This is a genomic window from Bacillus sp. z14 (2026), from assembly GCF_058313575.1.
Genome location: NZ_JBZFQK010000001.1, coordinates 980,415 through 1,037,684, shown reverse-complemented (window position 1 = coordinate 1,037,684; position 57,270 = coordinate 980,415). Strand labels below are relative to the sequence as shown.

63 protein-coding genes, 1 pseudogene and 2 riboswitches (1 of these 66 cut by a window edge) are annotated in these 57,270 nt (G+C 38.1%); of the genes and pseudogenes, 53 read left to right on the top strand and 11 right to left on the bottom strand.

All coding sequences use genetic code 11. The features are described 5' to 3' along the window. The 7 genes from AC4G3O_RS04920 to AC4G3O_RS04890 form a co-directional block, all read left to right on the top strand. Positions 1-172: the end of a hypothetical protein gene (locus tag AC4G3O_RS04920; RefSeq protein WP_066105112.1), read on the top strand. It extends 398 nt beyond the left edge of the window; only the last 172 of its 570 coding nucleotides appear in the window; its start codon lies off the left edge, out of view; the stop codon is at positions 170-172. Positions 173-235: 63 nt separating this feature from the next. After that, on the top strand, positions 236-385 hold the full coding sequence (gene rpmG / locus AC4G3O_RS04915) for a 50S ribosomal protein L33 (protein ID WP_066105110.1): 150 nt from the start codon (positions 236-238) through the stop codon (positions 383-385). A 67-nt stretch (positions 386-452) separates the two neighbouring features. Then, entirely contained in the window at positions 453-1,016 is a 564-nt protein-coding gene (locus tag AC4G3O_RS04910; RefSeq protein ID WP_066105107.1) for a 5-formyltetrahydrofolate cyclo-ligase, read from the top strand. Further along, positions 1,009-1,797, top strand: a complete 789-nt coding sequence (locus tag AC4G3O_RS04905) for a DUF92 domain-containing protein (RefSeq protein WP_077248066.1) — start codon at positions 1,009-1,011, stop codon at positions 1,795-1,797. The genes AC4G3O_RS04910 and AC4G3O_RS04905 overlap by 8 nt, the downstream gene beginning before the upstream one ends. A gap of 50 nt (positions 1,798-1,847) precedes the next feature. Continuing rightward, the gene (locus AC4G3O_RS04900) at positions 1,848-2,804 is read left to right on the top strand and encodes an L-lactate dehydrogenase (RefSeq protein ID WP_066105102.1); all 957 of its coding nucleotides are present in this window, start codon (positions 1,848-1,850) and stop codon (positions 2,802-2,804) included. 59 nt (positions 2,805-2,863) lie between these two features. After that, positions 2,864-3,019, top strand: a complete 156-nt coding sequence (gene yqgO, locus AC4G3O_RS04895) for a protein YqgO (protein ID WP_175354273.1) — start codon at positions 2,864-2,866, stop codon at positions 3,017-3,019. Between the two features lie 84 nt (positions 3,020-3,103). Continuing rightward, complete coding sequence (locus AC4G3O_RS04890; RefSeq protein WP_139892552.1) at positions 3,104-4,639, top strand: rhomboid family intramembrane serine protease; 1,536 nt, start codon at positions 3,104-3,106, stop codon at positions 4,637-4,639. A 10-nt stretch (positions 4,640-4,649) separates the two neighbouring features. Here AC4G3O_RS04890 and AC4G3O_RS04885 read toward each other — a convergent pair whose 3' ends face one another. Next, entirely contained in the window at positions 4,650-5,525 is an 876-nt protein-coding gene (locus tag AC4G3O_RS04885; RefSeq protein ID WP_066105093.1) for a hypothetical protein, read from the bottom strand. 223 nt (positions 5,526-5,748) lie between these two features. Here AC4G3O_RS04885 and AC4G3O_RS04880 point away from each other — a divergent pair, with 223 nt between their 5' ends. The 5 genes from AC4G3O_RS04880 to AC4G3O_RS04860 all read left to right on the top strand — a co-directional run bounded on the left by AC4G3O_RS04880 (position 5,749) and on the right by AC4G3O_RS04860 (position 10,423). Next, positions 5,749-5,976 (top strand): YqgQ family protein, encoded by a 228-nt coding sequence (locus tag AC4G3O_RS04880; protein WP_066105666.1) that lies wholly within the window; start codon positions 5,749-5,751, stop codon positions 5,974-5,976. Between the two features lie 6 nt (positions 5,977-5,982). Next, on the top strand, positions 5,983-6,957 hold the full coding sequence (locus AC4G3O_RS04875) for an ROK family glucokinase (RefSeq protein ID WP_491135898.1): 975 nt from the start codon (positions 5,983-5,985) through the stop codon (positions 6,955-6,957). 195 nt (positions 6,958-7,152) lie between these two features. Further along, on the top strand, positions 7,153-7,596 hold the full coding sequence (locus tag AC4G3O_RS04870) for an NUDIX hydrolase (RefSeq protein ID WP_491135897.1): 444 nt from the start codon (positions 7,153-7,155) through the stop codon (positions 7,594-7,596). 65 nt (positions 7,597-7,661) lie between these two features. Then, a complete protein-coding gene (locus tag AC4G3O_RS04865) occupies positions 7,662-8,711 on the top strand; it encodes a DUF2332 domain-containing protein (protein WP_491135896.1) in 1,050 nt (349 codons plus the stop codon). Between the two features lie 521 nt (positions 8,712-9,232). Beyond that, a complete protein-coding gene (locus AC4G3O_RS04860) occupies positions 9,233-10,423 on the top strand; it encodes a M14 family metallopeptidase (RefSeq protein ID WP_491135895.1) in 1,191 nt (396 codons plus the stop codon). An 80-nt stretch (positions 10,424-10,503) separates the two neighbouring features. Here the strand turns inward: AC4G3O_RS04860 and AC4G3O_RS04855 are convergent, their stop codons facing one another. Next, complete coding sequence (locus tag AC4G3O_RS04855) at positions 10,504-10,677, bottom strand: DUF2759 domain-containing protein (RefSeq protein WP_066105081.1); 174 nt, start codon at positions 10,675-10,677, stop codon at positions 10,504-10,506. Between the two features lie 220 nt (positions 10,678-10,897). On the opposite strand from AC4G3O_RS04855, the gene AC4G3O_RS04850 reads away from it, so the two are divergent. After that, positions 10,898-11,530, top strand: a complete 633-nt coding sequence (locus AC4G3O_RS04850) for an MBL fold metallo-hydrolase (RefSeq protein ID WP_066105078.1) — start codon at positions 10,898-10,900, stop codon at positions 11,528-11,530. A gap of 164 nt (positions 11,531-11,694) precedes the next feature. After that, on the top strand, positions 11,695-12,771 hold the full coding sequence (locus AC4G3O_RS04845; protein WP_491135894.1) for a class I SAM-dependent methyltransferase: 1,077 nt from the start codon (positions 11,695-11,697) through the stop codon (positions 12,769-12,771). Between the two features lie 32 nt (positions 12,772-12,803). Here the strand turns inward: AC4G3O_RS04845 and AC4G3O_RS04840 are convergent, their stop codons facing one another. Beyond that, positions 12,804-13,046 (bottom strand): DUF2626 domain-containing protein, encoded by a 243-nt coding sequence (locus tag AC4G3O_RS04840; protein ID WP_066105073.1) that lies wholly within the window; start codon positions 13,044-13,046, stop codon positions 12,804-12,806. A gap of 101 nt (positions 13,047-13,147) precedes the next feature. Beyond that, entirely contained in the window at positions 13,148-13,855 is a 708-nt protein-coding gene (locus tag AC4G3O_RS04835; RefSeq protein ID WP_066105070.1) for a helix-turn-helix transcriptional regulator, read from the bottom strand. A 341-nt stretch (positions 13,856-14,196) separates the two neighbouring features. On the opposite strand from AC4G3O_RS04835, the gene comGA reads away from it, so the two are divergent. The 9 genes from comGA (at position 14,197) to AC4G3O_RS04790 (ending at position 18,932) form a co-directional block, all read left to right on the top strand. After that, positions 14,197-15,258, top strand: coding sequence for a competence type IV pilus ATPase ComGA (gene comGA / locus AC4G3O_RS04830; RefSeq protein WP_066105067.1), 1,062 nt, complete (start codon positions 14,197-14,199; stop codon positions 15,256-15,258). After that, on the top strand, positions 15,248-16,288 hold the full coding sequence (gene comGB / locus AC4G3O_RS04825; protein ID WP_180350004.1) for a competence type IV pilus assembly protein ComGB: 1,041 nt from the start codon (positions 15,248-15,250) through the stop codon (positions 16,286-16,288). The genes comGA and comGB overlap by 11 nt, the downstream gene beginning before the upstream one ends. A 13-nt stretch (positions 16,289-16,301) precedes the next feature. Then, positions 16,302-16,610, top strand: a complete 309-nt coding sequence (gene comGC, locus AC4G3O_RS04820) for a competence type IV pilus major pilin ComGC (RefSeq protein WP_066105062.1) — start codon at positions 16,302-16,304, stop codon at positions 16,608-16,610. A gap of 2 nt (positions 16,611-16,612) precedes the next feature. Further along, positions 16,613-17,056: a competence type IV pilus minor pilin ComGD gene (comGD, locus tag AC4G3O_RS04815; protein WP_066105059.1), complete on the top strand. Its 444-nt coding sequence runs from the start codon at positions 16,613-16,615 to the stop codon at positions 17,054-17,056. Between the two features lie 19 nt (positions 17,057-17,075). After that, the gene (locus tag AC4G3O_RS04810) at positions 17,076-17,369 is read left to right on the top strand and encodes a hypothetical protein (protein WP_066105056.1); all 294 of its coding nucleotides are present in this window, start codon (positions 17,076-17,078) and stop codon (positions 17,367-17,369) included. After that, positions 17,305-17,793 (top strand): competence type IV pilus minor pilin ComGF, encoded by a 489-nt coding sequence (comGF, locus tag AC4G3O_RS04805; RefSeq protein ID WP_077248063.1) that lies wholly within the window; start codon positions 17,305-17,307, stop codon positions 17,791-17,793. The genes AC4G3O_RS04810 and comGF overlap by 65 nt, the downstream gene beginning before the upstream one ends. Next, positions 17,750-18,163, top strand: coding sequence for a competence type IV pilus minor pilin ComGG (locus tag AC4G3O_RS04800; RefSeq protein WP_066105051.1), 414 nt, complete (start codon positions 17,750-17,752; stop codon positions 18,161-18,163). Before comGF ends, AC4G3O_RS04800 begins: the two co-directional genes overlap by 44 nt. 17 nt (positions 18,164-18,180) lie before the next feature. Then, complete coding sequence (locus AC4G3O_RS04795) at positions 18,181-18,684, top strand: shikimate kinase (protein ID WP_066105050.1); 504 nt, start codon at positions 18,181-18,183, stop codon at positions 18,682-18,684. A 68-nt stretch (positions 18,685-18,752) separates the two neighbouring features. After that, a complete protein-coding gene (locus tag AC4G3O_RS04790) occupies positions 18,753-18,932 on the top strand; it encodes a YqzE family protein (protein ID WP_066105047.1) in 180 nt (59 codons plus the stop codon). A 145-nt stretch (positions 18,933-19,077) separates the two neighbouring features. On the opposite strand, the gene AC4G3O_RS04785 is transcribed toward AC4G3O_RS04790, so the two are convergent. After that, entirely contained in the window at positions 19,078-19,872 is a 795-nt protein-coding gene (locus AC4G3O_RS04785) for a YqhG family protein (protein WP_066105044.1), read from the bottom strand. Next, positions 19,850-21,481 carry a DEAD/DEAH box helicase gene (locus AC4G3O_RS04780; protein WP_139892644.1) on the bottom strand — a complete coding sequence of 544 codons (1,632 nt, stop codon included), beginning with the start codon at positions 21,479-21,481 and terminating at the stop codon, positions 19,850-19,852. The genes AC4G3O_RS04785 and AC4G3O_RS04780 overlap by 23 nt, the downstream gene beginning before the upstream one ends. A 463-nt stretch (positions 21,482-21,944) precedes the next feature. Continuing rightward, a riboswitch (glycine riboswitch) is annotated at positions 21,945-22,035 on the top strand. Between the two features lie 3 nt (positions 22,036-22,038). Beyond that, positions 22,039-22,130: riboswitch (glycine riboswitch) on the top strand. A gap of 171 nt (positions 22,131-22,301) precedes the next feature. Here AC4G3O_RS04780 and gcvT point away from each other — a divergent pair. From gcvT to AC4G3O_RS04755, 5 genes are all read left to right on the top strand, one after another. Continuing rightward, on the top strand, positions 22,302-23,420 hold the full coding sequence (gene gcvT / locus AC4G3O_RS04775; RefSeq protein WP_066105042.1) for a glycine cleavage system aminomethyltransferase GcvT: 1,119 nt from the start codon (positions 22,302-22,304) through the stop codon (positions 23,418-23,420). After that, positions 23,417-24,763, top strand: coding sequence for an aminomethyl-transferring glycine dehydrogenase subunit GcvPA (gcvPA, locus tag AC4G3O_RS04770; protein ID WP_066105037.1), 1,347 nt, complete (start codon positions 23,417-23,419; stop codon positions 24,761-24,763). The genes gcvT and gcvPA overlap by 4 nt, the downstream gene beginning before the upstream one ends. After that, on the top strand, positions 24,756-26,213 hold the full coding sequence (gene gcvPB / locus AC4G3O_RS04765) for an aminomethyl-transferring glycine dehydrogenase subunit GcvPB (RefSeq protein ID WP_066105034.1): 1,458 nt from the start codon (positions 24,756-24,758) through the stop codon (positions 26,211-26,213). The genes gcvPA and gcvPB overlap by 8 nt, the downstream gene beginning before the upstream one ends. Positions 26,214-26,339: 126 nt before the next feature. After that, a complete protein-coding gene (locus AC4G3O_RS04760) occupies positions 26,340-26,834 on the top strand; it encodes a GNAT family N-acetyltransferase (RefSeq protein WP_490551641.1) in 495 nt (164 codons plus the stop codon). Between the two features lie 113 nt (positions 26,835-26,947). Further along, positions 26,948-28,390, top strand: a complete 1,443-nt coding sequence (locus tag AC4G3O_RS04755; RefSeq protein ID WP_491135893.1) for a DEAD/DEAH box helicase — start codon at positions 26,948-26,950, stop codon at positions 28,388-28,390. A gap of 78 nt (positions 28,391-28,468) precedes the next feature. On the opposite strand, the pseudogene AC4G3O_RS04750 reads toward AC4G3O_RS04755, so the two are convergent. Then, a pseudogene (locus AC4G3O_RS04750) lies at positions 28,469-29,067 on the bottom strand (kinase). Positions 29,068-29,382: 315 nt separating this feature from the next. Between AC4G3O_RS04750 and AC4G3O_RS04745 the strand changes: the two are divergent. Both AC4G3O_RS04745 and AC4G3O_RS04740 read left to right on the top strand, forming a co-directional pair. Next, positions 29,383-31,419 (top strand): Na+/H+ antiporter, encoded by a 2,037-nt coding sequence (locus AC4G3O_RS04745; RefSeq protein ID WP_491135892.1) that lies wholly within the window; start codon positions 29,383-29,385, stop codon positions 31,417-31,419. A gap of 155 nt (positions 31,420-31,574) precedes the next feature. Beyond that, positions 31,575-32,585, top strand: a complete 1,011-nt coding sequence (locus tag AC4G3O_RS04740; RefSeq protein WP_139892499.1) for an NAD-dependent epimerase/dehydratase family protein — start codon at positions 31,575-31,577, stop codon at positions 32,583-32,585. A 714-nt stretch (positions 32,586-33,299) separates the two neighbouring features. On the opposite strand, the gene AC4G3O_RS04735 is transcribed toward AC4G3O_RS04740, so the two are convergent. Continuing rightward, the gene (locus tag AC4G3O_RS04735) at positions 33,300-33,425 is read right to left on the bottom strand and encodes a DUF4023 domain-containing protein (RefSeq protein ID WP_077248062.1); all 126 of its coding nucleotides are present in this window, start codon (positions 33,423-33,425) and stop codon (positions 33,300-33,302) included. A 120-nt stretch (positions 33,426-33,545) separates the two neighbouring features. Between AC4G3O_RS04735 and AC4G3O_RS04730 the strand changes: the two genes are divergently transcribed. Both AC4G3O_RS04730 and AC4G3O_RS04725 read left to right on the top strand, forming a co-directional pair. Further along, positions 33,546-34,223, top strand: coding sequence for an NAD(P)H-binding protein (locus AC4G3O_RS04730; protein WP_139892497.1), 678 nt, complete (start codon positions 33,546-33,548; stop codon positions 34,221-34,223). 82 nt (positions 34,224-34,305) lie between these two features. Further along, positions 34,306-34,908 carry a DUF1836 domain-containing protein gene (locus AC4G3O_RS04725; protein WP_066105014.1) on the top strand — a complete coding sequence of 201 codons (603 nt, stop codon included), beginning with the start codon at positions 34,306-34,308 and terminating at the stop codon, positions 34,906-34,908. 57 nt (positions 34,909-34,965) lie between these two features. On the opposite strand, the gene AC4G3O_RS04720 is transcribed toward AC4G3O_RS04725, so the two are convergent. After that, positions 34,966-35,349, bottom strand: a complete 384-nt coding sequence (locus AC4G3O_RS04720) for a rhodanese-like domain-containing protein (RefSeq protein WP_262365983.1) — start codon at positions 35,347-35,349, stop codon at positions 34,966-34,968. 579 nt (positions 35,350-35,928) lie between these two features. On the opposite strand from AC4G3O_RS04720, the gene AC4G3O_RS04715 reads away from it, so the two are divergent. The 9 genes from AC4G3O_RS04715 (at position 35,929) to AC4G3O_RS04675 (ending at position 47,277) form a co-directional block, all read left to right on the top strand. Continuing rightward, complete coding sequence (locus tag AC4G3O_RS04715) at positions 35,929-38,481, top strand: vitamin B12-dependent ribonucleotide reductase (protein ID WP_066105649.1); 2,553 nt, start codon at positions 35,929-35,931, stop codon at positions 38,479-38,481. 96 nt (positions 38,482-38,577) lie between these two features. Further along, positions 38,578-39,606: a spore photoproduct lyase gene (splB, locus tag AC4G3O_RS04710; protein ID WP_066105011.1), complete on the top strand. Its 1,029-nt coding sequence runs from the start codon at positions 38,578-38,580 to the stop codon at positions 39,604-39,606. A gap of 61 nt (positions 39,607-39,667) precedes the next feature. Continuing rightward, positions 39,668-40,564 (top strand): patatin-like phospholipase family protein, encoded by an 897-nt coding sequence (locus AC4G3O_RS04705; RefSeq protein WP_066105006.1) that lies wholly within the window; start codon positions 39,668-39,670, stop codon positions 40,562-40,564. Positions 40,565-40,865: 301 nt separating this feature from the next. Next, positions 40,866-42,449, top strand: coding sequence for an ABC transporter substrate-binding protein (locus AC4G3O_RS04700; RefSeq protein ID WP_066105003.1), 1,584 nt, complete (start codon positions 40,866-40,868; stop codon positions 42,447-42,449). Beyond that, complete coding sequence (locus tag AC4G3O_RS04695; RefSeq protein WP_139892494.1) at positions 42,442-43,428, top strand: ABC transporter permease; 987 nt, start codon at positions 42,442-42,444, stop codon at positions 43,426-43,428. The genes AC4G3O_RS04700 and AC4G3O_RS04695 overlap by 8 nt, the downstream gene beginning before the upstream one ends. Continuing rightward, positions 43,412-44,902, top strand: coding sequence for an ATP-binding cassette domain-containing protein (locus AC4G3O_RS04690; RefSeq protein ID WP_187393458.1), 1,491 nt, complete (start codon positions 43,412-43,414; stop codon positions 44,900-44,902). Before AC4G3O_RS04695 ends, AC4G3O_RS04690 begins: the two co-directional genes overlap by 17 nt. Further along, positions 44,903-45,691: an ABC transporter ATP-binding protein gene (locus tag AC4G3O_RS04685; protein ID WP_148630103.1), complete on the top strand. Its 789-nt coding sequence runs from the start codon at positions 44,903-44,905 to the stop codon at positions 45,689-45,691. Between the two features lie 360 nt (positions 45,692-46,051). Next, complete coding sequence (locus AC4G3O_RS04680; RefSeq protein WP_066104990.1) at positions 46,052-46,669, top strand: phosphate starvation-inducible protein PhoH; 618 nt, start codon at positions 46,052-46,054, stop codon at positions 46,667-46,669. Then, entirely contained in the window at positions 46,669-47,277 is a 609-nt protein-coding gene (locus AC4G3O_RS04675) for a hypothetical protein (protein WP_066104987.1), read from the top strand. The genes AC4G3O_RS04680 and AC4G3O_RS04675 overlap by 1 nt, the downstream gene beginning before the upstream one ends. Before the next feature lie 159 nt (positions 47,278-47,436). On the opposite strand, the gene AC4G3O_RS04670 is transcribed toward AC4G3O_RS04675, so the two are convergent. After that, positions 47,437-47,829 (bottom strand): SA1362 family protein, encoded by a 393-nt coding sequence (locus AC4G3O_RS04670; RefSeq protein ID WP_077248061.1) that lies wholly within the window; start codon positions 47,827-47,829, stop codon positions 47,437-47,439. An 86-nt stretch (positions 47,830-47,915) separates the two neighbouring features. Then, the gene (locus tag AC4G3O_RS04665) at positions 47,916-48,863 is read right to left on the bottom strand and encodes a DUF1385 domain-containing protein (RefSeq protein WP_066104984.1); all 948 of its coding nucleotides are present in this window, start codon (positions 48,861-48,863) and stop codon (positions 47,916-47,918) included. A gap of 132 nt (positions 48,864-48,995) precedes the next feature. Here AC4G3O_RS04665 and AC4G3O_RS04660 point away from each other — a divergent pair, with 132 nt between their 5' ends. From AC4G3O_RS04660 to AC4G3O_RS04605, 12 genes are all read left to right on the top strand, one after another. After that, positions 48,996-49,508, top strand: a complete 513-nt coding sequence (locus AC4G3O_RS04660) for a YqhR family membrane protein (RefSeq protein ID WP_066104981.1) — start codon at positions 48,996-48,998, stop codon at positions 49,506-49,508. Between the two features lie 68 nt (positions 49,509-49,576). Next, positions 49,577-50,011 carry a type II 3-dehydroquinate dehydratase gene (aroQ, locus tag AC4G3O_RS04655; RefSeq protein WP_491135891.1) on the top strand — a complete coding sequence of 145 codons (435 nt, stop codon included), beginning with the start codon at positions 49,577-49,579 and terminating at the stop codon, positions 50,009-50,011. A gap of 22 nt (positions 50,012-50,033) precedes the next feature. Then, on the top strand, positions 50,034-51,095 hold the full coding sequence (locus AC4G3O_RS04650; protein ID WP_139892486.1) for a M24 family metallopeptidase: 1,062 nt from the start codon (positions 50,034-50,036) through the stop codon (positions 51,093-51,095). A gap of 21 nt (positions 51,096-51,116) precedes the next feature. Continuing rightward, complete coding sequence (efp, locus tag AC4G3O_RS04645) at positions 51,117-51,674, top strand: elongation factor P (RefSeq protein WP_066104976.1); 558 nt, start codon at positions 51,117-51,119, stop codon at positions 51,672-51,674. A gap of 279 nt (positions 51,675-51,953) precedes the next feature. After that, positions 51,954-52,877: a stage III sporulation protein AA gene (gene spoIIIAA, locus AC4G3O_RS04640; RefSeq protein WP_066104973.1), complete on the top strand. Its 924-nt coding sequence runs from the start codon at positions 51,954-51,956 to the stop codon at positions 52,875-52,877. Beyond that, entirely contained in the window at positions 52,874-53,389 is a 516-nt protein-coding gene (gene spoIIIAB / locus AC4G3O_RS04635) for a stage III sporulation protein SpoIIIAB (protein ID WP_066104970.1), read from the top strand. Before spoIIIAA ends, spoIIIAB begins: the two co-directional genes overlap by 4 nt. A gap of 21 nt (positions 53,390-53,410) precedes the next feature. Beyond that, the gene (gene spoIIIAC / locus AC4G3O_RS04630) at positions 53,411-53,614 is read left to right on the top strand and encodes a stage III sporulation protein AC (RefSeq protein ID WP_049670184.1); all 204 of its coding nucleotides are present in this window, start codon (positions 53,411-53,413) and stop codon (positions 53,612-53,614) included. Positions 53,615-53,640: 26 nt separating this feature from the next. After that, positions 53,641-54,024, top strand: coding sequence for a stage III sporulation protein AD (gene spoIIIAD / locus AC4G3O_RS04625; protein WP_066104967.1), 384 nt, complete (start codon positions 53,641-53,643; stop codon positions 54,022-54,024). 37 nt (positions 54,025-54,061) lie between these two features. After that, the gene (spoIIIAE, locus tag AC4G3O_RS04620) at positions 54,062-55,258 is read left to right on the top strand and encodes a stage III sporulation protein AE (protein ID WP_066104964.1); all 1,197 of its coding nucleotides are present in this window, start codon (positions 54,062-54,064) and stop codon (positions 55,256-55,258) included. A 12-nt stretch (positions 55,259-55,270) separates the two neighbouring features. Next, positions 55,271-55,897, top strand: coding sequence for a stage III sporulation protein AF (gene spoIIIAF, locus AC4G3O_RS04615; protein ID WP_066104961.1), 627 nt, complete (start codon positions 55,271-55,273; stop codon positions 55,895-55,897). Continuing rightward, positions 55,894-56,553, top strand: a complete 660-nt coding sequence (gene spoIIIAG / locus AC4G3O_RS04610; protein WP_066104959.1) for a stage III sporulation protein AG — start codon at positions 55,894-55,896, stop codon at positions 56,551-56,553. Before spoIIIAF ends, spoIIIAG begins: the two co-directional genes overlap by 4 nt. Before the next feature lie 20 nt (positions 56,554-56,573). Then, positions 56,574-57,131, top strand: coding sequence for a SpoIIIAH-like family protein (locus AC4G3O_RS04605; protein WP_491135890.1), 558 nt, complete (start codon positions 56,574-56,576; stop codon positions 57,129-57,131). Positions 57,132-57,270: the final 139 nt, after the last annotated feature.

Sequence of the window (57,270 nt, the reverse complement as noted above, 5' to 3'; positions counted from 1 at the left end):
AATTATCCACTCTCCTTTAGCCAGAGGTCTAGTTGTCTGTACAACGATGTACAAGCTTCTAGTGGAGCCCGGAGTGAAAATGGGGGTTTCTAATTGGATAATTACAGGCAAGAATAAAGAGGAAGTCATGCTGTTTGATTACTTGGTCAAAAATCAGACTAGCATTTATTAGTGAAAGGTGATATTATAGAAAAGTCGTATAAAATGAAGTTTTGAATGAACTGGAGGGACTCACATGCGTGTAAACATTACTTTAGCTTGCACAGAGTGCGGTGAGCGTAATTATATCAGCACAAAAAATAAACGTAATAATCCTGATCGTCTTGAGCTTAAAAAATATTGCCCAAGAGAGAAGCGTACAACTGCACACCGCGAAACAAAATAAAACAACAGGAGGTTCTCTCCTGTTGTTTTTTTTTGGGATTATATAGAATTTAAGGGGATTTAACGCAATGTTAAAGGGAGAATTAAGATCGACTTATCGGAGTTTATTAGCGGAATTTCCGTCATACGAGCGGGATACATATACATCTAAAATTGTTGAATACTTATTTAGTCATGACATATGGAAGAATGCAAAGACAATCGGAATCACAATTTCTCGGCATCCTGAGATTGAAACGAAAGAGATTATCGAGAGAGCGTGGAAAGAGAAAAAGAATATCGTGATTCCAAAATGCTATCCACACACAAAGCATATGGAATTTTATGACTATCGTCCAAATACGATACTTGAGTCAGTTTATAGTGGTTTAAAAGAGCCCAGACCGGATAAAACACAAAAGATAGAATCCGACCAAATCGATATAATGGTAGTTCCGGGACTCCTATTCTCAACAACTGGATATCGGATTGGATTTGGCGGCGGCTATTATGATCGTTATTTGGCATCATTTTATGGAATCAAACTTTCGCTGGCGTTTATGATGCAAATAAGAGATGATATCCATACAGAAGAGTTCGACATCCCTGTCGACTATCTATTCACAGAACAAGGGGTAATAAATTGTGGGTAACTTAATTATTTACGGCGCTGTTGCTGTCGGCTCCTACGGGGCATATCGGCTTAAAGCTCTGAGTAAATCCGGTGCTCTCGCAGCATTTCTTTTGGGAGCTTTAATTGTTATAGGACTTGGATGGGAAGGTTTACTACTAATTGGTTTGTTTTTTTCCTCATCTAGTCTGTTTTCCAGTTATAAAAAAAGAATTAAGCAGAGTATTGATAAAAAATTAGCAAACGGAAGCAGACGAAATTGGGCCCAGGTAGCAGTAAATGGCGGTCCTGCTGGTATAAGTTCTTTACTTTATTTTATATCTGACGGTTCTGATATTTGGTTAATTTCCTTTATCGTATCAATTTCAGCAGCTACTTCTGATACATGGTCATCTGAACTTGGAGTATTGAGTAAATCTGACCCAATCCATATAATCAGTTTGAAAAGATGTGAACGGGGTACTTCAGGGGCAGTCTCAGTCCATGGAACTCTGGCCGGGCTGTTTGGCTCCATATTCATTGCAGTAATAGCAGGTATACTGTTTAATCTGTCATTTTCAACAATTCTCCTACTGAGTGCATTCGGATTTCTGGGCAGTATTCTGGATACCTTACTGGGGGCTTTCCTGCAAGTCGAATATATATGCCCAGTTTGTTCGGTTCATACGGAGAAAAAAGTGCACTGCAATACACGGACTGTTAAAAGGAAAGGAATTAACTGGATTAATAACGAAACTGTAAATCTAAGCTCAATTCTGATAAGCACTATTTTTTGTATAATAACTTGGTATAGTATCACATAATACTAGGGTATAAAGAGCTTGTATGCAGTGTGAAAAGGTGGTTTTTGTTAATGAAAAAGAATGTAAATCGTGTTGTCCTTGTTGGTACAGGTTTTGTTGGAAGCAGCTATGCATTCGCTATGTTAAATCAGGGAATTGCTGAAGAATTTGTTTTAATTGATTTAAATAAGGATAAAGCAGAAGGCGATGCAATGGACTTGAATCATGGAACTCCATTTGCACCGAATAGAACGAAAATTTGGTTCGGAGATTATTCAGACTGTAAAGATGCAGACATTATCGTTCTAACTGCAGGAGCGAATCAGAAGCCTGGTGAAACACGCTTAGATTTAGTTGAAAAAAATATGAAAATCTTTAAATCCATTGTTGGAGAAATTATGGCTAATGGATTTAATGGGATCTTTCTTGTGGCTGCGAACCCAGTTGATATCCTTACATATGCAACATGGAAATTTTCAGGTCTTCCTAAACATCGCGTACTTGGCTCTGGTACGATTCTTGATACGGCCAGATTTCGATTTATGTTAAGCGATTATTTTGAAGTGGATCCTCGAAATGTCCATGCCTATATCATTGGAGAACATGGGGATACAGAATTACCTGTATGGAGCCATGCCAATGTAGGCGGAAAGAATATGAACGAACTGATTAAAGATAAACCTAATCATTCCATGGAAGATTTGGATAAGATTTTTATTAATGTACGTGATGCAGCTTATGAAATCATTAATCGAAAAGGTGCAACATTCTATGGAATTGCCATGGGTCTGGTTCGTATTACAAAAGCCATCCTTCAGAATGAAAACAGCATTTTGACAGTGTCAACCTTCCTAGATGGGGAGTACGGACAAGAAGATGTGTATGTAGGTGTCCCTGCGATAGTAAACCGTGAAGGAATTTCTGATATCCTCGAACTGAAATTATCAGATGATGAGCAAGAGAAATTTTCACATTCTGTTAAAGTATTAAAAGAAACGATGAATCCAATTCTTGATCAGTTACTATAAGTAGAATAAAAATCCCTCCTGTTCACCAAACTATATGGTAATACAGGAGGGATTTTTACATGAATAAATTCTTAATTATTTTCGTATCTGGCATAATAGGGTATATAGTGTTTCAAAAGAGGTCTTCCATTATGAAGAATCAAGTACTGCGCAACATCCTTATAGCCGTTCTAATGGAATTGCCAATTTTTAAAACTGTGCAAGATCAAACATAATGACCAGAGGAATTATTTCTGTTCCTCTTACGTAATGATAAAATAGATATAGAAACTTTTTAGGGAGAGAAAGTAGGGGAATCCGTGAGTTTTAAAGAAGAATATATCTATTGGTCCTTTATCAATCAATTGATTACGAAAAAAGGGTATCGATTTATATCTGCATCCACTGATCAGCAAGAAATATGGCTTGAAAATCAGTCGAGTCGGATAGATCCCCTAATCCGTATAAAAAGAGAAGATTTGGATTGGTCCAATAATATGAAGCGTGACCGAAATCTTGTACTGCAGAATGCAGAGAAGATTCGTAGGTTTCTTTCCAGGAAGGAACTAACTGTTAAAACCATTTATGTTAGTCAATATGCTCCGGTTGATGATTATTCGGATGTCCTTGGAAGATACTCAAACGAAAGTCGTGCAAAAATTACGATTGATACCATGATTTTTCAAACAGAGGCTATGGAAGAATCTTTGACGGAATTGGAAAGCTTTCTGGGGTTTCCGTTGGAAGTGGTCAACAGGGATTATGAGTTTATAGAAGAAAATGAAATTAACCATCTTAAAGAAGATGCTTTGGCTGCTTCTTACCAAAAGCAGAAACAAGATGAACAAATCTTTAGCCATGGCAAACCAATCTTTACATACTTGTTAATGGCCATCCAAGTTCTTGTGTTTATTTTACTCGAGATGCGTGGCGGAAGTACAAACACTGAAACCCTCATCCAATTTGGTGCAAAGTATAACCCATTGATTATGGAAGGGGAATGGTGGAGATTCTTCACACCCATCTTTCTTCATATTGGATTTACACACTTGATTCTGAACACCTTAAGTTTGTATTTTGTCGGAGTTATTGTTGAGCGTATTTATGGAAGCTTAAGATTTCTGGTTATTTACTTTTTTGCAGGCTTTATTGGTTCGGTAGCAAGTTTTATTTTGATGCCCAATCTATCAGCCGGTGCCAGTGGTGCGATATTTGGCTTACTCGGTGCCTTGCTATTGTTTGGTATACTCCACCCCAATCTCTTTTTCAGAACAATGGGATGGAATGTGATTGTAATTTTGGCCATCAACCTGGTTATTACATTCTCTGCAGATGCTATAGATAGTGCCGGCCATATCGGCGGTTTAATAGGTGGATTCCTCGCAGCAGCGATTGTCAGATTGCCGAAAAATCCTAAGCTTGCCGTGCAAATGGGTGCGCTGCTCCTGACCGTTTTGTTAACAATAGGAGCTTTAGTATATGGGTATTCATCAAATGAATCTGACCATAAATATCATAATGATGTCACTCTTGCTCATGAATATGTGAATTCTAAGGAATATGCCAAAGCCTATGAGCTTATCGAAGGCTATCTAAAGGAAGAAGACGCTCCAGAAGCATATTTTTTAGCAGGATATATAAAGTATCATCAATATGATCTGAAAGCGGCTGAGACGTATTTTCTAAAAGCCATTGAACAGCAAGAAGTGTTTCCAGAAGCATATTATGATATTGGACTGCTCTACTGGCAACTGGGACAAATCGATAAAGCTAAAGATTATATCCAAATAGCAGTTTATCAGGAACCGGATAATGAAGATTATAAAACAACGCTGAATGAGCTTGATTCCGAATAGTTATCTTACTTTAAGGCAGCTGCTGATAATATTCATGTATATTGCCTGATTTATCCTGAATAAGAATAATTAGTTTGTTTGAGTCTTGTTTACGCAAAATCAAGGGGATGGTACTGTCTATCGGATTTATGACTGTACCATCCTGTTTTTTTATTCCTGAAACATAAATGGAATAAAAAGCTTCCCATAGCTTTTCCGTAATCTCCAGACGCTTTTGCTCTGAATATCCGGCTAATAATCTTTTTTCTTCAGTCGAAAACTGTGTCAGGGGAACTACGTGATACCTTGTAATATCAATCTTTTTGTTATCTGTATAGCGATTGAGCACTTTAGTCAGCCTGGAATTACTTACAGAAGACAGGGTAAAGGCCCATTCCTTTTGTTCCTCGGTTTCAGGAGAATGAAATGATTTGGTTGGTCCATAACGTGAAGCAATGACAAACAGATTACTATCAGTTAATTTAAATGAGCTGGTAATCTTGTCGTTTTCCGTATGAATCTCAGCATAATGAATGGTAACCACTTGAAATAAAGAAGATTCATGAGCTTTTACGGTTGTCTTTTGGGATATTCGATCTGTATTCTGCTCCCATTTCTTTGTAAACTCTTTTAAACGACCGTTTTGAAAAAGAAGTGAGAAATCCTGTCTGAGATAACTTGTTTGATTTAAAATAGATTCAGTCGATAACGCAACATCGTACTGTTCTGTATCTTTTTCCTGCTTAGGCATGACAAGGGAAGAGGTTGTTTTAATAAACGCAGCCTTTTGATTAAGTGGAAAATATTTAATAACAGCTATATCCCTTTGTATATAAAGCTGTTTCCACCACATAAAGGTAAATATGAGTACTAAACCGACTATTAGGTAACCAATATATTTTTTCAAAAGGATTCTCTCCTCACTTTAGATTATTGCCTTACGTATATATTCTTAAATGGATGTCAAATGATAAATAGACGGATGCTTTGTCCTAAGCAATATATGTGTAACTCTAAATACATATGCTTTGTTTATAAATGTCACAATTGACGGAATACAGAAAGAAAGTATCTTGAGGAGAACAACTAAATTCAGATATACTAAAGAAGCAGGAAGGAATGTGACAAAAATGAAATCCGTATATGAAATTCAACAATATTTAAAGAGGTTTGGAACCATCATATACATGGGTGATCGATTAGCTGATCTAGAGATGATGGCAGGAGAATTAAGAGAGCTATTTCACTCTCAATTGATTGAAATCAGAGATTATCAAACGGCAATTTTAATCTTGAAACAAGAAATAGAGTATGAGAAGGAAAAGCAACAGCTAAAACAAAAACAATCGAAAAGGTGAATCAATATGCTGGGGAAACAAGATTGGTTACTGGGAATTGATATTGGCGGTACAACGATTAAGCTTGCTTTTATAGATAAAGAAGGGACCATTGTACATAAATGGGAAATCATAACGAGAACGGAAGAAAATGGTCTGCATATCGTTTCTGACATCGGCAAATCTGTCAGGGCAAAATTGGAAGAATGGCAGGATGGTAATTTAGTAGGTGTCGGAATGGGTGCTCCTGGTCCAGTTAATTTTGAGAACGGTTCAATATATGTGGCCGTGAATATCGGTTGGAGAGATTTTCCTTTAAAGGAGTTGCTGGAAAAAGAATTAGGAATTCCTGCAGTGGTTGATAACGATGCGAATGTAGCATCCTTCGGTGAGTTTTGGAAGGGAGCAGGAAAAGGTACAAATGATTTAGTCTGTATCACTCTCGGAACTGGTGTGGGTGGCGGTGTAATCACTAATAAGCATTTGGTGCATGGAATTAGTGGGGCAGCTGGTGAGCTCGGTCACATAACGGTTCAGCCAGAGGGTGGAGCTCCTTGTAACTGTGGGAAAACAGGCTGTGTTGAAACGATCGCCTCAGCTACCGGTATCGTAAGGCTGGCGTTAGAGAAGATTAAAGAGAAACCAGATTCGGACCTCTCGATTGTTTTTAACGAAAATGGGTTGATCACTTCTAAAGATGTAGTTGATTGTGCTATAAGTGGAGACCAGGCAAGTCTGGATGTCCTCGATGAAGTAGCTAAATATCTTGGACTTGCAGCAGCCAATGTGGGCAATATTATTAACCCTGACATCATCGTAATCGGTGGTGGTGTTTCAAAAGCCGGAGACATTATTTTAAAACCAATTGAGAAATACTTTAAGCAATTTGCTTTTCCGCGGGTTTCAGAATCAACTGAAATCAAAGTTGCATCTCTTGGTAATGATGCAGGTGTCATAGGCGCAGCGGGCTTAATCATGCAACAGCTGGGACAAGAGATTTAAGAGTCCGCATGCTGAGGCAAACGTTGAGTACTTAGTTGAGTACTTAATAGAATTTAATAAATTTATTATAAGCATTTCAATGTATTTGTTGAAGTGCTTTTTTTGTTTGCACGAATTTTTATAAAGGAAAACAAAAACCATATGTCGAAATTAGTTGGGAGGATAGCATGGAAATAGATGATGGAGGGTTTGGGGATGAGTGTACCGAAGCATATTGTGTCTGCAGCAACGATTGTATTAAATGAAGCTGGAGAAATTTTGTTAATAAAGGGTCCGCACCGTGGGTGGGAAATGCCTGGAGGACAAGTCGAAGAAGGTGAGTCACTCAAAGATGCTGCCATAAGAGAAACAAAGGAAGAATCGGGAATTGATATCGAAGTGACTAAATTTTGTGGTGTTTTTCAAAATATAGACCTTTCTATTTGTAATACCTTATTCTTGGGCAAGGCGATTGGGGGTACTCCCACTACCAGCCCTGAAAGTTTAGAGGTAGGTTTTTTTCCCATAGCAGAGGCATTGGAAATGGTAACCTGGAATAATTTCAGACAAAGAATCGAGTATTGTCTGGATGAGAGCATTCAGCCATTTTATGTCGAATTTAATGGGAAGGACCGAGCAGGTGTTGTACACGAGCTATAGGAGGATTAAGCCAATCATGACCAAACAGCGGGTGTCATTATTTAGTTTCAAAAAGGGGGGTCCATTTGTTTAATAGTAGTGTTCTTTCTCAAACCTTTATAAATTTTGCTGAAAGGGAATGTAAAGGCTCCAGCAGGCTATACGAGCATTTATCAATAAATATTGCCGGCGATGAAGTGCTTTTAGAGATAGGTATGAATGCGAAGGAGGGTCAGCCAGTACCAAATCTTCTGTTCGGTGCTGTCCACTATCTCCTGTTAAAGGGTAAAGAACATTCCCTAAAAGAGTATTATCATAGCCTGGTTGAGTATCCGAAACCATATATGGATTCGTATGAACCTTTTAGGGATTTTTGCTTTACTTATCGAGAAGAGATTGACTCTATTCTTAAATCGAGACGGGTTCAAACCAATGAAGTGCGAAGATGTGCATACCTATACCCCGCCTTTTGTGCTGCTTATGAGATAGCTAAGAAACCTTTAGCACTTATTGAAATTGGAACAAGTGCAGGATTACAGCTTCTTTGGGATTGCTATTCATATACATATGGGCAAGAGAATACCTATGGGAATTCAGAATCTAAACTTACCATTTCAGCAGAAATAAAAGGAGAAAATGTACCAAACCTTCCCTCCATACCTCCGCCAGTTTCAACTAGGATTGGCTTGGATTTACATACGATTGATTTAAATGATGAGGATGAAAAATTGTGGCTTAAATCCTTAATATGGCCCGAGCATACGGAGCGGTTGTCAATGTTTGAAAAAGCTGCAGTCTATGTGAGGGGGAGTTCCGTAAAATTAGTAAACGGTGATGGTGCTGATTTATTACCTCACTGTATACAGGATATCGCAGAGGATCATTCCGTTTGTATTTTTCATACACATGTTGCTAACCAAATGCCAACGGATGTGAAAAAGAATCTGTTAGAAACAATCGAGGATATTGGGAAGAAGAGAGAGGTCTTTCATATTTATAATAATATTCAAGATAGATATTTGCATTTGGATTATTATTTGGATGGCATTCTTAACAAAAATACAATTGCAGAAACCGACGGGCACGGCAGATGGTTTAAATGGTTATGGGAGAGTGAGCGGACAATTAGTCAGTAGGAAATGAAATTCGCCCTTTTGAATTTGTTTTCTTTGAAGGGATATTTTTAACTAAATCAATTAATTAGGTATTAATCCAATACGGGTTAATGCCTTTTTTTTTCGTTGACCCAACTGTTTTTCATTCGGTTTGAATTGGATAGTTGAGTGAGGATGTAGGAGGTACTTGTCAAAGGACAGAGATAGCCGCACCAAACCATATGCCGGGGTAGTAAAGGTGCCTGAAAGGTGGGTGAAGTATGTAGGAAAGCAGCTATGCCCCACCTATGAAGTACCTATGCTCCAGCTATACCGGGGTAAAAGTGCCTGAAAGGTGGGTGAAGTGTGTAGGAAAGCAGCTATGCCCCACCTATGAAACACCTATGCCCCATCTACACCCTGCCTTTCCCCAGCCCATACCCCGCTAAATGGCATACTAAAAAGGCTTATACAGTTAAAGGCAACTATAATCAAGCTGTTTTTTACGAATCTATACATAATATCTGTTAGCTTCTGTATTTTTTGATCGGAGTATTCATAAAATGAGTAGAAAAGGATGTGATTCTATGGAAGTCATCATAAAGAAGCCTGACTTATTATCGAGATTGGCCGTTTTGTATTCTATACCGATCGCACTTTTACGGGAATGTAATTTACATATTAGTAATAATGAGCTATCTGTTGGCGATATGGTTCATATACCTGGATATTGGACAAGGGAGGAAAGGTTATCGTCCTTGGATATCACACACCCTGTAGAACGTGAAAGAATTCAGGTAGCTAATTCAATGGAGAGTATGGAAGAGAATCCGAAGCAATCTGTTAGATTGCCTGTGAAAATTCAACATAGTATTGTGGATCAGACTTGTCCATACTCATCAAGTAAATGCATGAATGACATGGAAATACTTACAACCATCTATCCTTTCCTGCAGATGAAATCTATCGGGAAATCTGAACTTGGCCAGGATATTTGGGAACTGCGAATTGGTATTGGTCCGAAAAAAGTCCATATGAATGCCTCGATGCATGCGAATGAATGGATTACTAGCTTGGTTTTAATGAAGTGGCTGAATGATTATTTACTGGCATTAACAACGGGGACAAATTTAGGAGAATGTTCAGCATTGGAGCTATTCCTGGAGTGTGATTTGTCACTTGTTATGATGGTGAATCCTGATGGTGTAGATTTAGTAGTAAATGGTCCATCTGAAAAAATGAAAAAAGATTTAATTAGGATGAATGATGGAAGAAAAGAATTTTTAGGCTGGAAAGCGAATATTAGAGGAGTTGACTTAAATAATCAATTTCCGGCAAACTGGGAGATTGAGAAAAAGAGAAAACGGCCCAAAAAACCAGCAGCAAGAGATTTTCCTGGAATCGAGCCATTAACAGAAAGTGAAGTGAAATCACTGGTTGCACTTGTGCTGAAGGAAGGGTTCGATCGTGTAGTTTCTCTGCACACCCAGGGAGAAGAATTTTACTGGGGATATGAGAAAAAAGAGCCGGAAATCACCTCTGTTATGGCTATGGAATTTACCGCAAGATCTGGCTACAAGGCCGTTCGCTATATTGATAGCCATGCAGGCTTTAAGGATTGGTTTATTGATCAGTTCAAGAAGCCTGGATTTACATTAGAGCTGGGTAAAGGAATCAATCCACTTCCTTTATCACAATTTGAACAAATTTATCGGGATACAAAACCAATTTTAAATGCTTGTCTTTATTTATAGAAGACAGGAGCTGGTGAACGAAAAAGAGGAATCCTGTTTAAAGGATTCCTCTTTTTCAGATGTATGACGTATACAATTAATTAATGTACAGCAGGATAGCCATCTCTAATGAAGGTCATGATGGCGAACCAGCCAAATACAACGGCAGTACCCAAAGCGAATACTAGACCAAGGAAATTTTTGTTTTTAAAGGCGCTGATTAATGCGAAAATAGCCAAAATGGCAACTAAACCAAAAATAATTACCAATCCCATTTCATTTACCTCCCCTGGAATTATTAAGTAATAAAACCCAATAAATCATTAAATTGTAAAATAAATGCATTCAATAGTATTTTAATTCTTTTTAGATTATTTGTCGAGATATTATAGGCAATTTGGAAGGAATAGGAACAATACAGTATAAGACTCTTTATACAAAACCATCACTTGTGTAAAATAAAAGAAACTAAACTGAGACTTCAGGAGGAAAGACATGAAGAAAACATGGAAAAGAGTTCCTTTAGGGCCTTTGCAAACAAATTGTTATTTATATGCCAAGCAGGATGGTGAATGTTTAATCATCGACCCGGGCGAGGAAGCAGAAAAGCTGATTCAAATCATTCGTGAAAAGAAATGGAAACCAATTGCAGTTCTTTTAACTCACGCTCATTTTGACCATATAGGGGCAGTGGACAGGGTACGGGAAGTATTTAGTATTCCGGTTTATGTACACAAAAAAGAAACAGAATGGTTAACAAATCCAGCTTTGAACGGTTCGCGATTTTTCCAACTTGGTGAGATTAAGGCTGCTCCCGCAGAAAATGTAATTTCAGAGGAAGGTATTCTAAAAATCGGGGATTTCACATTTAATGTACTGTTTACACCTGGACATTCTCCAGGAAGTGTTTCTTATTATGATAAGGACGAGGCGATTGTATTTTCAGGGGATGCATTATTTCATATGAGTATAGGCCGGACCGATTTACCTGGTGGAAATCATCAACAGCTAATGGATAGTCTTCATAAAAAATTATTAACTCTTCCAAAAGATACGCTTTGTTTATCTGGACATGGGCCGGAAACCATCATTGAAGATGAGATGAATCATAATCCATTTTTAAGGTAAGAGGTGTACTAATTGTAGACCCTCCTTAACAATTAGATAAGGAGGGTCAGGGGGTATTTCCTATAAAATGGGAGGGGCCATTTTAATCTGTACCATAAATTTACAATAGGGATAATGTGATGTCAACGCCTATTGTGGAAATATTTATAAAATTAGGTGGATTTATGAAAGACATAATCATTCGGTCCATTGAGGAAACAGAAGATTTATTTTTACCGTATGACAAATATATAGAGTTGGCATTGTATCATCCTGAATATGGCTATTACCAACGGAGAAAAGATAAAATTGGAAGTAGCGGTGATTTCTATACTTCGGTGAGTATGTCCCCTGTCTTTGGTGAATTTATAGGTAAATGGGCAGGAAGGAAGCTAATTGAATCTGACCTGCCTCCCGCTATATGTGAGCTTGGCGGCGGCACCGGGAAGATGGCATGTGATTTTTTGAGAGGATTGGAACTGTACAACCCAGAGCTGGCATCTAATGCAATTTATTATATTGTTGAATCCAGTTCCTATCATCGAGAATTGATTTTAGATACGGCGGCAAAGGATGATAGAATTCGTTTGTTAGATTCTATCAAGGATATGCCACTAATAGAAGGTTTCATTTTTTCAAATGAATTTTTTGATGCTTTTCCAGTTCTTGTTTTGATTAAAGATAAGAATCAGTGGAAAGAAGCGGGCGTCACAGTAAAGAATGGAGAGCTATTTGAAACGACCAGAGATCTCAATAATCAGATGATTTTAGCCGTTATAGAGAAGTTGAATATCCCGGAGTTTATTTATCGTATAGAGGTGCCATGCCCAATGATGGTTGCCTACGAGCAAATTGTCGATAAAATGAAGAGTGGATATCTCATGACGATAGATTATGGAATGGATGCGGAGGATTTGTATATACCTGCCCGTAAAAATGGTACCTTAAGAGGATTTAAGGACCATCAATTAATCGGCTCAATTCTCGAAAATCCAGGAGAAACAGATATAACGAGTACCGTCAATTTTTCATTGCTTAAATGTGAAGGGAAGAGAAGAGGGCTTGATCTAGAGTACTGGGGAGGACAACAGTCATTTTTATTAGAGGAAGGGATATTGGATGAGCTGGTTCCACATGCGGATGCAGATCCTTTTTCTCCTGTCGCCAGGCGCAACAGACAAATCAAACAGTTAGTTCTGGGAGACTGGATTAGTGATAGTTTCAGTGTTTTAGTTCAATCTAAGAATATAAAAAAACCTTGATTGCTCCAGCTCAATCAAGGTTTTACTGTAAATTAATGTCCCGCTCCAGGAGTCATCATGAACGTTGTCCAATAGGTGAACCCTGCAAAGAAAACTGTTAAATAAGCACCGAAAACATATAAGTACATTCTTTCAGACAATTTTAAATAGCTTAAAATAACAAAGAAACCAGTTTGACCGAAAAAGATGAGTGATGTAGTATGCATACCGCCAACAAAGAACATGACTGCCATAATTCCAGTCCAGAAACCACATACTCTGAACATTCTGTCCATTCCTTAACCTCCCTTATCCCCTTATAATTCCATCACTACTATTATAAGGATATTGTTAAAGAATGTAAACTATCTTAAAATAGGATGACTGAATTGTGTGATTAATTTCCGGCAAGCATCTTGTATGTGCAAGCTTGGCAACCTGCATGATCAAACATATTTTCCTCTTCTATTAATTCGATTGAATCAAAAAGGACGCTGAACATACCGCGTAAAAACTCATAATGCATTCCGCATACGGCTTCTTTTTGCTCAAAGGCAATCTCTTTAAAAGGACAGTTGTGTATTCTAAAGAAAATGGTTGAATGATCCTCAGCTGTTATGAATTCCGGATAGAATCCAGCAGTAGTCGATGCATCTTTTATGATAGAGAGTTTGTGGTCGAAAGACAGGCTGTCCTGACTTTCTCCAATTCCTTTCATATGCTGTTCAGCCAAATCTTTCCCAAATAATCTTCCGGTATTGAATAACGCTTCCTTACCTGCTTCTCCCAGTGAGAACATTGTCTGAAGGGCTATTTTTGCAAGCAGTTGGTAATCGCGGTAAGGGAAGTTTAATTGTATGACATCATCTGATAATCTATATAATCTGCTTGGTCTTCCACCTTTTCCTGTTTTCTTAGTTTCAGAAACAAGCATATTTACATCTTCGAGCTTTGTTAAATGTAAACGCGCAACATTGGGGTGAATCTCAAATATATCCGCAATTTCCTGTACCGTCACCTCGCTGTGCCTTTTAGCTATATGCTGATAAATATAGTATCTGGTCGGATCTGATAATACATTGGTAATTTTTAATGTTTGGTCCATTGTGGTCCACCTCGCGCTCCTTAATAGTTCCATTATAATACAGTCAATCAAGCATTGATATGCTGTTCTTGGCTATTCTGACTCTTTGGAAACATATGTTGTAATTTAGCCACATTTTGATAAATCAATATTTAACATGTATATATTACTATCTTAATTTTAAAATTAATCTGTAAATATGTTAACAGAATAAAAGGGATGAAATATTTCATGATTATGAAAAATTACCCAAATTAACGACGAATTGTGACAGATTTTGAAACTTTCGTTATGCCAGCAGGGATTGAAAAATTAATGTCTAATAACATAAGAGAGTAACATATAAGGAGGTGAAACGAGAATTGCTCACCATCGATAAGTTAGCTGAAAAAGTTGTAACAGAAGCAGTAAAATTCAAAGCCTCAGATATCCACATTGTTCCCCAACGCAAGAAAACCCATCTTTACTATCGGATTCACAATCGCTTATTTTCAGAAGGCAGTTACCAAAGAGACAGGGCCCAACGACTCATCTCTCATTTTAAATTTATGGCCGGCATGGATATAGGAGAAAAAAGACGTCCTCAGTCAGGGGCCTTAACGATGTTTGTTTCAAATAAATGGATTGGTCTCCGATTATCCACCTTGCCTACCCCATACTCTGAATCTCTCGTCATTCGTATTATTCCAAGTTTACAAACTCTCCCAATCGAAGAAATCTCCTTATTTCCAAAAATGTCAACTACGTTAATTTCCATGCTTAAACATTCCCATGGATTAATGATCATCTGTGGACCGACTGGAAGTGGTAAAACTACAACTTTATATTCCATGCTCCATCATGCCAAAAATACCGTTAACCGAAATATTATTACACTGGAAGATCCTGTTGAACATCAGTCCGATGATGCCATTCAAGTCCAGATTAATGAAAAAGCCGGTATCAGTTATTCAGTAGGCTTGAAAGCTGCCCTGCGCCACGATCCCGATATTATCATGATTGGAGAAATCAGGGATGCTGAAACGGCCAGAATAGCGGTGCGCGCCGCTTTAACAGGCCACTTAATCTTAACTACGATGCATGCCAGTGATGTATTGGGTGCAGTTAGAAGGCTTTTGGAATTTGGGATAGACAAGGAGGAGGCAAAGCAAACTCTTTTAGGTGTAACCTCCCAAAGATTATTGGAATTGCACTGTCCTTTTTGTAAGGGTGAATGCTCACCGTACTGCCTTATGGAAAAGAGCAGAGGGCGGGTAAGTGTGCATGAAATGATTTATGGCAATGAATTGGCGAAGGTTTGGGCAGAGATGGAGGGAGATGATGTGAACTTTCATTATCCGGAATTATCTTCTCTCATCAGCAAGGCTGTTGCCTATGGATTTGTGGATCAAAAAGAGTATGAGAGGTGGGTGCATGAGGAGTAATCTAAAGTCCCGATGGTCTTGCAGGGATCAGGCGAGATTTCTTCAGGAATTGGGCGATTTATTGGAGAATGGCTTTACTCTTTATGAGGGTATTGAATTTTCTCTTATTCATGGAAAAAAGAAGTATCGAGAAGAAATTAAGGATGCATTGGAACTATTGAAAGATGGCCATACTTTTAGGGACTTTTTAGAATGGCTCGATTTTGAACAAGAGCTCGTTGGTTTAGTATCCTACGGTGAAAAACACGGACAGCTATCCAAATCCTTGCAGAATGGAGGCGAAATATGGCTTAAGAAAAGTGAGGATCGCGCAAAACTAAAAAATTTATTGTATTACCCAGTCTTCCTACTTGTTTTTACATTTACCTTGCTGCAAGTATTTACAAATTATTTGTTGCCAAAATTCTCAAGTATGTATCAGGGCGCAGGGCAGGAATCAAATATATTCTTAAAGTTATCCGTTTTACTGGCAACCCTCGTTAACAATCTTCCATTTTTTATCATTGTGCTCCTAACCATGCATTTGTTTATATACCACTATTATTTAAAAAAACTATCCAAAATAAAACAGGAATTACTGATGAATAAAATTCCGTTCCTGCGTTCTTTTAGAAAGCTTTCCACAACGTATTATTTTTCTATGCAGCTGGGCTCATTATTAAAGGGTGGTATTTCGATTATTGATGCGTTAACGATTATGAGTCAGCAGGATCCAAAAAGTTTAGTTAAGGAAATAACCCATCACATGATTAAAAGTCTTCAGGAGGGAGATTCATTAGAAAGCATTAGTGGGAATCTCACAATTTTTATGAATGATTTTGAGCGAGTAATCAGCCATGGGCAAAAAAATAGTTTATTAGGAGAAGAACTTCTTTACTACAGCAGATATCTGTTAAATGAGATGGAGATGCAGACTGAAAAATATATAAAGGTGGTTCAACCATTAATGTTTGGCCTTGTTGCCATTTTAGTGATCCTTCTGTATTTGGCAATATTAATGCCAATGATTTCATTGATGAATACGATATAGGAAGGTGTTTTTGATGAAATACAAAAATGAACAAGGTTTTACCTTGATTGAGATGTTGATTGTCATGCTGGTTATATCAGTTCTATTGATTATTACAGTACCCAATGTAATGAAAAACCAGGAAGCAGTTAATAGTAAGGGATGCGAGGCATTCGTAAAGATGGTTGAGGGACAGGTACAAGCCTATAAATTAAAGGAAGATACGCTTCCGACGATGGAGAAGCTTATCTCTTCTGGTTTTTTAAAAGAGGATGTTAAATGTCCGGAAGGAAAAACCGCGGTGATTTCGGATGATGGGACTGTAACTCTTCAGGGACAATAAAAATGGAAAAGAACGAAGAAGGGTTTACGTTAGTAGAGGTGTTGATTGTACTTGGATGTCTGACGTTAATGCTGACTATAGCAAGTGCGGTTACAAGTAAAATGTTTGAAACATATGAACAGCAAGCATTTTTAAATCAACTGGAGAAGGATATTTACTATGCTCAGGTCTATGCAATGGAAAATAACACGTATGTCTTACTAAGATTTGTAACTGACCAAAATGAATATTCAGCTTACTCATACAAAACAAACAGTCATATTATTTCGACTCAGAAGGCCGAATCAATCAAGTTTAAAAAAGTTGGCAATGTGCCAATTACCTATATTCCAGCAGGAAATATCCAAAATCCAACAACAATCTATTTAACCGATAAAAATGGTAAAACGATATACAAGCTTGTCTTTCAATTAGGGAGGGGGAGATTTTATATATCAAAAGTATAAAGAGCATGGATATGCTATCTTGGACCTGCTGATTTCGTTTGGAATACTTATCTTATGCTGCTGTTTATTGCTTCCGGCATATATGGAAAGCATTACGCTAAAGAATGACTTAAGAATGGAGGAAGCCGCTCTTAATAGATTGTTTGAAAATTTAAATGAATATCAGATAAACGGCCGTCCACTGTTTACTGGACAAGCAGAGATTGAGGGGAAAGCCTATACTTTTTATCTTGAAGGGAACGTTTATTATGCAGAGTATAGCAACTCAAAGGATAAATTACAGAAAGTGTATGAAAAGCTGCCTGAAAGATGATGGCTTTACTTTGGTAGAGATATTATTTGCTCTTGGTTTATTTTCGTTATTAAGTGTCTTTATGACGAGTGCACTTGCCAGTATAACAGACTGGCATGTCAGGGATACGAACACAAATACAAGGATGGAATGGAATATCTTTATACGTCAATTGGAACGAGAATTTCAAAAGACAAAAGACTTTGGAGTACCTAAAAGCAATGTCCTTTTACTTGATAAAAGTGGAGAAGAAATAACATATGAAGTCTATAACAATATGGTAAGAAGGCGAGTGGATGGCGCTGGGCATGAAATGGTCCTTCAAGATATTAAGAGCTTTCATGTTAAAAAAGAAGGAGAGTCACTGATCATATCTGTGACTCTTATAAATGGTGATATGTATGAAAAACGGCTGTTCAAACGATACAAATTTGAACCTTCTTAAAAATGAACGTGGAATATTTATGCCTGTTGCTTTATTGTTTTTTTCGGTTATTTTTATCATTTGTATGTATTCGATAGGAAATATGGCTCAGGAAGTGAATTATCATAAGTATCAAACCGAATGGTTAATTACCACCTATCTGGGTGATACGGGTACACATGCTGCAATCTTAATGCTTGATGATGATAGTGTTCCTGAGACAAAAGGGGAATGGATTTATTATAATGGAAGAATAGGCTATCATATAAAACCGCTTGAGAGAGGGTTCTATGAGATCTCATTGGATATTCAGACTGATCATACGGTGAGACGGGAGACGATTACGTACTCAATTGAAGCAAAGAAAGTAGTGAAATGGATAGATAGTTAGGAGTTAGGGGGAGCGAGATGAAAGCCATTTATTTAATTGGATTTATGGGAGCTGGGAAAACGACTGTGGGTAGGGCTCTCGCTGAAAAAATGCGTTGTCCCTTTTATGATAGTGATCAGACGGTGGTTGAACGTACAGGAAGGTCGATTCCGCAGCTCTTTGATGAAGTAGGTGAAGATGGATTCAGGGACCTAGAACAGCAGGCGTTGCAATCATTACCTATCGAAAATTGTATCATTGCGACAGGCGGGGGTATCATTCTTAGGGAAGACAACCGGAAATATATGAAGGAAAAGGGAACCGTTATTTGGCTCCATGCCAATCCGACAGAAATCATAAAAAGGCTCGAGACTGACTCATCACGCCCTTTATTGTCCGGAAATAAAGAGGAACAAATAGTGCAGCTTTATCAAAAGAGGGTTAACCTATATAAGTTAGCTGCTGATTTACAGGTTCATACGGACAGAAAAACAAAAATGGAGATTACAGAAGAGATATTAATGAAAATCACCATAAACTAGCCATCTTTTTTAGAAATTAATGAATAACATCCATGATAAATGGAGATACTTCTGATGGGTGAATGTCGATGAAAACAAATGATTATATAAAATTTTTAACAATTCAGTGGTTAGTGTATATGAAGCAGCCAAAGGAAGTACGTAAAGAGCAACGCCGTCATCATAGAGATGATCGGCCGCCATTAATGAACCATTGGTTCGGAATCATTCCGTTATCAATTGAAATGCTCTTTAAACGTAAGGCGTAATAAAGTTTCTTTAAAAAAGCAGTGGATTTTTTTGCAACCCACTGCTTTTTTGTATTCATTTTTATATCTTCATCAAAGATTAAGCTTTATTCTAAACTATTGTTTAGTTGATGCGAGAATTCAGCCTTAACTTTAAATACCTCTTTTAGATAGCCTGACCGCTAAGATAAAAAAGGCCGCCATTTATGAAGCTGACACGGATTCTGGGTTCATATTGCATTCGTAATGCTTCTTTTTCAAGGTCATACATGTGAGTTTCCTCTTCTTTTTTATCCTCATAAAAATGGTTCAGTAAACTCAAATCTTTATTCCAGCGCACGAGAGCCTCATCAGCCCACCCATGGTCATCCTGATTAATTTTATTTTGGATATAAGTTTTGATACGATGCAATCCGCTTTGATACCGAATAATTGGTGTAAGGGTAAATGTATAATCAGATATTTTAGGTGTAAGCGACAGTTTATCAGCTGAATCAATGAAATTTTCAACGAAAAGACCGTTAATCAGGTTCAATCCTATTGAAAAGAATAAATCCTTTTTTCGGTCGCATTCATAGGAGATATTAACATTTACACCTAACCAAGGAAATAAAGGCATCTGACCACTAGTCACTTTAATCTCCTCAAATAAGCGGATATGCTTCGATAGTCTTTGGGCAGATGCGAATATTTGGTGCAGGCGAGGGGATCCGAAATGTATGAATTCCCCTTTTAAATCAGGAGGAGCTGCCTCTTTGTCGAGGATAAACGTTAAGCTCATCGGATTAGGCACTCCGCCAACTTTCTCGAGATAATGCCAATAAAAAGGTCGGTTCATCAGTTCTTTATCCATATCAATTGTCAACTGCACAGTTAGATGACCTGGCCCTTGATTGATGATTTCGCATTGATTGGCTGTGAAAAATTGAACGAGAAACTCAAGAATTTCCTGTTGCTGCATGTGAAGGCATCTCCTTTTTTAGATCTTGAGCAAGCTGTATTAAAGACGTGAGATTATCCATTTTAACCTTCATCTCACCCTCTGTTTTTGATTTATTGAGGATGTCAGTTAAATGCTCTTCAAGATTCTTAACCTCCAGCCTCGTTAGAATATCATCAAGTTCCCCAACGACACGTTCAAATAATTGAATTTTTTCGTAGAGAATTTTCATAATATGATCCTCAATGGTATTCCTGGTCGCAAAATTATAGATTCTGACATCTTCTGTTTGTCCAAGTCTGTGAATTCGGCCGATTCTTTGTTCCAGTCGCATCGGATTCCAAGGTAAATCAAAGTTTATAATATGATGGCAAAACTGCAGGTTAATTCCTTCTCCACCTGCTTCTGTAGCAATTAAGACTTGTGCTTGTTTTTCGAACAGTTCTTTCATCCAGTCCTTCTTACTACGTTTAAATCCGCCGCGGAATGGAACAGAAGTGATTCCATTTTGCTTAAGAAACCACTGCAAATATAATTGCGTGGCTCGATACTCGGTAAAAATGATAACCTTATCTTTTATAGAATGAATCAATTCAAGCGCTTTTTTCGCTTTTGAATTGCAATCAACCAGTTCGACCAGGTTGATAAGGTTATGTATGGCTTCCTTAAAGCTTAGTCCGGCATCCGGGTTTCGATCGAGCATATTTTTTAACGTAAAGTAGACGGCTTCCCTGCTGCTGCATGCCTCACGCTGAAGGATTAAAGAAGAAAATGTACTCCCGATACCCTCCGGCAATTCTTTCCTAAATGAAGAAACTCCATCATATAGATCCTGTTCCTTTTCGGTGAAATCTATAAAAATTGTTTCAACCTTTCTTTTTGTCCACTCAATGCCGGTATCCTGGCGTTTATTTCGAATCATCACCATATTAACCAATTCTTTTAAATAAGCATCATCCTTTAATGAACGTTTCTTAGCAGAAAAGCGTTCATTAAATTTGGCATAGCTTCCTAAATGCCCTGGCTTAAGCAATGATACAAGATAAAAAATTTCTTCTAGCTTGTTTTGAATAGGGGTTGCCGTTAACAGTAGACAGAACTTTCTCTGGACTTTTTGTACAAACTCATAGTTTTTGGTTTTATTGTTTTTTAACTTGTGAGCCTCATCTATGATGACAATGTCATAGGTTTGTTCGAGTATGGCAGAACGATGAGGCTCTCGTTTAGCAGTATCTATGGAAGTGATTATACATTCAGAATCCCACCCATACCCCTTTCTGTATATGACAGCTGGTATGTGAAACTTCTGATTAAGCTCCTGTGCCCATTGAGATACGAGAGAGGCTGGGACTAGTATTAGTATTTTGCTTGCCAGGCCCCGAATCATATATTCCTTTAAGATCAGACCGGCCTCTATTGTTTTACCAAGACCTACTTCATCAGCTAATATGGCTTTACCATTCATTCTTTCAATGACTTCGGTAGCAGCTTCGAGCTGATGGGTTAAAGGTGTAAATCCTGATAAATGCTTTGGTGCAAGGAGGCCGTTGAAATCTGGAATCAGATTATGCTTTTCGGCATCCAATCCGAGTTTAAAAAGGGAGTAGCTGCACCAGGGGCCATCCTCCATAATCTTTTCCTCAAGCTCCTTTTCCCAATCTTCATCAAAATAGACCTTTGGTGTTAAACTCAATGTGAATCCCAACTTTCTTTATTTAAGCTAGTTAGATAAATGCTTGATTGTAATTTAACTAAATTCAATAGAATTCTCTTACCTTATATAGGTATAGGTGGTGTCATTAATTTCTAAACAATAGTAGGAGTTTAATCTCCGGCTAAAATCTGATTAAATGCTTTATGCGGATGGCAGAAAATTATAAGGAATTTATTCAGTGACGCCTAAACAATTTTTTTGCCCCAATAAAGCTGAGGTGTTACTGATATTTTTTTAGTTTCCAATCATTCATCGAGATAACGTAAATGTTGCCACCTGATAATTGTTGATGGTAGGATATAAATGTAAGACTATTTAGAAAACGGCTTATCTCTTGCTTTTTGTTTAGTATGACCAATTTACATAATTATATGAGCGAATGAAGGCAAGGGGAGAGACCGTATTTGCGGCACCGAAGGAGCAAATGGTGAATCCATGAATCTCTCAGGTACAGAGACTCTTGCTGGACGCATCTCTGGAGAGCGCTTCCTTTATTGTGAAGCCACCCAAGAGGAAACGCCGAAGTACGTTACCCGGCGGTAAACTTTCAGGTATCAGGACAGAGCCCCCCTAATAAGGGAGGTTTCTGTCCTTTTTTTCGTGGATCGCTGAAGGATATATCGCTTCGGTCAAATGTGGAAAAGCGGCGTTTTACTTAATAAGTTAACAAGCAATCATTTAAATGGCATAACAAGCAAGAGAATCCGTATAAAACGAATATTTTAGGAGGGTAAGGATGGGAGAATTAAAGCAGACTCCGCTGATCAGTGTGTACAGGGAGTACGGAGGAAAAACAATTGATTTTGGCGGCTGGGAATTGCCTGTCCAATTTTCGGGCATTAAACAGGAGCATGAATCAGTGCGTACAAAAGCAGGCCTCTTTGATGTATCACATATGGGCGAATTCATGATTAAGGGTGCTGGGTCTTTACCATTTTTGCAGCTGATGATGACCAACGATGTCAGTAAGCTGAAAACGGGCCGGGCACAGTATACTGCTATGTGCTATGAGAATGGCGGAACGGTTGATGACCTGATTATTTATAAAAAAGGTGAAGATGATTATTTGTTAGTTGTGAACGCATCTAATATTGATAAAGATTTTGAGTGGTTAAAAAAGCATGCGAGCGAAGATGTAGAACTAAAAAATATATCGGAACAAATAGGGCAATTGGCATTACAGGGACCGCTTGCAGCTGATATATTACAGAACCTTGCAGAGGAAGTAGATCTCAATACCATTGGTTTCTTTGCTTTTCGTGAAGATGTCATGATAAATGGCATTAGTGTACTTGTTTCAAGAACTGGCTACACCGGTGAAGATGGATTTGAATTGTACTGTAAGAGTGAAGATACAGTGAAGCTTTGGAAAGATCTTTTAGAATTCGGTAAGGATAAGGGATTGGTTCCATGTGGACTTGGGGCAAGAGATACGCTTCGGTTTGAAGCAAAACTTCCTTTATATGGCCAAGAGTTATCTCCAGAGATTACACCTATCGAAGCGGGGATTGGGTTCGCTGTAAAAACCGATAAAGAACATTTTATTGGTAAGGAAGTTTTAAAGGAACAGAAGGAAAATAGCGCCCCTAGAAAGCTTGTCGGAATCGAAATGATTGACCGCGGTATTCCGAGACATGGGTACCCGGTTTTCGTTAAGGATGAAAACATCGGGGAAGTGACCACTGGAACACAATCCCCAACCTTAAAGAAAAACGTAGGCCTTGTCCTGATTAATGTAGAATTCGCTAACCTTGATGAGGTAGTCGAGGTTGAGATACGGGGAAAAAGATTAAAGGCGAAAATTGTTAGTACTCCATTTTATAAACGCACTCAGGCAGGAGGAGTAAAAAAATGAAGCATCGTTATTTACCAATGACAGAGCAGGATACTGAACAGATGTTAACAGCGATTGGTGTAGAATCAATCGATGACTTATTTTCTGATATACCTGAAAAAGTAAGGTTTAAGGGTGAATACAAGCTAAAAAAAGCAAAGTCTGAATCAGCACTTCTGAAAGAATTAACTGAGCTGGCCGAGAAAAATGCCAATCTCAGGACCCATAGTTCTTTTCTTGGAGCGGGAGTATATGACCATTACATGCCAGTCATCGTTGATCACGTTATCTCAAGATCAGAGTTTTATACCGCTTATACACCGTATCAACCGGAGATTTCCCAGGGAGAATTGCAGGCTATTTTTGAATTTCAAACGATGATTTGTGAACTGACCGGAATGGATGTGGCGAACTCCTCCATGTATGATGGGGGAACTGCTCTGGCCGAGGCAGCCATGCTCTCAGCAGGACATACACGTCGTAAGAAACTGCTTGTTTCAGAGACAGTGCACCCGGAATCACGGGCTGTTTTATCCACTTATGCAAAAGGCCAATATCTTGAGCTTGAAGTTGTCCCCTGTAAAAATGGAGTGACGGATACAGAACAATTGGCGGGTATGATGACTGATGAGGTAGCTGGTTTTATTACTCAATATCCAAACTTCTTTGGCCGAATCGAAAACTTAGCTGAAATTGAACAAATTGTTCATGAACATAAAGGAATGTTAATTGTTTCAAGTAACCCACTTTCACTTGGTGTCTTGAAACCGCCGGGTGATTTTGGTGCAGATATTGTCATAGGGGATGCACAGCCGTTCGGAATCCCGGCTGCATTTGGCGGACCTCATTGCGGATATTTTGCAGTTACTTCTAAGCTGATAAGAAAAGTACCTGGACGTTTGGTTGGCCAAACGGTTGATGAGGATGGGAAGCGTGGGTTTGTATTAACCTTGCAGGCGAGGGAACAGCATATTCGTCGCGATAAAGCGACCTCGAATATTTGCTCTAACCAAGCATTAAATGCTCTCGCAGCCTCTGTGGCAATGACTGCGTTAGGTAAGAAAGGCGTGCAGGAGATGGCGCTTCAAAATCTCCAAAAAGCGCATTATGCAAAGGAGCAATTAAAAGCAAATGGACTTGAAATTGCCTTTGAAGGACCTTCTTTCAATGAGTTTGTTGTTAAGTTAAATGGTTCTGTAGCTGCAGCTAATAAAATGCTCCTACAAAAAGGCATAATTGGTGGTTATGATTTAGCTTGTGATTATCCTGCCTTAACCAATCATATGCTTGTGGCAGTGACGGAGCTGCGTACAAAAGAAGAGATTGATAGATTTGCACAGGAATTGGGGGATTTCCATGAATAAACAGGATCAGCCATTAATATTTGAACAAACCAAGCCGGGCCGTATCGGCTATTCGTTGCCGGAAATGGATGTTCCGGAGTCAGCATTAACTGAGCTTTTGCCTGAGGAGTTCATTCGCACAGAGGAACCAAAGCTGCCTGAAGTATCCGAGTTGGATATCATGCGTCATTACACGGCACTTTCGAGAAGAAATCATGGCGTCGATTCCGGTTTCTATCCGCTCGGTTCCTGTACCATGAAATATAATCCGAAAATTAATGAGAATGTTGCCCGTCTAAATGGATTTGCACATGTTCATCCTCTGCAGGATGCAGAAGCTGTACAGGGTTCTTTAGAGTTAATGTATGATTTGCAGCAAAGTCTAAAGGAAATCACAGGTATGGACGAAGTCACTTTGCAACCGGCTGCGGGAGCGCATGGAGAGTGGACGGGATTAATGATGATTCGTGCCTATCATGAGGCGAATGGTGATTTTGACCGCGTAAAAGTAATTGTTCCTGATTCTGCGCATGGTACGAATCCTGCCTCAGCCACAGTTGCGGGATTGCAAACTGTTACCGTGAAGTCAGGTCCGGATGGTTTAGTAGATCTGGAAGATTTGAAGAGTGTTGTAGGGAAAGATACAGCAGCCTTAATGCTTACAAATCCGAATACACTGGGGCTTTTTGAAGAACAGATCATCGAGATGGCCGAAATTATTCATGATGCCGGTGGAAAACTATACTATGACGGTGCCAATCTGAATGCTGTACTATCCAAGGCTCGCCCGGGTGATATGGGATTTGACGTTGTTCATCTTAACTTGCATAAGACATTTACTGGACCACATGGCGGCGGTGGGCCAGGTTCAGGGCCGGTTGGGGTTAAGAAGGAGTTAATTCCGTTCTTACCAAAACCTCTTATTGTAAAAGAAGAGAATGGCTATCAGCTTGATTACAATCGTCCGCAATCAATTGGCAGAGTAAAGCCGTACTATGGAAATTTTGGAATCAATGTCCGTGCCTATACGTATATTCGGTCTATGGGACCAGACGGATTGAAGGCAGTAACGGAGTATGCTGTCTTAAATGCAAACTATATGATGAGAAGATTGGCAGAGTACTATGATCTCCCATATGATAAGCACTGTAAGCATGAGTTTGTTATCAGCGGAAAACGTCAGAAGAAACTTGGTGTTCGGGCTCTTGATATTGCCAAGAGATTGTTAGACTTTGGCTATCATCCACCAACCATTTATTTCCCTTTGAATGTAGAAGAATGTATGATGATTGAGCCGACAGAAACAGAATCAAAAGAAACACTGGATGGCTTTATTGATGCTATGATTCAAATTGCCAGAGAAGCAGAGGAGAATCCGGAAATCGTACAGGAAGCACCACATACAACGGTAATCAGCCGTTTGGACGAGGCACTGGCTGCTCGTAAGCCTGTATTGAGATATCAAAATTAATAAGAATACATTTTAGCAGCTATCCTGACCAGATAGCTGCTTTTTTAGAAGAATGAATAATCTGTCGTTCAGGATAGGGAGGGAAATACGATCGAAAATATATTCTGCCTTTCAAATGAAAGAATCATGCTGAGAGAAATGATTAGTAGTGATTGGGTTGATGTACATAAATACGCATCACAGGATATAGTTTGTCAGTATCAGCCATGGGGACCGAATACGGAAGAAGAATCGAAAAAATTCGTGAGCCAAGTAATCGAGGATTCAACACAAAAACCAAGAGCAAGGTTTGTCTTCGCAATTATTTATAATGGAAATATGATTGGGGCCGGAGAACTTACAATACGAAGTTTCACTAATAAAGCTGGAGAAATTGGCTATGTTGTTAATCCGGATTATTGGGGAAAGGGAGTGGCGACAGAAGTCGCGTCTTTGTTAATTGAATTTGGATTTAAGGAACTGAACCTGCATCGTATATTTGCAACCTGTGATCCAAGAAATATAGGTTCAGCTAAGGTGTTGGAGAAAGTCGGAATGGTTAGAGAAGGAATCATTCGCGACCATTTGTTCATGAGAGAAGGCTGGCGAGATTCATTATTATACAGTGTTTTAGAACGGTAGCCTGAGATTAGAGTATCGTTCTAATTTCGATTATTCAGTGCCAATCAGGTATAATGGATAAAAGCATCTCTCAAGTGGAGAATCAGCTAAGTAACCGAAAAAGAGGAACATACATGACTGAACATAGCTTCAATGATTTTAACATAAGTCCCGAAATTATTCGGGCATTAAGTAAAATGAATTATTTTCAACCGACAGAGGTCCAGCAAAAGGTGATTCCAATTGCGATTGGTAATCAGGATCTTATCGTAAAAGCACAAACTGGCAGTGGGAAAACAGCTGCGTATGGAATCCCGATTTGCCATCATATAGAGTGGATTGAAAATAAGCCTCAGGCACTTATCCTAACCCCGACCAGAGAATTGGCTGCGCAGGTGAAGGAAGATTTAACGAATATTGGCCGATTTAAGCGGATTAAAGCAGCTGCTGTTTATGGAAAGCAATCATTTGCTAAGCAGCAGCTGGAGCTTAAGCAAAAAAATCATATTGTTGTTGGAACACCTGGAAGAGTGTTGGATCACATTCAAAAAGGTACATTAAATGTTGATGAACTTCGCTATTTGGTAATTGATGAAGCAGATGAAATGTTGAATATGGGCTTTATTGATCAGGTTGAAGCCATTATAAATGAATTACCTAAGGAACGAATCAGCATGCTGTTTTCAGCAACATTGCCGGATGATATTCAAAAACTATCCAATCAATATTTAAAAGAACCAATCTTTATTGAAATTAACAAAAAAGAGATGACGACTCAGTTGATCGAACACTCTTATTATAGGGTCAAGCATGAAAAGAAAGCGGAGCTGCTAAGGAAAGTTACGACGATAGAGAATGCGGATAGCTGCATCGTTTTTTGCCGCACACAGGAACAGGTAAACAATCTGTTTGATACATTGGTTAAATGGGAGTATTCATGCGGTAAAATTCATGGTGGAATGTATCAAGAGGACCGCTTCGATGTTATGAATCAATTTAAACGGGGTGAGTTTCGATATTTAATTGCCACGGATGTCGCTGCGCGCGGAATTGATATTGAAAATATTACACATGTCTTGAATTACGATTTTCCAGTGGAAAAGGAATCCTATGTACATAGGACGGGAAGAACGGGCCGTGCGGGACATACGGGAGTAGCCATTTCTTTTGTAACTCCTTTTGATGAAGAATTATTGAGAGAGACAGAAGAATATATAGGCTTTGCTATTCAGGTAAAAGAGGAGCCAACTGAAGCAGAAGTAGAAAAATGCAGGCCGAATTTCGAATCAAAAATGTTCGAAAATGAGATAAAGGAAGATAAAACGACCGAATTAAACAGTGGAATTATGAAGCTGTTTTTCAATGGCGGCAAGAAAAAGAAATTGAGAGCTGTCGATTTTGTGGGGACAATTGCAAAAATTGAAGGCATATCTGCTGAAGACATTGGAATTATCACAATTCAAGACCAGGCTACATTTGTTGAAATATTGAACAATAAAGGTCCAATCGTCTTACAGGCTATGAAGAATAAAACTGTTAAAGGAAAGAAATTAAAGGTATATGAGGCATTTGAATAATAATAGGATGCTCACCGATCTAAACAGCCCTTCCGAATCGTTCGGAAGGGCTGTTTTAATTAGATCCATCCTAAAGATCTAATCATCATTCTTGATAACCAAATCAGCTCGTTCTAGCGGGGTAACTTTCTTTATATAATACTCTTCTGCTTTCCAGTATCGATTTTGAAATTTATCGATATTCTCCTGTGTGGTCTTGCTTTCACGGCTGAATCTAGTTACTCTGGAACGATCTAGATAAATCATAAAATCAAAGAATGCTCTCCATTCTTTTCTTTGCAGAAATATACCTTCAACGATAATGAGGGAAGTTGCTGGAATCTGGATTACTTGCCATTTTTGCTTATCAGTGGTGGGGTCATATGCAGGGAGGAGTAACTCAGTTATTTCTTTAATTGATTGAAAAAATTAGCTCTTAGCCTCTCCGCGTCCCATTGGAGTCGGTAATATTCAATCCATTCATCGTGACCAGTGTGATAACGTTTATCTTTATCTACAATAAAATCATCAATATGAAAAAGGTGAAATGATAGACTCTGTTTCTCAAGTGACTGTTTCATTCTTTTGGTAAAAGTCGTCTTCCCAGAACGACTGAGGCCATCAATACCAAGAATAAATCTTTGTCCTACTTTAAGTTCGGGTAATTGATTAATTAGATTTTGTATATAATTCCCCATGTATTTCCTTGCCTCCTGTACTTTGAAATTGTCCTCACTTAAATAAAAGAATTTGATTTTTCCGTTATTTAATCTCCTTTAGAAATATTTTCCTTTATAATTATAGAAAAGGCAATACAAAGGAGGCGGTTACGTGGATATTGCTAGACATTATGAACAGATGCCACCCACTTTTCAAACGCGGATCGATTACAACACAGTAATGAATCCGATTAAAGAGAAAAGTTTTCCACATATCTGAATGGGTATATTAATAAGTAGCCTCCTTTTGTGGAAGAATATAAAAATTATTAATATCGAGTTAGAGGGAGAATAATGGATTTACTTTTATCAATTATATTGCTTTTAGTCATGCTTTTAATATCGAATATTATTAGCCACTATATTCCATCCATCCCCACCGCTTTAACTCAAATAGCTTTGGGGATTTTATTTGCTTTATTCATACAGGATCTATCATTTGAGTTAAAAGCGGAATGGTTTTTGCTTTTATTTATTGCACCGCTATTATTTAATGATGGACGTCGATTTCCACGCGATGATTTATGGAAAATGCGCTGGCCAATATTGGCCAATGCATTTATTCTTGTTTTTTTAACGACTATAATTGGCGGATATTTTATTAACTGGCTGATTCCCAGTATTCCGTTGGCCGCTGCTTTTGCTTTAGCAGCTATCCTTTCTCCAACGGATCCAGTAGCGGTGAATGGAATTGCCGAAAGGATTTACTTACCGACGATTATTTTACGTCTTGTTCGAGGCGAATCGTTGATTAATGATGCGTCTGGTTTAATTGCCTTTAATTATGCAGTTGCTGCGGTTGTAACAGGTTATTTTTCATTACAGGAGGCAGCAGTCGATTTTGTTTATGTGGTAATTGTTGGTGCGATTGCTGGTATTATCCTCGGATTATTAGCTATCCTAATCCGTTATTCACTAAGAAGACAAGGGATACAGGATGTCACCTTTTATTCTTTGCTGCAATTTGTCACGCCATTTATTGTTTATATTGTTTCAGAAGAAGTCCTGCACGCCTCTGGTGTAATTGCTGTAGTAGCTGCAGGTATTGTTCATTCCAGTTTAAGTGAAAAGACTGGAATGAAAAGTGCGGAGGAACAGGTGGTCACTGAGAATATGTGGTCGATCATCTTGTTTGTACTCAATGGAGTGGTGTTTTTATTATTGGGTTTGAGTTTGCCTTCTTCTATGAGAGCAACGGTAGAGAATCCTCTAATCAGCAATTGGCTTGTGCTTGGTTATGTCCTGGCGATTGGTTTGGCTATCATGATTATCCGAATTGTTTGGTCCTACTGTTTCTTAAGCATGGGTTATTACATAACTAACCGAAAAGAACAATCGAAGCCCAGCTGGAAAGTGGCCCTTCTAACCGGCTTGACCGGCGTACGCGGTGCCATAACGATGGCAGGTGTATTGTCAATGCCATACTTTGTAGCAACTGGAGATTTATTTCCTGAACGTTCTCTAATTGTATTTATAGCAGGCGGTGTTATTTTATTTACTCTTTTAGCTGCGACTATTCTATTGCCTTTGATCAGTAAAAAAGCCATTGAACCAGAGAGTGATGAAGAGAAAGAGTTTTTAGATGCTCAGATGAAATTAAAAATATTGAGGACTGCCATAAAGCGGATTGAAGAAGAACTAGAGCCGGAGAATCAATCCGCTGGTTACGAGTTAATTGGTGAATATAAAAAGATGATTGAGCAAATTCGCTATGAAAATAAGGATTTAGAATTTATTAAGGTATCGCAAAAAGAGAGAATAGAGGCTCGCTTAGTTGGTTTAAGAGCAGAAAGACATTATATCCAGGAGGCTGCTGCTGATGGTTCCGTAAGTGAAGAAATCGTGAAAAGACTCGAGAAGTCCCTGGATATAAGAGAAAATTTACTCACAGAGAATTTCATGTCCAAAATAACGACTCTTTTTGGCCAATTATATAGGAAGTATAAGCAATATAAGCGTGTGATAACCAAGGAAAACGAAAAGACAGCAGTCTTGTTAAATGATATGCGGGATATTCAGATTCAGGCGACAAAAGCTGCCATTGAAAGTCTAGAAAAATATGTAGAGGAAACGAACAATTCACATGTTTCATCCATCATTTATGAGTATCGAAGAATTATTGATAAACTGAAGCAACCAAATAAAGCCCGTTCAAATAATAGTATGAAGGATCAGCAAAAAGAAGAATTACGTTTCAAAGCTATTGAAGCTGAACGAGCTGACATTCAGCGAATGTATGAAGAAGGCCAAATAAATCGCGAACTGGCTCAGGATTTACGTCGATTTGTGAATTATGTGGAGAGTGTTATGCTTCAGGAAATTGAGGAATAGGCTTGCAGGTGTTCTACCTGTGAGCTTTTTTGTTTACCGTTTAAAGGTAAAGGGAAATGTGAGTATAAGATTTCACATAAAATACATTTTTGGTCAAATATACCACTATCTTAGATGATAAAATTTAGGAGAATGAAACGGAGGAGGCAACCAACATGAAAGTATTTATGATTGGCGGTACGGGCTTATTAGGTGCTGAAGGCGCAAGGGTATTAATTGAACAAGGGCATGAAGTGGCAACATTGTCACTGCCACCTATCCCTGAAGGCAGTAACCTTCCTGAAGAAATGGAGATAACTCTGGGAAATTATTTAACATTGACAGATGATGATATTCGTAAATATTTAACAGGCTGTGACGGATTTGTTTTTGCGGCAGGTGTAGATGAAAGAGTAGAGGCACCATCACCAATCTATTCATTTTTTGAAAAATATAATATTACACCATTAGAACGGCTATTAAGAATAGCAAAGGAATGCGGTGTCAAACATTCAGTTGTACTTGGGTCGTATTTTGCTTATTTTAATAGAGAACTACCCGAGTATGAACTGACGAAGCACCATCCATATATAAGGAGCCGTGTAGATCAGGCTAATATGGCTTTATCCTTCGGGGATGATGATATGAGTGTAGCCGTTTTGGAGGTTCCATATGTCTTTGGAAGCCAGCAGGGACGTAAGCCTGTTTGGGTATTCCTTGTTGAACAGATTCAAAATATGAAAGAAGCTGTCATGTATCCTGAAGGAGGAACAACCATGGTGACAGCGAAGCAGATCGGGGAGTGCATTGCTGGTGCCTTAATAAATGGGAAGACAGGTAATTATCCGGTTGGCTATTATAATATGGAGTGGAAAGAAATGCTGACCATCTTCCATAAATACATGGGAACACCGGACAAAGAAATCATAACAATTCCTGCCTCTAATTATATTGAAGCGATGAAGGCGAAAGCAGAAAAACAAAAGAGTGCTGGAATAGAACTGGGATTGGATACGGCTGAATTCGCAAAAATCTTTACTAAAAATCTTTTCATTGATAAAAAGACAATTGTTGACCACTTTGGTGTACAGCCAGATGATATAGAAAAAGCCATCGGAGAATCAGTTCAGTTAAGTCTGGATATATTGGAAGGAAAAAAAGCCGTAGTTGATATGAAAGCTGAATAAATCTACATGAGAGAAAAATATATATAAAGGAAGGGAAGCTTTGTTTCCTTCCTTTTTGTTATGAAAAAGGTAATGGGTCATTATAAAGAACCTTAACAAAAGGCTGTTTCGTAAAGATTGTGGCTTTCGTATGGAAGGGGAAGTTGGTATGGTTCGTATTATATAGTTCAGCCAGGACTTTCTGGTTGAACTTTTTATATGGATTTATTCTATCAGTAGCCAGGGTAGAATTTACGGGGATGTGGGACTGATATGGATTTCCTCCGCTAAACTGTTCACCCCCTACTTGTATAAATATATATAAGGCTAGGTGGACTGAGATCTTGTATAACAAACGAAGCTATAATACTACTTGGAGGAAATAGGGGGGACTGGTGAATCTATCAGAGGAGTATAAAGAACGAACCCAATTGTGGGCGTAGATAGCATTTTAATAAATTAATGGAGGATTAGTTAAAGAAGAAGTAATATTTATAATAAAGAAAACACGCCGTTTTTTGGGGCGTGTTTTCTTTATCTTTATGCCATTTATGATATCAAAAAGGTTATTACTTCAGAGTATTTTTAGAAAAGCATCTCAAAACGTAAACCTTTGGATTTATTCTGGTACTAATAGGTGTTACTCTATTTATGGGATTAATTAATCGTAAGAAAGGCTGGCAAGTAAGCAAAAAGCCATGAGAAACATAACTCATGGCATTCGATTACAAGGTATTAATGCTGTTTATTTGGAAGTTTTTTGCTTGGACGTCCATATCCTTGTTTAGCTTGGTTCTTTTCAGCCTTTTGTTGCTTTTCATGCAAATTTTCTACAAATTCATGAGTGCTTTCTTCTTTCATATATTTCATCCTCCCTCTTATGGATTTATAGTTATTTTCTCAATTTTAATGGAATTCATGCATGACGAAAATAGATTATAATAGAGGAAACGAAAATAAAGGGTAGATGGAGGAAAATAGATGACCGGTAAAGTAGGGTTAGTAATTGGGGCAACCGGATTAGTTGGAAAGGAGTTGGTGACAACGCTTTTGGATTCACGTGAATTTGAGAAAGTGATTGTATGGGTAAGGACCAGCACGGGTATTCAACATTCAAAGCTTAGGGAAAGTTTTCCGGATTTTGAACAATTGGATCAGGAACCTCTACCAAGTGATGTTGATTGTATTTTTTGCTGTTTGGGTACAACCATTAAGAAAGCGAAGACAAAGGAAGCGTTTAGGAAAGTCGATTATACATACCCGTTGATGCTTGCAGAGAATGCTAAACAGCACCAGGTTCGTCAATTCTTAATTATTTCTGCAATGGGTGCTGATGAAAAATCCCATGTGTTTTACAGCAAAACAAAAGGGCAACTGGAGACTGCATTGAAACAGCTTCAATTAAACAGTCTAACCATTTTTAGACCATCACTTTTATTGGGGAATAGGCAAGAATTTAGATTGGGAGAGGGATTGGCAGCTTTAGTCAGTAAATCTTGCCCGTTTGTATTTAAAGGTCCTCTTAAGAAATATAAGCCGGTACAAGGAAAAATGGTGGCAGAGGCTATGTATATATGTGCGCTGCAGGATAAAAAGGGTATAAATGAAGTTGCTTCCTATGAGATAGAGCAAATTGCCAAGTATTCCGATAAATTATAAAATGCTAAAAGTTCACCATCCTTACAGAATCTGAATGGTTAATGTATAATAGAAATTACTATTAGTAAACAGAGGTTACAAAATGAAAAACAATGAAGAACTTATCAATCAACTGGGATTGCAAGATAAAATCACATTAGAGGATATACCAGATATTGATTTATATATGGATCAAGTCATTCAATTATTCGAGAGTAAATTCAAAATGTCTAAGCGGAATGATGATGAAAAAGTTTTAACTAAAACGATGATTAACAATTATGCCAAGGGTAAAGTATTTTTTCCTATTAAAAATAAAAAATATTCTAAGCGGCATTTAATAGTAATCAGCCTGATTTATCAGTTGAAAGGGACACTCTCTATAAGTGACATTAAAACGATTCTGGGACCCTTGAACACTAAGATAGTAGAGGAAGACTTACAGCTTGATGAGCTGTATTCCAGCTTTCTGCGCTTGACTGATCACAATGCTCATAAATTTAAAGAAGACATACTAGAGAGTATCTCTGAGGCAAAAGAAGAAGGGGTACATTTAGGCGGCACTCTGGATGAGTTCAATGGCGATGTTGAATATTTTGAGAAATTATTAATGATCGCTTCTCTTTCTCATATGAGCCAGCTGTATAAAAAAGCAGCAGAGAATCTGGTAGATGAATTTAACAGTGGTAATAAAACGAAATCATAAAAAATATCTGTTTAATTATAAAGAGCCAAGTGCATACCCTGCATTGGCTCTTTGATTTTATTTAGTTTTAATTTTACCCTTCCATTGTTTGAAGCCGCCGTCGAGTTGATAAAGTTCACGATAGCCTTTTTTATATAGCATCTGAGCAGCTCGTGTGCTTCTCATTCCGCTTTGACAATAAAGATAAACAGGTTTATCTTTGCGGAGTTCCTTCATACGCATTTTCAATTGTGTTGAAGGTATGTTGCGGGCTCCTAAAATATGTCCGCCATCAAACTCTTTTTGCTCACGAACATCTATTAACTGAGCTTTTCGATAGCCAGCTTTAAAGTCCTCTTGGGACAATGTCGTAACCATTTTTTTGCTGGAGAACCAACTGTAGATGGAATATCCAATGATCAATACAGCCAGAACAATTAATACGATTAATGATGTTGGCAATTCAATCCCCACTTTCTCTTTCTGTTCACTTTACTATTATACAGTTCGTATATTTGTCTGGCAAAAAAATTTTCTGGTAATAGTTTACGAATTTGTGATAAAAAATTATTGCATTTAGGAAGGTAGACATATTGTCTTTGGATTCAAAATAATGGTTATATCGATATAGCGTTATTAGAAAGGACAATAAGTTTACAAATCACTATAAATCAAGTATCGTGCATTATGGACAAAAATTTATTTTTTAGAAAAAAAATTTTGGGTCGAAAATGCAAAAATGCTGTTATATGAAGCATAGTTAAGCTTCATAATATGCAAGCTGAGATTTTGTTTATTTTGGTTCGAAAATAGTTAAAAAGAAGATTATATCTTTGATTTTCTTTACTTTTTGTAAAATTTTAATAATTGACAATTTTAGCAGAAGATGCTCCAGACACTATATGTGGTATGAATTATAAAAATACAAATACTATATGTTGAATTAAAATGTAGCCTATGATAACGTAGAGATATTCATTTAAGAACTTAACAAAGATAAATAAAAAAGAGATAATATTATTGGTTGAAGGAGAGATCAAATTGCCTACTGTAACAAATCGCAAGTTGTCTATAAATGTCGAAAGGTTAAATAAAGATATAGCCCTATTTCCGCAAGTTTTTCCGATTACTCCAGACATGAATAAGACGTATAAGGGTGTTTCAAGGCTTGTGATGATAGATCGCTATTCCTTCAAAGATACGGAAAAAATGACACTTAGTAATGGAGATTTTGTTGTACTTACCATTAAAGAAGACCCAAAATTTCCTGCCCGTGGACTTGGGTACATCCAACATATTGATTGGGAAGCCAAGAAAGCACATGTATTGGTTGAAGAAGAATTCCGCTCATCCTTGGACAAGCATGATGAAATTAAAACCGGTCTGATTTGTAAATCACTCGACGTCATTGAAAAACCACTTGAAATTTATTATGAACAGATTGCGAAACGGAATGCACGCGGTTTGGCTGAAGTTGAAAAAACGGAAGAGAAACGCAAGGAATGGTTTGATAAATTTTATAATGAATTAGTTCAAACGAATTTTATCCCGGCAGGACGTGTGCTCTATGGAGCCGGTTCTGAAACAGAAGTAACCTACTTTAACTGCTATGTAATGCCATTTATTAATGACAGCCGTGAAGGGATTTCTGAACATCGCAAACATGTGATGGAAATTATGAGTCGCGGAGGCGGTGTCGGTACGAATGGTTCCACTTTACGTCCAAGAAACACGCTTGCTCGCGGTGTAAACGGAAAATCCTCAGGTGCAGTATCCTGGTTGGATGATATTGCAAAATTAACTCACTTAGTTGAACAGGGTGGTTCCCGTCGCGGAGCTCAAATGATTATGCTCTCTGACTGGCATCCGGATATCGTAGAATTTATCATCTCAAAAATGCAAAATCCTAAAATTTTGCGCTTCTTAATGGAAGTCAGCAAGGATGAAGTAATTCGTAGACATGCATCTGAAAAATTGAAATTCACTCCGCTCACAATGCAAGAGGAAGCCATGTATCAAGGCATAGTCAATTATAAAAACATCTCGGGGTTTGGCGGATTTAATGAGGCAATCATTAAGGAAGCAGAAGAAAAACTTTCCGCTGGTGGAAATGATACTGTTCATAATCCAGACTTTTTAACAGGTGCCAATATTTCAGTGTGCTTAACAAAAGAATTTATGGAAGCTGTAGAAAATGACGGAGAATATGAACTTCGATTCCCGGATGTTGAGTCCTATAATGAAGAAGATATGAAAGCCTATAATGAAAAATGGGCTGATTGCGGTGATGTACGCGAATGGGAGAAACTAGGTTATGCTGTGCGTGTATATCGTAAAATTAAAGCTCGCGAATTATGGAATTTAATCAATATCTGTGCGACTTATTCTGCGGAGCCGGGCATTTTCTTTATCGATAATGCAAACGATATGACAAACGCTAAAGCGTACGGTCAAAAAGTAGTTGCGACGAATCCTTGTGGGGAACAGCCATTGGCTCCTTATTCTGTATGTAACTTGGCTGCTGTCAATCTGGCTGAAATGACAGATAAAGATCGCAAACAAGTGGACTTGGAGAAACTGAAACAAACGGTAAAAGTGGGCGTGCGCATGCAGGATAATGTTATTAACGCGACTCCATACTTCCTTGAAGCCAATAAAAAACAGGCTCTAGGGGAAAGACGCGTTGGCCTAGGTGTAATGGGTCTGCATGATATGCTTATTTATTGTGAAAAAGAATATGGTTCCGAAGAAGGAAATAAGCTGGTTGATATTGTATTTGAAACAATTGCAACTGCAGCATATGAGGAATCTATTGAAATCGCGAAAGAAAAAGGCAGCTTCCCATTCTTAGTTGGTGAATCAGAGGAAGAAACGAAAGAATTGCGCACACGTTTTATTAATACAGGGTATATGAAAAAAATGCCTGAACATATTCGTGAAGGAATCATGAAATATGGTATTCGTAACTCACATTTGTTAACAGTTGCTCCTACTGGAAGCACTGGTACAATGGTAGGTGTTTCTACAGGTCTTGAACCATACTTCTCATTCACATATTTCAGAAGCGGACGTTTGGGTAAATTTATTGAAGTGAAAGCTGATATAGTAGAAGAGTATTTACGTCGCAATCCTAATGCAGACAGCAATAATCTACCTTCATGGTTTATTTCTGCAATGGATTTAACTCCTGAGAAACACGCTGATGTACAATGCATTATCCAACGTTGGATTGATAGCTCGATCAGTAAAACGGTAAATGCACCGAAAGGATATTCCGTTGAACAAGTAGAACGAGTGTATGAGCGTCTATATAAAGGCGGAGCTAAGGGTGGAACTGTATACGTAGATGGAAGCCGTGATACACAGGTATTAACGTTAAAGGCTGAAAACGATACGGATCAATCCACTCAGCCACAACATACGAAGCAGCATGTTGTTCTTATCGACACAATTGATGCACTTGAATCAACAAGCGTAACAATCGGAAGCGAAGTTGGAAATACTTGCCCGGTCTGCCGCCAAGGAAAAGTGGAGGAACTTGGTGGGTGCAATACATGTACGAACTGCGGTGCTCAGCTTAAATGTGGATTGTAAATAAAAAATTGATATAAGTGATAAAAAGGATGGTAAAGATTAACGCCATCCTTTTTTTTATTTCTGAACACACTATCTGTTAAGTAGGTGAAAAACATGAAACCATTTATTCCTCAATTAGTTTATTTTGAACCTAAAGCATTGGAATATCCGTTAGGAAAGGCTTTATATGAAAAATTTCAGAGCCTGCCAGTGGAAATTAGGCAAACCACATCCCATAATCAGATTCGCGATTTGCCCGGTGATAATGAACTGCAAAAATATCGAATCGCCAAATCCACGATGGTGATTGGAATACGGAAGACATTAAAATTTGATACATCAAAGCCTTCAGCAGAGTATGCGATCCCGCTGGCTACAGGATGTATGGGGCATTGTCATTATTGTTATTTACAAACAACGCTTGGCAGTAAGCCCTATATTAGAGTGTACGTGAATCTAGAAGAGATTTTTGAACAGGCAAGTAAATATATGGAACAGAGAGCGCCGGAAATCACAAGATTTGAGGCGGCTTGTACCTCCGATATAGTAGGTATTGATCACCTCACGCATTCCTTAAAGGAAACGATTAATTTTATCGGCAGTACTGAATATGGAAGATTACGATTTGTAACTAAATTTCATCATGTCGATCATTTGCTTGATGCTAGACATAATGGAAAAACCAGTTTCCGCTTCTCCATAAACTCCCGTTATGTTATAAAAAATTTTGAGCCAGGAACCTCTTCGTTTGATGAGCGGTTGGAGGCTGCTCGAAAAGTGGCAGCAGCGGGATATCATCTTGGGTTTATAGTCGCTCCGATATATATGCATGAAGGCTGGGAAGAAGGATATTATGAATTATTTGATCGTTTGAGGCATGCGTTAGGTGAAGAGCTGTCCATGATGAAAATTAGCTTTGAACTCATCCAGCATCGCTTTACAAAGCCGGCAAAAAAAGTTATTCAAGCACGATATCCTAAGACAAAGCTTGAGATGGATGAAACGAAGCGTAAGTATAAATGGGGGAAATACGGTATAGGGAAATATGTCTATCCTGATGAAGAAGCGAATGCTTTGAAAACTCATATAGAAAACTCCATCAAAGAGTTCTTTCCGAATGCAGAAATACAATACTTTACCTAATGTGTTCTAAACCTCTCTCTCCCAGATTAAAAATGAGTAAGTAAGGGGGGAGGGGTTTTATTTGTTTATTGACGGAGTGTTTTCCGGAGGAGGTATAAAAGGGTTTGCTCTTATTGGGGCAGTAATTGAATTAGAGAAGCAGGGATATCGGTTTAAAAGAGTAGCCGGAACAAGTGCAGGCGCAATCATTGCCGGGTTTATAGCAGCGGGGTACTCAGGGAGCGAAATTAATGAAATTATGAAAAGCGTTAAATTAACGAAGCTATTGGAAACAAAAAAAAATAAACATTTTCCACTAGCCAAATGGCTCAAATTATATTGGAGTATGGGACTTTACAAAGGGGATGCCTTGGAGCTATGGATTAAAGAGGTATTGGCCAGGAAAAATATTAGGACATTTGCAGATTTAGCTGATAAACAATTGAGAGTTATTGCATCTGATCTAACAAATGGAAGATTGATGGTTTTGCCGGATGATCTGCCAAAATATAATATAAACCCCAATCAGTTCTTAGTGGCGAGAGCGATTCGTATGAGCTGCTCTGTCCCCTTTTTCTTTCAGCCGATTACGCTTCGAACGGTAGGGGAGAAAAGGGTTATCGTAGATGGCGGGGTTTTAAGTAATTTTCCTATGTGGCTGTTTGATCAAGATAATGTTATCGCTGAGAGACCGGTGCTGGGATTAAGGCTGGTACCAGAAAAACAACAAGCAGTGGTCCATGAGCGTGATATCAATAATGCAATCGAACTTTTTACATCTTTATTTGAAACGATGAGGAATGCTCATGATGCCAGATATATTTCAAGAAAATTCGTTAAAAACATTGTGTTTATACCAATTAAAGAGGCGGGATTTATAGAGTTTTCTATTTCTGACAATCAGCGGCTAGTATTAATTGATCAAGGTAAAGAAGCGGCGAAGCATTTTCTTAAGGATTGGGTTTACCGAATCAGATGATATAAAACAATAAACAAGTACACTTTGTAGCATCTACTAATAGTAGGGTGCTTTTTTTGTCTCAAAAAGAGTGGCTCTTAATAGTTATAAACGTTAAGAATATGTTGATATAATAAATTGAATGAGAAAATAAAAACATTTTCTTTATATATTAGTAATATTTTCCATTATATAGTGTATTTTGTATAGGACGTTTTTCTCATTTATTAAACGATTATAATTTTTTAAAATAATGATATTGATAATCATTATCAACTGTTATATGATAAGAACCATCATATGTTGAAAGGGAGTTGTATGGATGAAAAGGATTTCATTTTTACTACTATCATTATTCATCCTGCTCGCAGGATGTTCAGGTGGTGGCACTTCACCAAATACAAATACAGATTCAAAGGCATCTGAAAAAAATAAGACCGTGAAGATTGCATGGGCAGATAGTGGGTTCCCATCTCCATTTACATTTACCTCAAATGGTCCCGGAGGATATTTACGCAGCAGTTTCATTTTTGACTCGCTTACTTGGAAAGATGAGACTGGGGTAATTCCTTGGCTGGCATCTTCCTGGGAAGTATCTGAGGACAAGCTAACATACACGTTTAATTTAGAAAAAGATGTGCAGTTTCATGATGGAGAATCATTAACCGCCGATGATGTTGTCTTTTCATATAACTATTTTAAGAAACATGCGTTCCAGTGGAATGCAGATATGTCTAAAATAGCTTCACTAAAGAAAATATCAAATCACAAAGTTGCAATTACGTTGACCGAGGAATATTCCCCATTTATCACTGAAATTGCCGGAATTCTTCCAATTCTACCAGAGCATATCTGGTCAGAAATCGAAAATCCAATGGAATATACGGAAGAAAATGCATTAATAGGTACAGGTCCATATGTTCTTGATAGCTATAACAGCTCGACTGGTAATTATCGTTACCTAGCAAATGAGGCTTATTTCAAAGGTGATGTTACGGTTAAGGAAGTTCAATATTTGAATGTAGAGAATAAAATGCTCTCCCTGCAAAAAGGGGAAATAACCGGCGGCATGACGTATAACTATACAGAAGTGAAGCAAATGGAAGAACAAGGGTTTAAAGCGCTTCAAAGTAATCCAACAGGAAGCGCAGTTCGTATTGTTTTTAATTTGGAAAATGAACAGTTAAGTGATAAAAGGCTACGTCAAGCAATTGCCTATGCACTTAATCGAGGTGAAATAGCAGAAAAAGTATTGGGGAATTCCAAAACCATTGTTGGTAGCGGAGGGGTAATTCCACCTGATTCGGATTGGTTTAATGAAGATGTAAAAAAATATGATTATGATGTGGATCAAGCAAATGAAATGTTAGATTCACTCGGATATGAAAAAAATAAAAATGGTGTTCGAGAAGAGCTTAGCTTAAAACTTCTGGTTTCTTCTACTCCTCAGGAAGCCGAATTAATGAGATCAATGCTTGCTGATGTAGGGGTGAAATTGCAAATTCAAACAGTAGATACAGCTACTTTTACAACTGCTATGAGTGAAGGGAAATATGATATGGCTTTAACAGGGCACATTGGATTAAGTGGGGATCCTGATTTCCTCCGCTTATGGTTCTCTGGTCAGGCAAGCAATGCATATGCTGGGAATGCTGTATTCAATCATCAAGAATTTAACGAGTTGGCTAGTAAACAACTGTCTCAAGAAGGGGAAGAGCGTAACGAAACAGTTGATTCTATGCAGGATATTTTAGCTGAAGAGCTGCCTACATTAGTGATTTACCATCGCCCGTTCTACTTTGTTTATGATGCTAATGTATTTGATGGATGGTTTAACACATATGGTGGTATTTCAGACGGAATTCCATTAACAGATAACAAGGCAGCGTTTATTGAATATGATTAAAATTTTTAAGCTGTACGGTTCTCTTCTTCTTATCTTGATTCTCTTAAATTTTTTTCTTCCTCGACTAATGCCGGGGGGACCTCTTGAATATTTAGAGGGGCAGGAAAGCGGTGCAACTTTAACAGAGCAACAAAAGAATTCAATGATTGAATATTATGGGCTGAATGATTCAATGGCTGAACAATTTATTGATTATATAGTTGGCATCGTACAGTTTGATTTTGGATTTTCATATACTTATAAATTGCCTGTTAATGATATCATAATGGACCATATTTCTTACACGCTATGGATTGTCGGAATTTCTTCTGTTCTATCTATTGTAATTGGTATTTTTTTAGGACTGTTATCGGGTTGGGTTCATCATAAAAAAGGTGATAAAACATTCATGTCAACAATGCTGGCAATTGGCGCTTTACCCGAATTTTTATTCGGTATGCTATTGCTTATTGTGTTTGGAGTTATGCTGGATATGCTTCCAATGAGCGGAGCCCATACACCGTTTATGGATAGCGAATCAATATGGGTAAAAGTTAATGATGCGGCTAAGTATGCTATTTTACCAATAGTGACATTAACCATGGTAAACCTGACAAGGATCTATTTACTCGTGCGTAATGAAACGATTCAGGTAGCTTCCTCACCTTACATTGAATTTGCGAAGATGAAGGGCGTCAGGGAAATCCGGTTAGTTTTCAGACATGCGTTTAAAAATGTTTTAATACCTATATTTACTCTGATTATGATAAGAATTGGCTACACCTTTACAGGAGCAATCTTTGTAGAGACGTTATTTTCTTACCCGGGAATTGGGCAGTTATTAAAAGAGTCCATTCTTTCACGGGATTACCCATTGATGCATGGTCTGTTTTTATTATTTGCTGTTATGATTTTGATTTGCAATGCACTGGCAGATTCTATTTATCCTAAACTAGATCCACGTGTTAGAGGGGGCAAACATGTTGAAAAAGTTCTATAAGTTCCCTTTACTTTGTTTAGCCGTGGTCATGCTGTTGGCATTCTTTGGTCCATTACTTTCTCCTTATTCAGCAATGGATTATAGCGGAGGATTGTTTGAACCTCCTTCATCTGAGCATTGGCTGGGTACAAATCGTTTAGGTCAGGATATATTTAGCCAATTATTATATGGAACCCGTACAAGTGTCTTAATTGGACTTTGTATTGCTCTGTGTTCGACAGTTTTAAGTGTATTGCTGGGACTGGCAGCGGGATATTTGCCGAAATTCGATAAATTCATTAACGGGCTGGCCAATATTTTATTAGTGCTTCCAAATTTGCTTTTGATATTATTGGTTGTTGCTTTTACGGGTTCCGGTGTAATTCAGCTTGTAATCATTTTAAGTCTTTTATCGTGGCCGGGTTATATGAGAATTATTCGATCCTCTGTTTTAACATTAAAAGAAAGAGAATTTGTAAAAGCATCGGCGCTGTTTGGTGGCAGTTCTTTTTATGTATTGAAATCTCATATTCTTCCGCAATTGCAGCCCATCATAAAGACTAAATTCGTGATGACATTTCAATCTGCTGTTTTGACAGAAGCAGGTTTAGCATTCCTAGGTTTGGGTGACCCGAATGTGATATCTTGGGGAAGCATGTTAAATATGGCTTTCACACAAACATCTATTTTCTTAACTGGCCAATGGACATGGATTGTATTGCCGCCAGTGATTATGCTGCTCATCACATCGGTTTCGCTTGCTTTCTTATTGGAAGATAAACAGAAGAAGTCTTCAAAAACAAAGAAACAAAAGGGTACAACACCAGTGACCGGCAAGTCTCGCGATTTATATTGTCACTTGGAGCAGGTTACATATGACGAGACTACTATTGTTGAAAATATCGAGTTTACGATCAAAAGAGGAGAGATTGTGAGTTTGATTGGGCCTTCAGGCAGTGGAAAAACAACGATAGCCAGAGCTTTGTACGGATTATTGCCGGCTGAGAACTGGGTTGGCGATGTTACATATGACGGTGAGTCTGTTCGCGAGAAATCCTTTAGAGAAAAGCACTACTGGAAAACATGCTCATTTATCTATCAGGATGCACGGGCGGCATTTAATCCAGTATTAAAAATAAAAGAACAGTTTTTAGAAACCGGTATAAGTCTTGTGGAAGCTGAGAAGAGTGTTGTGGAAGTCGCGTTAAATAAAAACATTTTGGACAAGTATCCGCATGAGTGCTCCGGCGGCATGTTGAGCCGGGCTCTAATCGCACTTTCTTTGGTAAATAAACCAGCTTTTGTGATTGCAGATGAATGCACAAGTGCGCTGGATCCTATATTGAAAAAAGAAGTAGTGGAACTCTTGGAGGAAAAAGTCCGTTCACATGGGATCAGTCTATTATTTATCACGCATGATTTAGATGTAGCGTATGCAATCTCGGATCGGATGTTTAGTTTAAATGATAAACAACTGATGAAGGAAGTGCAATGAATGTTAAGAGTTCAAGATGTAAATAAAAGCTACCAAAATCAGGATGTGCTTCGGGGAATCAATTTTGAGATTTTGTGCAATGAATTTATTTGTTTGATAGGAGAATCAGGATCAGGTAAATCTACAACGGCTGAAATCATTATGGGGATTCAATCACCGACAAGCGGACTTGTTGAAAAAGAGCCATGTTGTACGATTCAATATATTTACCAAAATCCGGAGCGTTCCTTTAATCCGTTTTGGACAATGGAGAAAAGTTTAATGGAACCGCTTGTCCTTAAAAAGGAAAAACCGGAATTAATAAAAAAGAAAATAAAAGAATTAATGGCTAAGGCAGACTTGCCAACAGAATTATTAGCAAAAAAACCAAGCCAATGTTCCGGTGGGCAAAAGCAGAGATTAGCTATTATTAGAGCTTTATTAATGAATCCTAAGCTTTTAATAGCCGATGAAATTACATCTGCTCTGGATCCGCAAACAGAAAAGTTAATCATCAACCTATTAAAGAAATTTCAGGTTGAATTCCATATGTCTGTTTTATACATTACGCACCGAATTCAGTCTGTCGGTAATGTAGCAGATCGAATGATGGTACTTGAGACAGGGACCATTGTCGAAAGCGGACCTCCTTCTCAAGTTCTAAACCACTCAACACATCCCTACACAAAAAAATTAGTAGAGGCATGCTACTACTTTGAAAATAAAAAGCTGAGACGACTGAACAGGAGAGAAGAGCATAAGACGAATACTCGAAGGGAAAGTTCTTCCCCGCAGAGTATTTGCTTATGACTCGAGCTCCTAGGAGTCGAAGCTAGATTGAATAAAAAGCTGAAACGGCTTGCCCAGAAGCGAAGAGCATAAGACAGAGGCTCGTAGGGGAAGGCTTTTAGGAACAAAGGCTAAGAGCGCCACATCGTGTGGCAACGCCTTCGTGACCTACGTCCTGTAGCCCTCCGCAGAGACTATGCTTATGTCCTGAGCTTCTAGCCGTTGAAGCTAGATTGCGCAAAAAGCTGAAACGACTGCCCAGCTCCGACAAGCATAAGAGGAGGCACGTAGGGAGGTGATCTTTCCTCCTGTAGTGGCTACACTTATGACTCGAGGAGTTAGGAGTTGAAGCTAGATTACTCAACACAAGGAGGAGATACAATGGAACTTAAAATACTGGAACTATGTCCGAATCATGCATTTGGTTATAAAACAGAATTATCATCCGGTCAACATACTAAATTAATGGAATATGAGTTTGCAAACATTGAATTGGCTCCATACAATGTTTTGGTTATTACGGATTTTGCAGATCAGGAGTATTTGTATAAACATAAAGAAAAAATAGAGCAATTCTTAAACGAAGGAAAGATTGTTGTCTTTTGTGGCCACTTATTCAGAGAATGGCTGCCAGGCTGTACGCCAATGATGCCGAAGAAGATTCGCGGCCATCAGGATTACCTAGTAGAGGTTCCTGAGGATTCACCGATTTTTAAAGGTGTAAAAGTAGAGGATATGGTATATACGAAGGGTGTTGCAGGTTTCTTTGCAAGAGGTTTTTATTTGCCACCGAAACATGCGGAGATTTGCCTAACATTTACAGATGGTAAGGCCATTACGTACATTGATCGTGAAACAACGAATGGGACAGTTATTGTTCATGCTGGCAGGAGTTTATTAGGATATGGTCAGCGGAAAAACACAACAAATCAAATAACTCCTCAATTTATAGAGGTTCTTAAGAAGGAAATAGTACGCACCAAAGGAGTTGAGGCATAATGAGAAAAATAGCTGTGATTTATGGCGGGCATGCGCCGCATTATAGAACTTTTCATGAGCCAAAGTATGCGCAATTCATAGACTCTCTTATTTATCAGCTTGAATTGAAAGATTTTGATTTAACAGGATTTGATGTGTTGATTGTTCCTTCTCAATTAAATGGTCAAATACTGCTTGATAATAAAGAGAAGTTCTATGAGTTTGCTGATCAGGGCGGTATTATTGTGGCTATGGGTCCACAGCCATGGGAATGGCTCCCTAATCAAAAATGGGAAGAACGCGAGACGAATTTTTGGTGGTGGCTTGAAGAAAATGCAAATAGTGGGTTAGTAACTAAAAATGATGACCATGAATTTTTTAAGTATATTACGCTTGAGGATTCAACATGGCATCAACACGGAGTATTTTGGCCACCAGAGCATGCTACCACACTTATAGCTACGGATGATGGCGGATCTGTACTGTATATAGATGAACAATCAACTAAGGGCACTTGGATTATTACGACTCTTGATCCTGACTATCATTATGGTTCCTATTTTATGCCGGCAACTGAACGATTTTTAGATGGCCTTTTTCCATGGTTGTATCGTGGAGAATTTAAATAAGTCAATTTATCAGTTAAACTTTTAATCTATAACTTATGGATTATCCTTTATTATAATCACCCTAGCTTATTATTCTAATTTTACCCGTTAGGTGAAATAAGGATTAAAGTATCAATCATATATTGTTCTTTAACGAAAGCACGTAAAAAACCGAACTCTTTAAAAAAGGGCCCGGTTTTTTTTACGTGCTTTCTTTCCTTCTATGACAGTCAGTTTGACATCTGACTTTTTCTTAGGTCTGTTAATCAGCTGTTCTTTAGAAATGACAGTTAATCCATGTGTATTATGTTTGCTTCTTTTTGTTTTAATCATTTCATGTTTACGTTTCTTCTTGATTGTTTTTCGGGCTGCTTTCCTGTATGCCTGATACTCTCCACCCGAGTTACCATTCCTGAATCGTGTAATAACAAAATAAATCAACCCAACAACAGCGGCTCCAATGAGTACGTTTTTAATTAGTTCGAACGGGTTATTTATCAAAGTGGAAATTAACCCCAAAGCTGCGAAACCAAGAAGGATATAAATAATAATCATCGAATTCTTACGATTCACAGAAAGCACCTCCTTTAAGAGCATCATTGGCATATTTAGGAAAAAATAAACAATAAGCAAGGAAATTATTTTTCTTTTATTATTCTTTACACTATTTTTTCTTCGAGTAAACCTTGTTTGTAGTTATTTTCAGTTTCGAGCATTTTGTTAAATGATACGATGGCTACCTCAATTTGTTCATCGCTTGGTTCCTTTGTCGTTAAAAGCTGCAACCATAGTCCCGGATAACCTAAAAAGCGCAATACAGGAACGTTACGTACTTTATTGGTTAACTGCAGTACTTCGAATGATACACCTAGGACAATTGGTATTAAGGCAATTCGGTTTAAAATACGAATATAAAGGACATCAGAAGGAACGAACATATATAGAAAAACTCCAACAAATACGGTGAATAAAATAAAGCTGCTTCCGCATCGATAATGCAATCTAGATGCGTTACGAACATTTTCCACCGTTAATTCCTTATTGCTTTCAAATGCGTTGATAACCTTATGTTCTGCCCCATGGTATTGAAAGACTCTTTTTACGAGCGGTGTTAACGATACGATATAGATATATAGTAATAATAATGTGAGTTTGAAAAAACCTTCTAATAATACTTGTACTGTTTCTCCGGGTGCTATGCTCTTAAAAATAACAGCCAAAAATATTGGTACTACGGTAAAAAGTAATTTACTGAGTATAAAGGATAAAATCCCAATGCCTGCTACGCCCAAAATCATACCCAGTTTAGACGTTTCTTCTTCTTCAATCTTATGGTCATCTGCTGGGTCAACGTCATATCGATCTGTAGAGAAAGATAAATGCTTGGAGCCGATTGCACTGGATTCTAATAAAGCCACAATACCACGCAGAAACGGAATCTTTTTTAATTTTATCAGCAGGGGATGGCTTGTTTTTGGCAATGCATAGGAATCGAATGATCCATCTTTTCGTTTAATGGTTGTAACGGTACAATGTTTGCCTCCAAACATTACACCTTCTAATACAGCCTGTCCGCCGTAGATTGGCTTATTATCCAATTTATTCATCACTCCATAATGGTTAAGTTGTCTATATTATCTATTCTACAGAATTTTTCTCTATTTCACTAGTGATTGTTTCCATTTCTCTTATGAACTTTGTCTATTTCGCACATACTAGCAGTTGTGAGGTGATTGGATATGGAAACAGCAAAAGAAAAGCTGAAAAAGCCGATGGGCTATTATGGTGTAATTAATTCAGTTGGATTTTATGGAGGATTGCTTTGGGGTGCGATTTTTCAAATCTGTCACTATTTTCATTTTACGGAAATAGGTCCAACATTTCTTCTTCGCACATGGGTGAAAGCCGATTTTGTTAAAGGGTGGATGGGCGTGGTACTGTCAATTTTATGCCTGTGTCTTATTTCTATGCTCTTTGCTTATGTTTACTCCTTTATTTTTCGTAAGATGCAATCTTATTGGATTGGTATTGTTTATGGGATTGCTCTGTGGGGTCTTTCATTCCTTGTATTAAGGCCATTATTTCCAGGAATGAAAACGGTTGGGGAACTATCAGCGGATACCATTGTAACGACACTATGTATCTTTGTCTTGTACGGACTATTTGTCGGGTACTCCATTAGTTTTGAATATCATGAACGGAAACTAGAGGCAGAGGAAGGAAAGAAAGTAAAAGTGGATTCCGTCCAGTAATAGGTAGTCGAATTTTTCACTCTTGTGTTAAAATTGAAAGTATCACTTTAAAACACGGGAGCCTGGTTATGGATAAAAAAATTTATTTAATCAACGGACCAAATCTAAATTATCTGGGGTTTCGAGAGCCCGAGATTTATGGAAGAACGACTCTTGCAGATCTTGAAGAGTCGTTAGCGACTCAGTCTATAAAACTCGGGGCGCAATTGGTGTGTTTTCAATCCAATTACGAAGGAGCGATAATAGATAGGCTATATGAGGCGGAAACAAACTCGGCTTCAGGGATTATCTTAAACCCAGGGGCATTTACGCACTACAGCTATGCGATACGGGATGCGATCGCCTCTATTTCAGTTCCGGTAATAGAAGTACATATTTCAAATATCCATGCCAGAGAACCTTTTCGTCATCAATCTGTCACTGCCCCTGTCACGAAGGGTCAAATTGTAGGGCTTGGGTTGAATGGCTATGAATTGGCGTTACGTGCTTTATTGACTAGTTAATCATGAGGGAGAGGTCTATTCAATGGAAAAAATTCAGAGATTGCGTGAAAGATTAAGTCAGGAACATATTGATGCTATCATTATTACAAACCCATATAACCGCAGATATATTTCTAACTTTACTGGAACAGCGGGAGTAGTCGTAATTTCCCAGAAGGATGCAAAATTTATTACAGATTTTAGATACGTGGAGCAAGCGGGTAAACAGGCAGTTGGATTTGAGATTGTCAAACATAGCGGACCAATTCAAGATGAGATAGCAGCTCAATTGAAGGAAATGAATGCAAAAAAAATCGGGTTTGAACAGGATGACCTTACTTATGCGACCTATAAGTTATATGAAAAAGTTGTGGAAGGTGAACTTGTTCCTGTTTCCAATGTTGTTGAAAAATTGCGCTTGATTAAGACACCGCAAGAGATTAAGATATTAAAGGAAGCAGCAGACATAGCAGATGCTGCATTTAAACATATTATTGAGTATATTCGTCCAGGTTTAACTGAAATAGAAGTATCAAATGAATTAGAATTCTTTATGCGTAAAGCAGGGGCTACTTCATCATCATTTGATATCATTGTCGCTTCTGGTGCACGTTCTGCATTGCCGCACGGTGTTGCAACAGAAAAAGTAATAGAAAAAGGCGATTTTGTCACAATGGATTACGGTGCCCTTTATAATGGGTATATATCTGATATTACACGTACAGTGGCGGTCGGTAACCCAACTGATGAATTAAAGAAAATCTATGATGTTACCCTGGAAGCTCAGTTGTATGCAATGGAGCATATTAAACCGGGTATGACAGGTCGCGAAGCAGATGCTCTTGCAAGAGATATCATAGCTGCCAAAGGATATGGGGAATACTTCGGTCATTCCCTTGGACATGGGATTGGGCTTGAAGTGCACGAAGGTCCTGGACTTTCTGCTAAATCTGATATTATTTTGGAAAAAGGCATGACTGTCACTTGTGAACCTGGTATTTATTTACCTGGAGTTGGAGGAGTAAGAATTGAAGATGATCTCCTTATTACGGATGATTCTAACGAAACCTTTACTCATTCAACGAAAGATTTACTTATTTTATAAGGCTGTAGGAGGCTATATTGTATGATTTCTGTTAATGATTTTAAAACTGGTTTAACAATTGAAGTGGATGGCGGTATCTGGCAAGTAATTGAATTCCAACACGTAAAACCTGGTAAAGGAGCTGCGTTTGTACGTTCTAAATTACGTAATCTTCGTACAGGTGCTATCCAGGAGAAAACTTTCCGTGCTGGTGAAAAAGTTGCTAAAGCACATATCGAAAACCGTAAAATGCAATACTTATATGCAAGTGGAGATAATCATGTGTTTATGGATAACGAAACATATGATCAAATCGAATTGTCATCTAAGCAAATCGAATATGAATTGAAATTCTTGAAAGAAAACATGGAAGTGTCTATCATGATGTTCCAAACGGAAACACTTGGCGTTCAGCTTCCAACAACTGTTACATTGGTAGTAACTGAAACAGAACCAGGTATCAAAGGTGATACAGCATCAGGCGGTACGAAACCAGCTACTGTTGAAACTGGTCTTACTGTTCAAGTTCCTTTCTTTGTAAATGAAGGTGACAAACTGATCATCAATACTTCTGATGCATCTTATGTATCAAGAGGTTAATAAATAGGTGTAAAGACTCCCGGGAGTAAATTCCCGGGAGTTTTTTGTTTAAGCCAAAATATATAGTGAACAACCCCGTCATCCAATTCCACCTTTCCTTAGTTCCGCCATTCCAATTAATTTACTGGATTCTTCTATCTCTATACCTTTTTTCCGAATCTAAAGAGATTTTTATTTTACGGTTATAGTCATTTAACCGCGCGTTTGTTTCTAAAAAAGTCATAAACGGCCTGTCCATGAATACATTTTAAATAATGACAGACCAGGCGAGGGAGAGATATGGATTCAATCATTGAATTATTACCTCCGGCTATTGGCGCTGAGTTAAAAGAAATAGCCAAAAATCCAGGGGAAATTGAAGAAATAAGAATTAGAGTTGGAAGACCGCTTGAAGTCATGTTCGGAAATGGAATCACGTATGGGCATAAGCCTGTATTACGGGAGGATGCAGATTTATTTCTTAATAAAGTCAGCCAGTTTTCCTTTTATATGCTCGAGGAAGAGTTAAAACGCGGTTATATAACCGTTCAGGGAGGACATCGGATTGGTTTAGCAGGGAGAGTCATTCTAGAAAATGGAAGAGTGAAGGGACTTAGAGATATCACTTTTTTTAATATCCGGATTGCCAGACAAAAGAAGGGGTTGGTAAATGAATGGGTTCGTTATTTATATCATAATCGATGGCTATCGACTCTGATTATCGGACCGCCGCAAACGGGGAAAACGACATTTTTAAGAGATCTAGCCCGCTATGCTTCCAGTGGAGATCGCTCCTATCCGATCCGTGCGATGAAAGTGGGAATTGTAGATGAGCGATCTGAAATTGCCGGATGTGTTCAAGGAGTTCCACAAATGGATTTCGGTATCAGAGTAGATGTGCTTGATGGCTGCCCAAAGGCTGAAGGAATGATGATGATGATTAGATCTATGAGCCCGGAAATCATTGTGGCCGATGAAATCGGAAGAATAGAAGATGCTGAGGCGATGATGGAAGCCGTAAACGCTGGTATAACGCTCTTTATAACGGCGCATGGACATTCGCTTGATGATATATTAGCCAGACCCATCATGAAAAACATCGTACAGGAAGCTAATTTTGAGAGAATTGTGGAACTCAAGAGAATAGATCGGCCAGGATGTATATCAAAAATAAAAGATCGTACAGGCAAGGTGCTATTTGATGGGGAAAGAGTGAGAATATGATTAAAATTTTAGGTGCAGTTTTAATTGTTATAGCTACATCCCTTATCGGCTTTGAAGTTTCTAAAAAATTAATCACCAGACCTAAACATATCCGTGATTTACGAGCGGCACTTCAAATTTTGGAAGCTGAAATTATGTATGGGCATTCTCCCTTAAAAGAAGCGGTATTAACACTGGCGAAACAAATTCCTGCTCCAGTTTCAATTCTTTTTTCGGACTTTGCAGGCAGGCTCGGCTCAGCCAATCAATCTGTGTCGGCAGCATGGGGTGAAAGTCTTGAAGTGGTACGAAAACAATCAGAACTACAGCAAAAAGAAATAGATATCCTTCTCCAATTCGGAGAAACATTAGGTAGACATGATCGGGAGAGCCAGCAAAAACAAATTCAGTTGGCATTGGTTCATCTCGAGAGGGAGGAAGCAGATGCCGTTGATAAGCAGGTGAAATACGACAAAATGGCCAGAAGTCTAGGGTTTTTTGCAGGTCTGCTCATTGCCATTTTAATGATGTAGCGAGAGGGAGGATAGTGGGTTATGGGGATTGATATCGATATTATTTTTAAAATTGCAGGGGTCGGGCTGATTGTTGCGTTCATTCATACGATTCTTGATCAGGTGGGCAAGAAGGAATATTCACAATGGGTCATATTGGTGAGTTTTATTTATATCTTATTTAATGTGGCACAGGTGGTAGGTCAGTTGATTGATCGAATTAAATCCGTGTTTTTATTTCAATAGGAATATTGGGGTGATGAGCCATTGAAATGTTGCAGATAACGGGTGTTGCACTGGTTGGGGCATTTCTGGCAATGATCATCAAGGAACAAAAGCCAAATTTAGCTTTCTTACTTGTTGTATTTGTCGGAAGCGCTATATTTCTTTTTCTGATAGATAAAATCTACGAAATCATTCAAATGATTCAGCAATTGGCCGTTAATGCAAATGTGAATATGGTTTACTTACAAACAGTTTTGAAAATCATTGGAATTGCCTATATTGCTGAATTTACATCACAAATAACAAAAGATGCCGGGCAGGGTGCAATTGCTTCAAAAATTGAATTGGCTGGAAAGATTATTATCCTCACGATGGCCATTCCAATTTTAACGGTCATTATTGAAAGTGTCATTCAGATGATTCCTAACTAATCATTGTGGTGAAAGGTTTAAAGGGGCTGAAGAATAAATGAAGCAATTAAAGTGGACAAGTATCATCATTCTATTTCTAATTCTTAGCTTAAGCAATGGCCAAACAACTCAAGCCTCTCCCACCTCTACTGATTTGCCAGAAGAAACGCAGGCTGTTGAAACATTTAATGTGGGCGATATTCCTCTTGATGATTTAAAACAATTTTGGGATTCGGTTTACGAGGAATATGGAGGTTTTTTGCCTGAGTCCCAAAAAGGAAGCTTTGTAGATTTTATAAGTGGAGAGAAAAAATTCTCTTTAAAAGAATGGCTCAGTGGTATTCTCAAATTCATCTTCCATGAAATTATTGCTAATGGAAAATTACTCGGAACGCTCATTCTGTTGACTGTATTCAGTGTCTTTCTGCAAACATTGCAAAGCACATTTGAAAAAACATCTGTCAGTAAAGTGGCAAATGCAATTGTCTTTATGGTTTTGATGATTATTGCACTGAATAGCTTCTATGTAGCAGTTGATTATGTGATAGATACGATTGCCGCCATCACGGATTTTCTGGTTGCCTTAATCCCTTTATTGCTTGCGCTAATCGCAAGCTCTGGAGGTGTTCTGTCATCAGCATTCTTTCATCCGATGCTCCTGTTTTTAATGAATACGAGCGGAGCGTTAATTGAATATATTGTTTTGCCGATGTTATTTCTATCGACTCTGCTAAGCATAGTCAGCATGCTTTCTGAGCACTACAAGGTCACTCAATTAGCTGGTTTATTACGAACCTGGAGTGTGGGATTGCTAGGTATCTTCATGACCGTATTTCTAGGAGTGATCTCCGTGCAAGGAGTATCAACTGCAGTGGCGGATGGAATTGGGATTAGAACAGCAAAATTTGTGACTGGGAATTTTATTCCGGTAGTTGGAAGGATGTTTACCGATGCAGCTGATACCGTAATTGGAGCATCTCTCCTCTTAAAAAATACAGTTGGGATAGCGGGTGTGGTCATTCTATTGATTATGACAGCTTTTCCAGCTTTAAAGATATTGTTAATCGCCATGGTATATAAGGTGGCTGCAGCGATTTTACAACCGCTTGGAGCTGGGCAGATGATTAAGTGTCTTGAGATTATCAGTAAAAATATCATTTTCGTTTTCGCTGCATTGGCCATTGTCAGCCTTATGTTCTTCCTGACCGTTACTGTAATCGTGGCTGCAGGAAATATCACGATGATGGTTCGATAGGAGGCTGAATGAATGAGTATTTTAACTGATTGGGTAACTAATATAATCGTTTTTATCTTATTTGCGATCATTTTGGACATGCTCCTCCCAAACTCAACCATGCAGAAATATACAAAGCTAGTTATCGGGTTACTTTTGATCGCTGTTTTCATCGCTCCCATTCTATCTATTTTTAATAAAAATTTTACAAGTAACATTCAGGAAAAAATCATGCAGAGCAGTACATGGAAAAATCCAAAATTAGAAAATTCAATGGAAAGTAAGAAAAGAGAAATAGAAGAGACACAGCAGGCATATATATTGGAACATATGGCTGTCCAATTAAAGAATGAAGCAGAAAAGGAGCTGATGGACCAAAGTAATTATGCCATTCAAGATATTACAATTACACTTTTGGATAAGAATGGAGAAATGAATGTAGAAAATATTGAAACCATACACGTATTTGTGGCAGAAAGCCAAGAGTCCAGCTCAGAGGTTGTGCAGCCCGTAGAAAAAATTGATATTAACATTGATCAGAAACAAACCAATATGAATGATATACCGTCATCCGAACTATCCACAATACTATCTAATATATGGGGGATCGATTCAAATAAAATTGTAATCGGATTAAATGAAGGGGGTGATGGGCTTTGAAGAATGATTGGATTCAAAAGATTAAGGACTTATTGTCCAAAGGAGATGAGGGAGGCAAACAAAAGAAAACATATCGGTATCTTGCCATTATTTTAATTGCCGGTATATTACTGATGGTGGCAAGCATGTTTACGAATAAACCCACCTCTGAAAATGGACAAACAAATAAAGTTTTTCAAGCGAGTTCTACGCAAAATCAGAAAGAAGAGGAAGCGGTCACGACCTGGAAATCAACTTCATCAAAAAAGTCTGGATCAATCGGAGATATTGAAAAAATGTATGAAAGTGAATTGAAGGGTACATTGGAAACGATGCAAGGGGTATCAAATGTATCCGTTATCGTCAATATTGACGCAACAGAAACAAAGGTTTACGAAAAGAATTCAGTCGCGCAGCGCCAAACAACAGAAGAAACAGACCGTGATGGCGGGCAGAGAAAGGTTGAGGATTTTTCAACAGATGAAAAGATTGTGATTATACGCGAAGGGGATAAAGAGGTTCCTCTGGTTAGAGAAACGAAGAAACCGGCTATTCGTGGAGTATTAATTGTGGCAAAGGGAGCAGATGATGTTCGTGTAAAAAAGGAAATCATTGATGCGGTAACCAGGGTGCTGGATGTACCAAGTCACCGTGTAGCCGTATCAGCTAAAAAATAAGGATTTTAAGGAGGAAAAATATGTTGTTAAGAAAGCAAACAGTTTGGTTATTGACGATGTTAAGTTTGGTGGCGGTGCTAAGTGTATATTATATAACAACACCACAGGATACAGCGGTAAATCAGGAACAGGATACTCAGACTACGAAAGAAAAAACAAATACAAATTCGTCTAAAGATTCAACTGAAAATGAAGAGTCTTCCACAGTTATAACAAATGAATCAAGTGATTCTATTTTTGAAGCGATGCGTATTGATCTGAATGATGAAAGAAGCAGGCAGAAAGAGGAACTGACAAATAAAGTTGCTTCAAGCGATTTATCGGAAGAAGAGAGAGTGGAAGCACACGCACAGATTGAGGCATTGGCCGAAATGTCCACAAAAGAGGATATGCTAGAGACGATGATTATTGCGCTTGGTTATAAAGACGCATTGGTAAGGGCTAATGGTGATCAAATTCAAATTACTGTAAAAGCTGATAAACAGGATGCAGGGGCTGCAAATGAAATTATCCAAATGGTCACAAAAGAAATTGGCAAAACAAATGCAGTTGCTGTTGAATTTCAACCGGAAAAATAATACCAATCTATGAAACGATATCGGTGAGCTGCCGATATCGTTTTTGGTGTAAGGAAAGAGTTAAAAGCCAATTCCCCTCCATAATTGCTAGTTTATATAATTCAAATCACAACTACCAGCAAATGATGGAGCGTAATCA

Excerpts from the sequence above, each read along its gene's own strand:
- rpmG (WP_066105110.1), top strand. The coding sequence starts at position 236 with ATGCGTGTAAACATTACTTTAGCTTGCACAGAGTGCGGTGAGCGTAAT.
- AC4G3O_RS04910 (WP_066105107.1), top strand. The coding sequence starts at position 453 with ATGTTAAAGGGAGAATTAAGATCGACTTATCGGAGTTTATTAGCGGAA.
- AC4G3O_RS04900 (WP_066105102.1), top strand. The coding sequence starts at position 1,848 with ATGAAAAAGAATGTAAATCGTGTTGTCCTTGTTGGTACAGGTTTTGTT.
- yqgO (WP_175354273.1), top strand. The coding sequence starts at position 2,864 with ATGAATAAATTCTTAATTATTTTCGTATCTGGCATAATAGGGTATATA.
- AC4G3O_RS04880 (WP_066105666.1), top strand. The coding sequence starts at position 5,749 with ATGAAATCCGTATATGAAATTCAACAATATTTAAAGAGGTTTGGAACC.
- AC4G3O_RS04875 (WP_491135898.1), top strand. The coding sequence starts at position 5,983 with ATGCTGGGGAAACAAGATTGGTTACTGGGAATTGATATTGGCGGTACA.
- AC4G3O_RS04870 (WP_491135897.1), top strand. The coding sequence starts at position 7,153 with ATGAGTGTACCGAAGCATATTGTGTCTGCAGCAACGATTGTATTAAAT.
- AC4G3O_RS04860 (WP_491135895.1), top strand. The coding sequence starts at position 9,233 with ATGAGTAGAAAAGGATGTGATTCTATGGAAGTCATCATAAAGAAGCCT.
- AC4G3O_RS04855 (WP_066105081.1), bottom strand. The coding sequence starts at position 10,677 with ATGGGATTGGTAATTATTTTTGGTTTAGTTGCCATTTTGGCTATTTTC.
- AC4G3O_RS04850 (WP_066105078.1), top strand. The coding sequence starts at position 10,898 with ATGAAGAAAACATGGAAAAGAGTTCCTTTAGGGCCTTTGCAAACAAAT.
- AC4G3O_RS04845 (WP_491135894.1), top strand. The coding sequence starts at position 11,695 with ATGAAAGACATAATCATTCGGTCCATTGAGGAAACAGAAGATTTATTT.
- AC4G3O_RS04840 (WP_066105073.1), bottom strand. The coding sequence starts at position 13,046 with ATGGACAGAATGTTCAGAGTATGTGGTTTCTGGACTGGAATTATGGCA.
- AC4G3O_RS04835 (WP_066105070.1), bottom strand. The coding sequence starts at position 13,855 with ATGGACCAAACATTAAAAATTACCAATGTATTATCAGATCCGACCAGA.
- comGB (WP_180350004.1), top strand. The coding sequence starts at position 15,248 with ATGAGGAGTAATCTAAAGTCCCGATGGTCTTGCAGGGATCAGGCGAGA.
- comGC (WP_066105062.1), top strand. The coding sequence starts at position 16,302 with ATGAAATACAAAAATGAACAAGGTTTTACCTTGATTGAGATGTTGATT.
- comGD (WP_066105059.1), top strand. The coding sequence starts at position 16,613 with ATGGAAAAGAACGAAGAAGGGTTTACGTTAGTAGAGGTGTTGATTGTA.
- comGF (WP_077248063.1), top strand. The coding sequence starts at position 17,305 with ATGCAGAGTATAGCAACTCAAAGGATAAATTACAGAAAGTGTATGAAA.
- AC4G3O_RS04800 (WP_066105051.1), top strand. The coding sequence starts at position 17,750 with ATGAAAAACGGCTGTTCAAACGATACAAATTTGAACCTTCTTAAAAAT.
- AC4G3O_RS04795 (WP_066105050.1), top strand. The coding sequence starts at position 18,181 with ATGAAAGCCATTTATTTAATTGGATTTATGGGAGCTGGGAAAACGACT.
- AC4G3O_RS04790 (WP_066105047.1), top strand. The coding sequence starts at position 18,753 with ATGAAAACAAATGATTATATAAAATTTTTAACAATTCAGTGGTTAGTG.
- AC4G3O_RS04785 (WP_066105044.1), bottom strand. The coding sequence starts at position 19,872 with ATGCAGCAACAGGAAATTCTTGAGTTTCTCGTTCAATTTTTCACAGCC.
- AC4G3O_RS04780 (WP_139892644.1), bottom strand. The coding sequence starts at position 21,481 with ATGGAGGATGGCCCCTGGTGCAGCTACTCCCTTTTTAAACTCGGATTG.
- gcvT (WP_066105042.1), top strand. The coding sequence starts at position 22,302 with ATGGGAGAATTAAAGCAGACTCCGCTGATCAGTGTGTACAGGGAGTAC.
- gcvPA (WP_066105037.1), top strand. The coding sequence starts at position 23,417 with ATGAAGCATCGTTATTTACCAATGACAGAGCAGGATACTGAACAGATG.
- gcvPB (WP_066105034.1), top strand. The coding sequence starts at position 24,756 with ATGAATAAACAGGATCAGCCATTAATATTTGAACAAACCAAGCCGGGC.
- AC4G3O_RS04760 (WP_490551641.1), top strand. The coding sequence starts at position 26,340 with ATGCTGAGAGAAATGATTAGTAGTGATTGGGTTGATGTACATAAATAC.
- AC4G3O_RS04755 (WP_491135893.1), top strand. The coding sequence starts at position 26,948 with ATGACTGAACATAGCTTCAATGATTTTAACATAAGTCCCGAAATTATT.
- AC4G3O_RS04745 (WP_491135892.1), top strand. The coding sequence starts at position 29,383 with ATGGATTTACTTTTATCAATTATATTGCTTTTAGTCATGCTTTTAATA.
- AC4G3O_RS04740 (WP_139892499.1), top strand. The coding sequence starts at position 31,575 with ATGAAAGTATTTATGATTGGCGGTACGGGCTTATTAGGTGCTGAAGGC.
- AC4G3O_RS04735 (WP_077248062.1), bottom strand. The coding sequence starts at position 33,425 with ATGAAAGAAGAAAGCACTCATGAATTTGTAGAAAATTTGCATGAAAAG.
- AC4G3O_RS04730 (WP_139892497.1), top strand. The coding sequence starts at position 33,546 with ATGACCGGTAAAGTAGGGTTAGTAATTGGGGCAACCGGATTAGTTGGA.
- AC4G3O_RS04725 (WP_066105014.1), top strand. The coding sequence starts at position 34,306 with ATGAAAAACAATGAAGAACTTATCAATCAACTGGGATTGCAAGATAAA.
- splB (WP_066105011.1), top strand. The coding sequence starts at position 38,578 with ATGAAACCATTTATTCCTCAATTAGTTTATTTTGAACCTAAAGCATTG.
- AC4G3O_RS04700 (WP_066105003.1), top strand. The coding sequence starts at position 40,866 with ATGAAAAGGATTTCATTTTTACTACTATCATTATTCATCCTGCTCGCA.
- AC4G3O_RS04695 (WP_139892494.1), top strand. The coding sequence starts at position 42,442 with ATGATTAAAATTTTTAAGCTGTACGGTTCTCTTCTTCTTATCTTGATT.
- AC4G3O_RS04685 (WP_148630103.1), top strand. The coding sequence starts at position 44,903 with ATGTTAAGAGTTCAAGATGTAAATAAAAGCTACCAAAATCAGGATGTG.
- AC4G3O_RS04680 (WP_066104990.1), top strand. The coding sequence starts at position 46,052 with ATGGAACTTAAAATACTGGAACTATGTCCGAATCATGCATTTGGTTAT.
- AC4G3O_RS04675 (WP_066104987.1), top strand. The coding sequence starts at position 46,669 with ATGAGAAAAATAGCTGTGATTTATGGCGGGCATGCGCCGCATTATAGA.
- AC4G3O_RS04665 (WP_066104984.1), bottom strand. The coding sequence starts at position 48,863 with ATGAATAAATTGGATAATAAGCCAATCTACGGCGGACAGGCTGTATTA.
- AC4G3O_RS04660 (WP_066104981.1), top strand. The coding sequence starts at position 48,996 with ATGGAAACAGCAAAAGAAAAGCTGAAAAAGCCGATGGGCTATTATGGT.
- aroQ (WP_491135891.1), top strand. The coding sequence starts at position 49,577 with ATGGATAAAAAAATTTATTTAATCAACGGACCAAATCTAAATTATCTG.
- AC4G3O_RS04650 (WP_139892486.1), top strand. The coding sequence starts at position 50,034 with ATGGAAAAAATTCAGAGATTGCGTGAAAGATTAAGTCAGGAACATATT.
- efp (WP_066104976.1), top strand. The coding sequence starts at position 51,117 with ATGATTTCTGTTAATGATTTTAAAACTGGTTTAACAATTGAAGTGGAT.
- spoIIIAA (WP_066104973.1), top strand. The coding sequence starts at position 51,954 with ATGGATTCAATCATTGAATTATTACCTCCGGCTATTGGCGCTGAGTTA.
- spoIIIAB (WP_066104970.1), top strand. The coding sequence starts at position 52,874 with ATGATTAAAATTTTAGGTGCAGTTTTAATTGTTATAGCTACATCCCTT.
- spoIIIAC (WP_049670184.1), top strand. The coding sequence starts at position 53,411 with ATGGGGATTGATATCGATATTATTTTTAAAATTGCAGGGGTCGGGCTG.
- spoIIIAD (WP_066104967.1), top strand. The coding sequence starts at position 53,641 with ATGTTGCAGATAACGGGTGTTGCACTGGTTGGGGCATTTCTGGCAATG.
- spoIIIAE (WP_066104964.1), top strand. The coding sequence starts at position 54,062 with ATGAAGCAATTAAAGTGGACAAGTATCATCATTCTATTTCTAATTCTT.
- spoIIIAF (WP_066104961.1), top strand. The coding sequence starts at position 55,271 with ATGAGTATTTTAACTGATTGGGTAACTAATATAATCGTTTTTATCTTA.
- AC4G3O_RS04605 (WP_491135890.1), top strand. The coding sequence starts at position 56,574 with ATGTTGTTAAGAAAGCAAACAGTTTGGTTATTGACGATGTTAAGTTTG.